At 73.8% G+C, this 55,596-nt stretch carries 59 protein-coding genes and 2 pseudogenes (2 of these 61 running past the window's edge); 32 read left to right on the plus strand and 29 right to left on the minus strand.

What is annotated here, in order from left to right; all coding sequences use genetic code 11:
- A protein-coding gene (locus AC0GKK_RS14945; protein WP_489881894.1) for a glycosyltransferase family 2 protein crosses the window boundary here: on the minus strand, window positions 1-21 show its 5' end (the start). 870 nt of this gene lie to the left of the window's left edge; only the first 21 of its 891 coding nucleotides appear in the window; it begins with the start codon at window positions 19-21; its stop codon lies beyond the left edge, outside the window.
- Between the two features lie 83 nt (window positions 22-104).
- Here AC0GKK_RS14945 and AC0GKK_RS14950 point away from each other — a divergent pair, with 83 nt between their 5' ends.
- On the plus strand, window positions 105-1,223 hold the full coding sequence (locus tag AC0GKK_RS14950; protein ID WP_489881895.1) for a hypothetical protein: 1,119 nt from the start codon (window positions 105-107) through the stop codon (window positions 1,221-1,223).
- Here AC0GKK_RS14950 and AC0GKK_RS14955 read toward each other — a convergent pair.
- From AC0GKK_RS14955 to pseB, 3 genes are read right to left on the minus strand one after another with little or no spacing between them, the layout of a single operon-like run.
- The gene (locus AC0GKK_RS14955) at window positions 1,220-2,632 is read right to left on the minus strand and encodes a lipopolysaccharide biosynthesis protein (RefSeq protein WP_489881896.1); all 1,413 of its coding nucleotides are present in this window, start codon (window positions 2,630-2,632) and stop codon (window positions 1,220-1,222) included. The two genes, AC0GKK_RS14950 and AC0GKK_RS14955, sit on opposite strands and share 4 nt — an antisense overlap.
- 13 nt (window positions 2,633-2,645) lie before the next feature.
- On the minus strand, window positions 2,646-3,776 hold the full coding sequence (locus AC0GKK_RS14960; RefSeq protein WP_405420507.1) for a DegT/DnrJ/EryC1/StrS family aminotransferase: 1,131 nt from the start codon (window positions 3,774-3,776) through the stop codon (window positions 2,646-2,648).
- Entirely contained in the window at window positions 3,776-4,759 is a 984-nt protein-coding gene (gene pseB, locus AC0GKK_RS14965; protein WP_075309157.1) for a UDP-N-acetylglucosamine 4,6-dehydratase (inverting), read from the minus strand. Before pseB ends, AC0GKK_RS14960 begins: the two co-directional genes overlap by 1 nt.
- A gap of 103 nt (window positions 4,760-4,862) precedes the next feature.
- Between pseB and AC0GKK_RS14970 the strand changes: the two genes are divergently transcribed.
- The 17 genes and pseudogenes from AC0GKK_RS14970 to AC0GKK_RS15050 all read left to right on the plus strand — a co-directional run bounded on the left by AC0GKK_RS14970 (window position 4,863) and on the right by AC0GKK_RS15050 (window position 16,952).
- Window positions 4,863-5,504 (plus strand): cytidylyltransferase domain-containing protein, encoded by a 642-nt coding sequence (locus AC0GKK_RS14970; RefSeq protein ID WP_489881897.1) that lies wholly within the window; start codon window positions 4,863-4,865, stop codon window positions 5,502-5,504.
- Window positions 5,501-6,415: an aldo/keto reductase gene (locus AC0GKK_RS14975; protein WP_489881898.1), complete on the plus strand. Its 915-nt coding sequence runs from the start codon at window positions 5,501-5,503 to the stop codon at window positions 6,413-6,415. Before AC0GKK_RS14970 ends, AC0GKK_RS14975 begins: the two co-directional genes overlap by 4 nt.
- Window positions 6,412-7,203, plus strand: a complete 792-nt coding sequence (locus AC0GKK_RS14980; RefSeq protein ID WP_489881899.1) for an SDR family NAD(P)-dependent oxidoreductase — start codon at window positions 6,412-6,414, stop codon at window positions 7,201-7,203. The genes AC0GKK_RS14975 and AC0GKK_RS14980 overlap by 4 nt, the downstream gene beginning before the upstream one ends.
- An 11-nt stretch (window positions 7,204-7,214) precedes the next feature.
- The gene (locus AC0GKK_RS14985) at window positions 7,215-8,264 is read left to right on the plus strand and encodes a PseG/SpsG family protein (protein ID WP_489881900.1); all 1,050 of its coding nucleotides are present in this window, start codon (window positions 7,215-7,217) and stop codon (window positions 8,262-8,264) included.
- Entirely contained in the window at window positions 8,264-8,812 is a 549-nt protein-coding gene (pseH, locus tag AC0GKK_RS14990) for a UDP-4-amino-4,6-dideoxy-N-acetyl-beta-L-altrosamine N-acetyltransferase (protein WP_482636227.1), read from the plus strand. Before AC0GKK_RS14985 ends, pseH begins: the two co-directional genes overlap by 1 nt.
- Before the next feature lie 106 nt (window positions 8,813-8,918).
- Window positions 8,919-9,734, plus strand: coding sequence for a hypothetical protein (locus AC0GKK_RS14995; protein ID WP_489881901.1), 816 nt, complete (start codon window positions 8,919-8,921; stop codon window positions 9,732-9,734).
- On the plus strand, window positions 9,731-10,552 hold the full coding sequence (locus AC0GKK_RS15000) for a hypothetical protein (RefSeq protein WP_489881902.1): 822 nt from the start codon (window positions 9,731-9,733) through the stop codon (window positions 10,550-10,552). Before AC0GKK_RS14995 ends, AC0GKK_RS15000 begins: the two co-directional genes overlap by 4 nt.
- A 16-nt stretch (window positions 10,553-10,568) precedes the next feature.
- A complete protein-coding gene (locus AC0GKK_RS15005) occupies window positions 10,569-11,033 on the plus strand; it encodes a GNAT family N-acetyltransferase (protein ID WP_482636225.1) in 465 nt (154 codons plus the stop codon).
- Window positions 11,034-11,102: 69 nt separating this feature from the next.
- Window positions 11,103-11,684 (plus strand): biotin transporter BioY, encoded by a 582-nt coding sequence (locus tag AC0GKK_RS15010; RefSeq protein WP_073573787.1) that lies wholly within the window; start codon window positions 11,103-11,105, stop codon window positions 11,682-11,684.
- On the plus strand, window positions 11,681-13,003 hold the full coding sequence (locus AC0GKK_RS15015) for an AMP-binding enzyme (protein ID WP_489881903.1): 1,323 nt from the start codon (window positions 11,681-11,683) through the stop codon (window positions 13,001-13,003). Before AC0GKK_RS15010 ends, AC0GKK_RS15015 begins: the two co-directional genes overlap by 4 nt.
- 92 nt (window positions 13,004-13,095) lie before the next feature.
- Window positions 13,096-13,680: pseudogene (locus AC0GKK_RS15020) on the plus strand (thiolase family protein); the annotation flags it as partial.
- Between the two features lie 59 nt (window positions 13,681-13,739).
- Window positions 13,740-14,126, plus strand: a complete 387-nt coding sequence (locus AC0GKK_RS15025) for a hypothetical protein (RefSeq protein WP_489881904.1) — start codon at window positions 13,740-13,742, stop codon at window positions 14,124-14,126.
- Window positions 14,123-14,800, plus strand: coding sequence for an energy-coupling factor ABC transporter ATP-binding protein (locus AC0GKK_RS15030; RefSeq protein WP_489881905.1), 678 nt, complete (start codon window positions 14,123-14,125; stop codon window positions 14,798-14,800). Before AC0GKK_RS15025 ends, AC0GKK_RS15030 begins: the two co-directional genes overlap by 4 nt.
- Entirely contained in the window at window positions 14,797-15,438 is a 642-nt protein-coding gene (locus AC0GKK_RS15035; protein ID WP_489881906.1) for an energy-coupling factor transporter transmembrane component T family protein, read from the plus strand. The genes AC0GKK_RS15030 and AC0GKK_RS15035 overlap by 4 nt, the downstream gene beginning before the upstream one ends.
- A gap of 30 nt (window positions 15,439-15,468) precedes the next feature.
- The gene (locus AC0GKK_RS15040; RefSeq protein ID WP_224403947.1) at window positions 15,469-15,717 is read left to right on the plus strand and encodes a type II toxin-antitoxin system Phd/YefM family antitoxin; all 249 of its coding nucleotides are present in this window, start codon (window positions 15,469-15,471) and stop codon (window positions 15,715-15,717) included.
- Window positions 15,701-16,084: a type II toxin-antitoxin system VapC family toxin gene (locus tag AC0GKK_RS15045; RefSeq protein WP_489881907.1), complete on the plus strand. Its 384-nt coding sequence runs from the start codon at window positions 15,701-15,703 to the stop codon at window positions 16,082-16,084. Before AC0GKK_RS15040 ends, AC0GKK_RS15045 begins: the two co-directional genes overlap by 17 nt.
- A gap of 13 nt (window positions 16,085-16,097) precedes the next feature.
- Window positions 16,098-16,952 carry an alpha/beta fold hydrolase gene (locus tag AC0GKK_RS15050; RefSeq protein WP_489881908.1) on the plus strand — a complete coding sequence of 285 codons (855 nt, stop codon included), beginning with the start codon at window positions 16,098-16,100 and terminating at the stop codon, window positions 16,950-16,952.
- Here the strand turns inward: AC0GKK_RS15050 and AC0GKK_RS15055 are convergent.
- Window positions 16,949-17,389, minus strand: a complete 441-nt coding sequence (locus AC0GKK_RS15055; RefSeq protein WP_251783249.1) for an RrF2 family transcriptional regulator — start codon at window positions 17,387-17,389, stop codon at window positions 16,949-16,951. The two genes, AC0GKK_RS15050 and AC0GKK_RS15055, sit on opposite strands and share 4 nt — an antisense overlap.
- A gap of 163 nt (window positions 17,390-17,552) precedes the next feature.
- Here AC0GKK_RS15055 and AC0GKK_RS15060 point away from each other — a divergent pair, with 163 nt between their 5' ends.
- Window positions 17,553-18,677 (plus strand): oxidoreductase, encoded by a 1,125-nt coding sequence (locus AC0GKK_RS15060; protein ID WP_489881909.1) that lies wholly within the window; start codon window positions 17,553-17,555, stop codon window positions 18,675-18,677.
- Between the two features lie 9 nt (window positions 18,678-18,686).
- Here AC0GKK_RS15060 and pseI read toward each other — a convergent pair whose 3' ends face one another.
- A complete protein-coding gene (pseI, locus tag AC0GKK_RS15065) occupies window positions 18,687-19,745 on the minus strand; it encodes a pseudaminic acid synthase (protein ID WP_489881910.1) in 1,059 nt (352 codons plus the stop codon).
- 10 nt (window positions 19,746-19,755) lie between these two features.
- A complete protein-coding gene (locus AC0GKK_RS15070) occupies window positions 19,756-20,658 on the minus strand; it encodes a putative sugar O-methyltransferase (protein ID WP_489881911.1) in 903 nt (300 codons plus the stop codon).
- Window positions 20,659-20,886: 228 nt separating this feature from the next.
- On the opposite strand from AC0GKK_RS15070, the gene AC0GKK_RS15075 reads away from it, so the two are divergent.
- From AC0GKK_RS15075 to AC0GKK_RS15090, 4 genes are all read left to right on the plus strand, one after another.
- Window positions 20,887-21,564 carry a glycosyltransferase family 2 protein gene (locus AC0GKK_RS15075; protein WP_083657989.1) on the plus strand — a complete coding sequence of 226 codons (678 nt, stop codon included), beginning with the start codon at window positions 20,887-20,889 and terminating at the stop codon, window positions 21,562-21,564.
- Window positions 21,565-21,581: 17 nt separating this feature from the next.
- On the plus strand, window positions 21,582-22,037 hold the full coding sequence (locus AC0GKK_RS15080; protein ID WP_489881912.1) for a DUF2304 domain-containing protein: 456 nt from the start codon (window positions 21,582-21,584) through the stop codon (window positions 22,035-22,037).
- A 152-nt stretch (window positions 22,038-22,189) separates the two neighbouring features.
- Complete coding sequence (locus tag AC0GKK_RS15085; protein ID WP_489881913.1) at window positions 22,190-24,223, plus strand: DUF6541 family protein; 2,034 nt, start codon at window positions 22,190-22,192, stop codon at window positions 24,221-24,223.
- A 75-nt stretch (window positions 24,224-24,298) separates the two neighbouring features.
- On the plus strand, window positions 24,299-25,243 hold the full coding sequence (locus AC0GKK_RS15090; RefSeq protein WP_482636217.1) for an NAD-dependent epimerase/dehydratase family protein: 945 nt from the start codon (window positions 24,299-24,301) through the stop codon (window positions 25,241-25,243).
- A 66-nt stretch (window positions 25,244-25,309) separates the two neighbouring features.
- Here the strand turns inward: AC0GKK_RS15090 and AC0GKK_RS15095 are convergent, their stop codons facing one another.
- The 3 genes from AC0GKK_RS15095 to AC0GKK_RS15105 form a co-directional block, all read right to left on the minus strand.
- Window positions 25,310-26,200, minus strand: a complete 891-nt coding sequence (locus tag AC0GKK_RS15095; RefSeq protein ID WP_246353421.1) for a decaprenyl-phosphate phosphoribosyltransferase — start codon at window positions 26,198-26,200, stop codon at window positions 25,310-25,312.
- A gap of 187 nt (window positions 26,201-26,387) precedes the next feature.
- Window positions 26,388-26,969, minus strand: a complete 582-nt coding sequence (locus AC0GKK_RS15100; RefSeq protein WP_139282660.1) for a phosphatase PAP2 family protein — start codon at window positions 26,967-26,969, stop codon at window positions 26,388-26,390.
- Between the two features lie 156 nt (window positions 26,970-27,125).
- Entirely contained in the window at window positions 27,126-27,965 is an 840-nt protein-coding gene (locus AC0GKK_RS15105) for an HAD family hydrolase (protein ID WP_179761450.1), read from the minus strand.
- Between the two features lie 66 nt (window positions 27,966-28,031).
- Here AC0GKK_RS15105 and AC0GKK_RS15110 point away from each other — a divergent pair, with 66 nt between their 5' ends.
- Window positions 28,032-29,156, plus strand: a complete 1,125-nt coding sequence (locus AC0GKK_RS15110) for a nucleotide disphospho-sugar-binding domain-containing protein (RefSeq protein WP_482636215.1) — start codon at window positions 28,032-28,034, stop codon at window positions 29,154-29,156.
- 20 nt (window positions 29,157-29,176) lie between these two features.
- On the opposite strand, the gene AC0GKK_RS15115 is transcribed toward AC0GKK_RS15110, so the two are convergent.
- From AC0GKK_RS15115 to AC0GKK_RS15125, 3 genes are read right to left on the minus strand one after another with little or no spacing between them, the layout of a single operon-like run.
- Window positions 29,177-29,629: a DUF350 domain-containing protein gene (locus AC0GKK_RS15115; RefSeq protein WP_083474448.1), complete on the minus strand. Its 453-nt coding sequence runs from the start codon at window positions 29,627-29,629 to the stop codon at window positions 29,177-29,179.
- A 52-nt stretch (window positions 29,630-29,681) separates the two neighbouring features.
- Window positions 29,682-30,848, minus strand: coding sequence for a glutathionylspermidine synthase family protein (locus tag AC0GKK_RS15120; protein ID WP_482636214.1), 1,167 nt, complete (start codon window positions 30,846-30,848; stop codon window positions 29,682-29,684).
- A 3-nt stretch (window positions 30,849-30,851) separates the two neighbouring features.
- Window positions 30,852-31,616 (minus strand): hypothetical protein, encoded by a 765-nt coding sequence (locus tag AC0GKK_RS15125; protein WP_489881914.1) that lies wholly within the window; start codon window positions 31,614-31,616, stop codon window positions 30,852-30,854.
- Between the two features lie 243 nt (window positions 31,617-31,859).
- Here AC0GKK_RS15125 and AC0GKK_RS15130 point away from each other — a divergent pair, with 243 nt between their 5' ends.
- Entirely contained in the window at window positions 31,860-33,140 is a 1,281-nt protein-coding gene (locus AC0GKK_RS15130) for a septum formation family protein (RefSeq protein ID WP_489881915.1), read from the plus strand.
- 1 nt (window position 33,141) lies between these two features.
- Window positions 33,142-33,492, plus strand: coding sequence for a metallopeptidase family protein (locus AC0GKK_RS15135; RefSeq protein WP_489881916.1), 351 nt, complete (start codon window positions 33,142-33,144; stop codon window positions 33,490-33,492).
- Window positions 33,493-33,495: 3 nt separating this feature from the next.
- Here the strand turns inward: AC0GKK_RS15135 and AC0GKK_RS15140 are convergent, their stop codons facing one another.
- From AC0GKK_RS15140 to AC0GKK_RS15150, 3 genes are read right to left on the minus strand one after another with little or no spacing between them, the layout of a single operon-like run.
- Complete coding sequence (locus AC0GKK_RS15140) at window positions 33,496-34,242, minus strand: histidine phosphatase family protein (protein WP_489881917.1); 747 nt, start codon at window positions 34,240-34,242, stop codon at window positions 33,496-33,498.
- Entirely contained in the window at window positions 34,239-35,186 is a 948-nt protein-coding gene (pheA, locus tag AC0GKK_RS15145) for a prephenate dehydratase (RefSeq protein WP_489881918.1), read from the minus strand. The genes AC0GKK_RS15140 and pheA overlap by 4 nt, the downstream gene beginning before the upstream one ends.
- A gap of 14 nt (window positions 35,187-35,200) precedes the next feature.
- Window positions 35,201-36,109 (minus strand): hypothetical protein, encoded by a 909-nt coding sequence (locus AC0GKK_RS15150; protein WP_208818742.1) that lies wholly within the window; start codon window positions 36,107-36,109, stop codon window positions 35,201-35,203.
- A gap of 128 nt (window positions 36,110-36,237) precedes the next feature.
- Here AC0GKK_RS15150 and AC0GKK_RS15155 point away from each other — a divergent pair, with 128 nt between their 5' ends.
- Complete coding sequence (locus AC0GKK_RS15155) at window positions 36,238-37,008, plus strand: DUF2470 domain-containing protein (protein ID WP_346864571.1); 771 nt, start codon at window positions 36,238-36,240, stop codon at window positions 37,006-37,008.
- 6 nt (window positions 37,009-37,014) lie between these two features.
- Here the strand turns inward: AC0GKK_RS15155 and AC0GKK_RS15160 are convergent, their stop codons facing one another.
- Complete coding sequence (locus AC0GKK_RS15160) at window positions 37,015-37,338, minus strand: DUF3817 domain-containing protein (RefSeq protein ID WP_020625020.1); 324 nt, start codon at window positions 37,336-37,338, stop codon at window positions 37,015-37,017.
- Window positions 37,335-37,886, minus strand: coding sequence for a hypothetical protein (locus AC0GKK_RS15165; RefSeq protein ID WP_346102617.1), 552 nt, complete (start codon window positions 37,884-37,886; stop codon window positions 37,335-37,337). The genes AC0GKK_RS15160 and AC0GKK_RS15165 overlap by 4 nt, the downstream gene beginning before the upstream one ends.
- 262 nt (window positions 37,887-38,148) lie before the next feature.
- Here AC0GKK_RS15165 and AC0GKK_RS15170 point away from each other — a divergent pair, with 262 nt between their 5' ends.
- Entirely contained in the window at window positions 38,149-38,982 is an 834-nt protein-coding gene (locus tag AC0GKK_RS15170) for a CPBP family intramembrane glutamic endopeptidase (protein WP_346102291.1), read from the plus strand.
- Window positions 38,983-39,089: 107 nt separating this feature from the next.
- Entirely contained in the window at window positions 39,090-39,626 is a 537-nt protein-coding gene (locus AC0GKK_RS15175) for a ferritin (protein ID WP_062399158.1), read from the plus strand.
- A 65-nt stretch (window positions 39,627-39,691) separates the two neighbouring features.
- Here AC0GKK_RS15175 and AC0GKK_RS15180 read toward each other — a convergent pair whose 3' ends face one another.
- Complete coding sequence (locus AC0GKK_RS15180; RefSeq protein WP_100879147.1) at window positions 39,692-40,621, minus strand: DUF5926 family protein; 930 nt, start codon at window positions 40,619-40,621, stop codon at window positions 39,692-39,694.
- Between the two features lie 21 nt (window positions 40,622-40,642).
- On the opposite strand from AC0GKK_RS15180, the gene AC0GKK_RS15185 reads away from it, so the two are divergent.
- The 3 genes from AC0GKK_RS15185 to AC0GKK_RS15195 all read left to right on the plus strand — a co-directional run bounded on the left by AC0GKK_RS15185 (window position 40,643) and on the right by AC0GKK_RS15195 (window position 43,333).
- A complete protein-coding gene (locus AC0GKK_RS15185; protein ID WP_073573763.1) occupies window positions 40,643-41,881 on the plus strand; it encodes a cytochrome P450 in 1,239 nt (412 codons plus the stop codon).
- A 157-nt stretch (window positions 41,882-42,038) separates the two neighbouring features.
- Window positions 42,039-42,749 carry a hypothetical protein gene (locus AC0GKK_RS15190; RefSeq protein WP_489881919.1) on the plus strand — a complete coding sequence of 237 codons (711 nt, stop codon included), beginning with the start codon at window positions 42,039-42,041 and terminating at the stop codon, window positions 42,747-42,749.
- Between the two features lie 152 nt (window positions 42,750-42,901).
- Window positions 42,902-43,333: a hypothetical protein gene (locus AC0GKK_RS15195; protein ID WP_251783266.1), complete on the plus strand. Its 432-nt coding sequence runs from the start codon at window positions 42,902-42,904 to the stop codon at window positions 43,331-43,333.
- Window positions 43,334-43,939: 606 nt separating this feature from the next.
- Here AC0GKK_RS15195 and AC0GKK_RS15200 read toward each other — a convergent pair.
- From AC0GKK_RS15200 to AC0GKK_RS15245, 10 genes and pseudogenes are all read right to left on the minus strand, one after another.
- A complete protein-coding gene (locus AC0GKK_RS15200; protein WP_489881920.1) occupies window positions 43,940-44,935 on the minus strand; it encodes a DUF4328 domain-containing protein in 996 nt (331 codons plus the stop codon).
- 38 nt (window positions 44,936-44,973) lie between these two features.
- Window positions 44,974-45,303: a rhodanese-like domain-containing protein gene (locus AC0GKK_RS15205; RefSeq protein WP_489881921.1), complete on the minus strand. Its 330-nt coding sequence runs from the start codon at window positions 45,301-45,303 to the stop codon at window positions 44,974-44,976.
- Window positions 45,304-45,739: 436 nt separating this feature from the next.
- Window positions 45,740-47,332 (minus strand): annotated as a pseudogene (locus AC0GKK_RS15210) (solute symporter family protein); the annotation flags it as partial.
- Window positions 47,329-47,670 carry a DUF485 domain-containing protein gene (locus AC0GKK_RS15215; protein WP_062399142.1) on the minus strand — a complete coding sequence of 114 codons (342 nt, stop codon included), beginning with the start codon at window positions 47,668-47,670 and terminating at the stop codon, window positions 47,329-47,331. The gene AC0GKK_RS15215 and the pseudogene AC0GKK_RS15210, both read right to left, overlap by 4 nt.
- Window positions 47,671-47,885: 215 nt before the next feature.
- The gene (locus tag AC0GKK_RS15220; RefSeq protein WP_405420566.1) at window positions 47,886-49,643 is read right to left on the minus strand and encodes a sodium/solute symporter; all 1,758 of its coding nucleotides are present in this window, start codon (window positions 49,641-49,643) and stop codon (window positions 47,886-47,888) included.
- Entirely contained in the window at window positions 49,640-52,108 is a 2,469-nt protein-coding gene (locus tag AC0GKK_RS15225; protein WP_489881922.1) for a hypothetical protein, read from the minus strand. Before AC0GKK_RS15225 ends, AC0GKK_RS15220 begins: the two co-directional genes overlap by 4 nt.
- Window positions 52,105-52,953, minus strand: coding sequence for a LytR/AlgR family response regulator transcription factor (locus AC0GKK_RS15230; protein WP_476654977.1), 849 nt, complete (start codon window positions 52,951-52,953; stop codon window positions 52,105-52,107). Before AC0GKK_RS15230 ends, AC0GKK_RS15225 begins: the two co-directional genes overlap by 4 nt.
- Before the next feature lie 171 nt (window positions 52,954-53,124).
- Window positions 53,125-54,012 carry a S49 family peptidase gene (locus AC0GKK_RS15235; RefSeq protein ID WP_346107817.1) on the minus strand — a complete coding sequence of 296 codons (888 nt, stop codon included), beginning with the start codon at window positions 54,010-54,012 and terminating at the stop codon, window positions 53,125-53,127.
- Window positions 54,013-54,135: 123 nt separating this feature from the next.
- Window positions 54,136-55,347, minus strand: a complete 1,212-nt coding sequence (locus tag AC0GKK_RS15240; protein ID WP_224401013.1) for a sensor histidine kinase — start codon at window positions 55,345-55,347, stop codon at window positions 54,136-54,138.
- A 32-nt stretch (window positions 55,348-55,379) separates the two neighbouring features.
- A protein-coding gene (locus AC0GKK_RS15245; RefSeq protein WP_224401014.1) for a DNA-formamidopyrimidine glycosylase family protein crosses the window boundary here: on the minus strand, window positions 55,380-55,596 show its end. The gene runs 662 nt beyond the window's last position; only the last 217 of its 879 coding nucleotides appear in the window; its start codon lies beyond the right edge, outside the window — the gene reads right to left on this strand; the stop codon is at window positions 55,380-55,382.

A 55,596-nucleotide genomic window follows, 5' to 3' on the forward strand; every position in this document is an offset into this window, starting at 1 on the left:
GTCGACGGTCGGCGCACGCACACGTCGACGGTAGCGACCACCCGTCCCGCTAGGATCGCCCGGCCTCGAACGGGGCGACGCCCGCAGCGATCCGGAGCACGGCCTTGGACATCCAGAACCACTACTACGGTCACTCGGCCGTCCTGGCCGCTTACGCCGGGCTGCGCCGGCCCCGCCACATCGCAGGCCTGCTCCAGCACGGCTGGACTGCGAGTTCGCCGGTCCCGGCGCACTTCGCCGACTTCCCGCGGGTGGGGACCGACCCCCGTCAACGCCGGCTACTGGTGTGGTCGCACGGCTGCCGGGGCTGGTCCCCCGCCGACGAGGACCGCGAGACCAGGCCGATCGGCGCGCCCTTACTGTACCTCGAACGGCAGCTGCGGTCGCAGGGCTGGACGCGGTCCGAGCGGCTGGGTCCGGTCTTCGTCCCGTTCCACGGCACCCGTCTCGCACGAGTCACCGGTGCGCACGGCGAGCTGGCCCGCCAGGTCGCGAAGGTCGATGGTCCCTCGACGGTGTGTATGCACCACGAGGACCTCTCGGATCCGGAGATCACCTCGGCCTGGGCCGACGCCGGGCACACCCTGGTGACGGCCGGGCGTCGCAACGACCCGCGGTTCCTGCTTCGCATCATGCACCTGGTGGGGAACGCGAGTCGGGTGTCGTCCAACCGGCTCTCGACGGCCGTGCTGTACGCCGCCGCCGTGGGCACCCCTGCCGCGGTATGGGGCGACCCGCTGACGTTCGGTGCTCAGTCCTCGACCGCCGTAGGGCAGCTGCGATCGACGTGGCCCGAGTTCCACACTTCTGACCCCGAGGACGGGTCCCGGCCCGTCGAGGGAGCCGCAGCGGCCGACAGGTCCGCCACTGAACTGGCCCGCCGCGAGCTCGGTGCGGAGCACCTGCTCGACCCGCAAGCGCTGCGGGGAGTGCTCGGCTGGGGCCGCACCCCGAGCGTCGGACCGGGCTTGCAGTACTACGCCGCATCTCCGCTGGCGAAGGCCTCGATGGTGCTGGGTCTCACAAAGCGCTCGGACGCCAGCCGGAAGGCGATGACCGAGGGCGGTATCGCGACGAATCCGCTGCTGTGGCTGCGTAATCCGCTCGCGGCGCTGCCCCGGCCGCTGCCCCGGGGTCTGCCGGTCCCGGTCGCTACGGAGGAGCCGCCGCATGTGGACAAGTGGCGCGCCGCCGAGCAGCACTCGGATCCGTCCGGCCGCTAACGGTCACCCCCGGTCGGAACGAAGATCCTCCGCACCAGGACGATCAGGACCACACCCAGCAGTGCGGCCAGCACGAACCGCACCGACAGCCACGGCACGCCCTCGGACGGCAACAGCACGCCGGCCCCGCACACGACCACGCCGACGGCCAGCGGCCCGGCCAGCACGGCCTCCCGCCAGCGGGTCGGCGACACCCGGCGGCGCAGCAGCGACGTCCCGGCCGCCAGGGCCAGGTAGATCAGCGGGAACCCGGCGGCGACGGCGGTCAGCGACCCGGTCCGGGCGAGCAGCACCGCCGCGACCACGCCGAGCACCAGGCTCACCGGGCTCACGAAGGCCAGCCCGCCGCTGCGGCCGGACGCGAACACCAGGTGCACGTTGGCCAGGTAGACGACGCTCACCACGGCGCCGAGCGTCGCGACCGCGGCGACCGGGACCAGCTGCTCCGGGGCGAACGAGGCCGGGGCGAGGATCCGCAGCAGGAACGGCGCGAGCAGCGCGACCCCGCCGGCCAGGGCGGCGGTGACGACGCCGACGTCGCGGGCGGTGCGTTCCAGGGCGGCGCCGCGCGCCTCGGGCGGCGTCCGGTAGATCACCGGCGCCCAGGCGTTGTTCAGTGCCGAGACGATCATGGCGGGGGCGGAGCCGAGCAGCAGCGCGATCTGCATGCGGCCGCCGTCGGCGACCCCGAAGTACCGGTTCACGATCAGCACGAGCGCGTTCTGCACCAGCAGCAGCGCGACCAGGTGCGGGACGGCGGGCAGCCCGATCCGCAGCGCCCGGCCGAAGTCACCCCGCGCGGTGCGCGGACGGCCACCGCGCAGGGCCAGCACCAGCCCGATGACCGCGGCGGCGAGGTAGCCGAGCAGCAGCCCGAACAGGTAGTCGTCGGCGTCGCTCGCCCGCCAGGAGACGAGCGCGAGCCCGGCGAGCGGGCCGCCGAGCGTCGCCACCCCGGACATGACCACGAACGGCACCGGCCGGTCCTGCACCCGCAGGAACGCCTGGGCGTTGAGCACCACGACGAAACCGGCCGCGGCCAGCCCGGCGAAGACCAGCCCGGCCCGCCAGGGCACCGACAGCACCGGTCCGCTCCACCACGGCCCGGCCAGCACCGCGAGCACGACCACGACCAGTGACAGCGCGCTGCCCTGCAGCACCAGCGCCCGCGCGCCGTCGGCGCCGGAGCTCTCCAGGATCCCGTGCCGGGTGATCGACGACGCCAGGCCGAACCCGACGACCATCGCGCCGACCTGCACCAGGATCAGCCCGACCGCGACGACGCCGTACTCGGCGTCGCCCAGCAGCCGGGTGACGAACGGCGTGACGACGACGTTCGCCAGGATCGGTGCGACGCTGCCCAGGGTGTAGAGCGAGCCGCGCCCGAGTACCTCCCGGCTGGCGTCCACGCTCACGTCTCCCTCACGCGGAGTGCCCGAAGAACTCCCGGACCAGGGCGGAGACCCGGTCCACGTCGGTGTCGGCGAGATCGGGGAACAGCGGCAGCGAGAGCTGCTGCGAGTAGTACTCCTCGGCGTTCGGGCACAGGCCGCGGCGGTAGCCGAGGTCGGCGAACACCGGGTGCCAGTAGGCGGGGATGTAGTTGACCTGCACCCCGATGCCCCGCTCGCGCAGGTGGTCGAACAGCGCGCGGCGGCGGCCGTCGAGCACGCGCAGCGGGTAGAGGTGCCAGGCGGGCTCGGCGCCGTCGCGGCGGACCGGGGTGCGGACCTCGGGCACGTCGGCGAGTGCGGCGTCGTAGCGGGCGTGGATCTCCCTGCGCCGCGCGGTGAACGCGGCCAGCCGCGTGAGCTGGGAGGATCCGAGCGCGGCGAGCAGGTCGGGCAGCCGGTAGTTCAGCCCGAAGGCGTGCACCTCCTGGTGCCACGGTCCCTCGTCGGGGAAGCGCTGCGCGTCCCGGTCACGGACGAGGCCGTGGTTGCGGAACGACCGGGCGCCCGCGACGAGGTCCGCCCGCGGGGACACGACCGCGCCGCCCTCGGCGGTGGTGAGGTTCTTCGTCGGGAAGAAGCTCAGCGTGGTCAGGTCGGCCAGGTCACCGACCGGGCGACCGTGCCAGGTGCCGCCCACGGAGTGCGCGGCGTCCTCCAGTAGCAGGGCGCCCGCCTCGTGTGCCAGTGACCGCAGCGGTGCCGCGTCGATCGGGTGGCCCGCGTAGTCGACCCCGGCCACGACGGTGGTGTGCGGGGTGAGCGCGGCCTTCGCCGCGTCCGGGTCGAGGTTGCCGGTGTCGGGGCTGACGTCGGCGAACACGACGTTCGCGCCGAGCAGCGCCGCGGCGCTCGCCGTCGCCACGAACGTCAGCGGGGCGACCACGACGTCCTGGCCGGGGCCGACCCCGGCCGCGGCGTAGGCGACGTGCAGCGCCGCGGTCCCGCTGGTCACGGCCACCGCGGGGTTGCAGCAGACCGCGGCGAGGTCGTCCTCGAACCGGGTCACGGCCGGGCCGGTGGTCAACCAGTCGGTCCCGAGGACCGCCGTGACCGCCTCGACGTCGGACGATGAGATCGACTGCCGGCCGTAGGGGAGCATCAGTCCAGGGCCTCGACCATCGCGCGCAGCTGCTCGGGCGAGAGCCACAGGTCGTTGGTGTCCGACCGGTAGGCCTGCCCGTCGGGGACGGGCTCGCCGTCGGCCGGGGAGGTGTAGCCCCAGCCGGCGATGTAGGGCTCGACGACGTAGCGGTCGGCCAGCTTGAGGGTCCGCCGCGAGTCGTCGGCGGCGATCATCTCCTCGTGCAGCTTCTCCCCCGGCCGGATCCCGATCTCGTGGGTCGCGGCGCCGGGGGCGATGGCCTCGGCGAGGTCGGTCATCCGCATGGACGGGATCCGCGGCACGTAGAGCTCGCCGCCCTGCATCGCGTCGAAGGAGTCGATGACGAACTGCACCGCGTCCGGCAGGGTGATCCAGAACCGGGTCATCCGCTTGTCGGTGATCGGCAGCGACTGGCCGTCGGCGGCGAGCTTCTTGAACAGCGGCACCACCGAGCCGCGGCTGCCGAGCACGTTTCCGTAGCGGACCACGGCGAACCGGGTCTCGTAGGCGGCCGCGTAGTGGTTCGCGGACACGAACAGCCGGTCGGCGCACAGCTTGGTGGCACCGTAGAGGTTGATCGGGCTCGACGCCTTGTCCGTCGACAGCGCGACGACCTTCTTCACCCCGGCGTCGATCGCGGCCTCGACGACGTTCTGCGAGCCCTCGACGTTGGTCCGGATGAACTCGAACGGGTTGTACTCGGCGGTGTCCACCTGCTTGAGCGCGGCGGCGTGCACGACGTAGTCGACGCCGTGCATCGCGCGGCGCAGGCGCGGCTGGTCGCGGACGTCACCGAGGAACCAGCGCAGCCGCGGGTCGTTGTCGAACAGCGACCGGCATTCGTACTGCTTGAGCTCGTCGCGCGACAGGATCACCAGCCGGCGCGGCTCGTAGCGGTCGAGCAGGGTGCGGACGAAGGCCTTCCCGAAGGACCCCGTCCCGCCCGTGACCAGGACCGACGAGCCCTTGAGTACCGACATCACGCCTCCAGATCTGCGGAATTTCTTCCGCCCGGCATGATGGCACGCGTCCGGTTCGGTTGGCCGAAGGAGGGCGGTGGTGAGCGTGGCTACTCGGATACGTGTGGTGGTGCAGGCACGCATGACGTCGACCCGGCTCCCGGGAAAGAGCTTGTTACCGGTCGCGGGCATTCCGCTCGCGGTACTGGTCCTGACCCGCGCATCGAGCACTGGCCTCGACGTCGTCCTGGCCACCAGCGACGAACCGTCCGACGACGAGCTGACCGCGGTCGTCCGTGCCGCCGGCTTTCCGGTCGTGCGTGGGTCGCGCCTTGACGTGCTCGACCGGTTCCTCTCCGCCACAACCGACCTCCATGACCACGACGTGGTGGTTCGGCTGACGGCCGACAACCCGCTTCCCGATGGGGACCTGATCGACGACCTCGTCGCGAGTCTGACCGGCAGCGACGACGCTTACCGATACATCGACCAGAGTTCGGTGCCCTACGGCCTGAGTGCCGAGGCATTCCGCGTTCACGCGCTCCGCGCGGCTGCCGCATCCCAGGACCTGCAGGACCGCGAGCACGTCACCCGGTGGATGAGGCGGGAAGCACCGGCGAAGCAGTTTCGGCCCGCCCTGCCCCCACGAACACCGGACGGACTGCGTTGCACGATCGATCTGCCGGGGGACTACGAGGCGGTGGCGACACTGATGGCGGGACGAGCCATGGCGGGCTGGCGCGAACTCGTGATCGGCTTGTCATGAGTCGCTCAGCACGTCCGGGGGCTTCCAGCCCACGTCTAGTTCTCGGTGCAGCGCAGATCGGTCAGTCCTACGGGGCGACGAATCTCGCAGGACGTCCTGACCGGGGCACTGTCAGCGCAATTCTCGATGCGGTGCGGGCGCACGGCATCAGTCACGTCGACACGGCCCGCGGATACGGCGATTCCGAGGCGGACCTCGGTTCGGCCGCGCGGACCGGGGAGCCCCCGGCGATCATCACCAAGATCGCCCCACTGTCGCGGTCGGGCAACGCCAACGACCAGATCGCGCGCAGCTGGGCACAGTCCGCGGAGGCACTGGGAGCCGCGAGTCGCTCAGTCTCCGACCTGCTCTTTCACCGCGCCGATGACGCTCTGCGTCCCGGCGCGTGGGATTCCTTGTGCGCATTACGCAACGCTGAGGGGATAGATCGGATTGGGGTGTCGGTCCAACACCCCGATGAGCTTCTGGACATACTAGCTCTTCCAGAGATCGGCCACGTCCAGCTGCCCTTCAATGTCGTTGACCGCCGATGGCTCACCTCCGAAGTGTGCGGTGCCCTGACCGACCGACCGGACGTGGTGGTTGTCTGTCGCAGCGTCTTTCTCCAGGGCTTGTTGGTAAATGACCACGGTTGGCCCGCAGGCATCGACGGCGCGCCGATCCTCTCTGCACTGGACGATGCCGCGATCAGAACAGGTTCACCGGGTCGAGCCGCCCTGTGCCTGCGATTCGTCTTTGCTCAGCCCTGGGTCGATGCCGTGGTCATCGGCGCAGAGACCTCAGCCCAGGTGATCGAGAACGCATCGTTGACCTCGTTGCCACCGCTCTCCGCGGACGAGGCATCCATGGTGATGAGCCGAGTCCCCGGAGCTGGCCCGGACCTTGTGGATCCGAGCAGGTGGAACGCATGACCAGCCCCTCGCAACTGTTCGATCTCACCGGACGCCCCTCGCTGGTGACCGGGGCCGCTGGACATCTTGGCCGGATTATCGCCCAGACACTGGCGGCAGCCGGTTCCCCGGTCTGGCTAGTCGGTCGGCGTAGGGAACCGCTCGAAGGTGTCGCAGAGCTGATCAGAGAGCGCGGGGGTATCGCGACACCCCACGTCGCCGACGTCACGCACGATCAGGACGTCGACGCACTGGCCGCGACGATCCGCGACGAACACGGGCGCTTGGACGTCCTCGTCAGTAATGCCCATGTCGGCCGCGGTGGCACGCTTGCGACCTCGACGGCCGACCAGTACCGAGAGGCCGTCGAGCTCTCGCTCATCGCGACACAACGCCTGATCAGGACCACGCTCAGGGAGCTGCGCGCCGCTTCGGCCGATGGGGCTCCATCAGTCATCGCTGTGTCGTCGATGTACGGCGTGGTCAGCCCCAGGCCCCACCTGTACGAGGATGCGAGTACAACCAATCCGCCGTTCTATGGTGCAGCGAAGGCCGGGCTGCTCCAGTTGGTCCGGTACGCCGCCGTGGAGCTCGCGCCAGACGGAATCCGGGTCAACGCACTGGTCCCAGGAGCGTTTCCGGCGGAGCCGGACACCGCCCTGGCCTACAGTCTTCGAAGAGAGATCCCGGGGGGGCGGATGGGTACGCCGGAGGACCTAGCAACCGCGGTCCTCTATCTCGCCTCGCCCGCATCTCGATTCACCACCGGCTCGTCAGTCGTGGTCGACGGCGGCTGGACAGCCTGGTGAGAGTGCGGTCTTTGGCCCTGATCTGTGACGCCAGTACCCGCACCGGATTCGGCCACTGGGTGCGCAGCACGGCATTGGCCGACGAGATGGCCCGGCGCGGCTGGCGTGTCGTGGTGGTCCATGCCCCCGATGTCGATGCACGCGCGATCGAGGAGTGCGCCGCCAGGGGGTGGGCCCACGTCATCGTCGAACGTGACCCGGACTCACTGCGTTCCGCGCTGGACTTCATGAACCCCGCGGTCGCCATCATCGACACCTATCGGCTCGACGCGGCCACGGTCGAGACCGTACGCGCCCCTCAGCGCCGCACCGTCGTCATCGACGACCTCAACGACCGGGGTGTTCTCGATGCCGACGTCATTGTTAACCAGAACCTGGGGGCGGAGGACTTCGTCTACCAGACCCAGTCTCAGACGGTCCTACTCGCCGGCCCCCGCTACGCCATGTTGCGCCCCCGATTCGCGCAGCTCCGCAGCGTAGGCGTCGGCAGATTGGACCAGCAGCCCGTCCGCCCGTCCAGGGTGTTCGTTCTGATGGGCGGCAGTGACGCGACCGGCGCGCTGCCCCAGGTCTTGCACAGTTGCCTGGAGGCATTTCCCTCCGCACGCATCAGAGCGGTCGTACCACCGGGTGCAGAACGGGCCGTACAGGCTCTGCGACGCCACGAGGACATCGACACGATCGCACCGACCCCGGAGATCGCCGAGCAGATGCTCGATGCCGACTTCGTCGTCACCGCAGGGGGCACCTCTGTCTGGGAGCTGTGCGCGTTGGGGCGTCCGTTCGGCGTAGTAGTAGTTGCCGACAATCAACAGGACGCGACCGGTCGCCTCGCTCGAATCGGCGCCACGGTTCGACTCGGCGGACAGCCGGTGGAGCCCCGCGAGCTGACGGCATCGCTTCGCGCTGCGACGGCGGACCCGGCAGTACTGGTTGAGAGAGCCCGCCGGGCGTCCGAGGTCACGGACGGAGCAGGATGCGCCCGAGTCGCCGACATCGTCGAGCAGACCGAGCATCGTGCCGTCATGCCAGCACACTGTGAAGAGGGCAGGAGATCCTGATGATCGCACTCGTACCTGTCGGGCCCGAACACCGCGACGACCTGCGGCAGTGGCGGAACGACCCGGAGGTCGCCCGCTACATGTACACGACTCACGAGATCTCAGCGGAGGAGCACGAGGCCTGGTTCCAGAAACTCCTCACCGCACCGGACCGGAAAGCGTGGGTGGTCTCCATGGACGGAACGGGAGTGGGCGCCGTCTTCCTCACCGAGATCGACACCGACAACTCGCGTGCGATGTGGGCCTTCTACCTCGCCGACCCCCGCACCCGAGGCCGTGGTGTAGGCAGCGCCACCGAGTTCCTGCTCCTCGACATCGCCTTCGTCGAGCTCGGGCTGCACAAGCTGTCTGCCGAAGTACTGTCCTTCAACCAGCCTGTCCTTCAGATGCACCAGAAGTTCGGGTTCGTCGAGGAAGGGTGCCTACGCCGGCACTGGTACCGCGACGGCGAGTGGCTCGATGTCCACGTGATCGCACAGTTCCGGGACTCCTGGCTCGCCCGCCGTGACACCTTCGCGAGCACACTGCACGGTCGCGGGCTCATCTGACTCGGCCGTGGTGTCCCTGGATCCTGCCTCCTGGACTCGAAGTGGTCCAGCTCCGAGGCACAACCGCGATCGGTCCACCGTCCGGCTCCCGGTAGTGATACCGCCGTTGCTCGGCGTCGCGGCGGGCGCCTGGGTCGGCCTCGGAGTCGACGTTCAGTACGTCCTCGGTGGTCTCATCACCGCCGAGGCAGGCGGCGCCGGCGGTGCGCACGAGATCTTCGTGCACCGGCCACTGCTCTATCGGCTGTTCATGGCGGCCCTCCAGCAGATTGCAGACCTCCTGACGGAGGACCCTTCCGGTCTACCCGCGCAACTCGTCGTCCGGTTGGTCGCCTGCCTGCTCGTGATCGCCGGGGGCGTCGCGGTGTGGTGGGGGCTACGACGGCACCTGGACGAGACCAGCAGCCGACTGATCACTGTCGCCGCGACGGTCGCCCTGTGCGCGGCACCGAACTTCCACTTCCTCACCGCGGACTGGGTCGGAGCGGCCCTGGCGTTCGCCTCCGTCGGCGCGGCACTCGGGCCGCGCCGAGGATGGGTCGGCGGGCTGATCGGCGGGTTGCTGCTGTGGAGCGTCCTGGCAGTCAAAGTCGCCACGGCACCGTGGGCGGTGCTAGCAGTCGGACTGGTCGCCCTGTTCACCCTCCGGAGGGCAGTCCTCGCCTCGGTTGTCGCCAGCGCCGCCACCCTGGCATGGATCGTCGGTACCTCTTGGGTGGACCCGCTGGAGATCCTCTGGCTGCGCGACTCGGTCCGTGCCAACTTCACCTCGCCCCTGCAGACCGGATTCGGCACCCACGAGGCGACTGAACTCGCCCGGGTCCTCGCCAACGTGGTCATCGTCTCGCCCGTCCTCGTCGCACTTCCCGCCGCGTTCGTGGTGATCGTCTTCCACAACCGGAGCTGGCCACAGGGGCTGTGATCTCGGTACTCGCAGTGGGACTGTCTCTTGCGTCAGGCGTCGGCCAGGGCCAGTGGTACGCCTACCACTTCGTCGGTCTGCCGGTGCTCGCCGCGGGTGTGTGGGCACGAGCCGTCTGTCTGGCGTCGACCCGTGCCCGCGCCGTTCTGATAGTCGCTCCGCTCATCGCCGGTCTGCTCAGCGCAGTGCTGCTGGCACAGGACCTCGGATGGCGGCGTGAGGTCTTCGGACCAGTCGTAGCGGCGTTCGTAGTACTGAGCCTGTGCACCGTCTTCGGCGCACTGGCGGAACGCAGATGGGCCGCGCGGCGAACCCCTGGCACGGTCCTTCTTGCAGCAGCGACGACGGCGCTCGCGGCCTGCCTGCTCCCGGCCGGGCTACCCGCCGCGGCATATGCCTTCGACGGTTTCGATGACCAGTACACCAACGCGGGCTTGCTCGACTCCCAGCGGAACGCGCACGCGGAGTACGACCAAGTCCGCCAGAGGATCGGCACGCAGACCCCGGTCCTGTACCTGGCGTACGGTTCGAAGGCCTACCTGCTCGGCAGTCCGACACCGTGCCGATACCCGTCACCAGTCTTCGTTTCCCGCAGCACCTACGACTCTCGGATACGTAGCCTGGGCAGCTACGCAGACAACCTGTCCTGCTACGAGGCGGACTCAGCGGCGCGATACCTGGTGATGGATCGCGCATGGGCCGACCTCGACCGCCTCGAACCGGCTCTACGGCGGCAGCTGACCACGATGTTCGACTGCTCCCGGTCGTTCACGTCCGTCGCCGGCGGAGCGACCCTGGAGTTCTGTCCCCGTGTGTGATCCCGCCTCTCGGAGATTGGCGGGGCTGGAGGTACGCCCCGGCACCGTTGCCGATGCCGAACTGCTTCTGGCCTGGCGCAACGACCCCGACACCCGCCGCTGGTCGCGCAGCCACAACGACGAGGTCGACCTCGCCACCCACCGCCGCTGGCTCACCGACTCGCTGGACCGCGACGACCGGCTGCTCCTCGTCGTCGACGACGTCCGCGGCCCGGTCGGCACCGTCCGCTGGGACCGCGACGACAGCGGCTGGGAGGTCTCGATCACCGTCGCCCCGGAGCGCCGCGGCGAGGGGCTGGCCGGGCCGCTGCTGCGGGCCGGGGAGGACGCGCTGCGGGCCCGGGCCGGCGCCGGGACCGCGGTGACCGCCGTCGTGCACAGCGGGAACGACGCCTCGGCCCGGCTGTTCGCCCGGGCGGGCTACGCCGACGGCGCCGGCCCCGACGCGGACGGCTTCCGGACCCTGCACCGCGTGGTGTGACCGTTCGGGTGCCGTGACGCAACCCGCACGGCACACCTCCGGCACGCCGCTGTGACCTACCCTTCGCGCGTGTCCGGATCCCGTCCCGCGCTCCCCGCGGCCGACCTCGCCCGCGTGGTCGTGTTCGCCGCGTTCATCGCCGTCCTCGGGTTGTTCCCCGGCTTCGCCGGGGTGGCCGGCGTCCCGATCGTCCTGCAGAACGTCGGCCCGATCCTGGCCGGTGTGATCCTCGGGTGGCGGCTCGGCACGGCCTCGGTCGCACTGCTGCTGGTCCTCACCGCGGTCGGGCTGCCGCTGCTGTCCGGTGGCCGCAACGGCGCCGCGTTCTTCGGTCCCAGCGGCGGCTTCCTCGTCGGCTGGCTGCTGTCCGCGCTGGTCGCGGGCCTGGTCGTGGCGCGGTTCCGGTCGCGGTCGCTGCCCGTGCTGCTGCTCGCCTGCCTGGCCGGGCTGCTCGCCGACTACGTGATCGGCATGCCGTGGCTGGGCGTCTACATCGGCGACGTCACCGGCGGGATCGTGCAGTCCCTGGTCTTCGTGCCCGGTGACCTGATCAAGATCGTGCTGGCCGCGCTCATCGCGTCGCTGGTGCACCGGGCCCTGCCGGACCTGCTGCCGGTCCGCTCCGCGTCGTCCGAGCCCCGGGTCCGGTGAGCGGGGCGGAACGCGAGACCGCCGACGACGCGGCCGCGCCCGTCGTCCCCGCCCCCTGGCTCCCGCGCGGGCTCGCCGACGCCGTCGCCGCGGCCGGGGAGCGCCTCGCCCGGCTCGGGGTGCGGGCCGGGGAACGCGTCGTGCTCGACACCCCCACCCGGGCCCGCTGGGCGGTGCTGCCCTACCTGCTCGCCGCGGACCGGCTGGGCGCGGCGTCGCTGCTGGCCGACGCCGGCTGGACCGGCCGCGAACGCGACGCGGTGCTCGCCGACGCCGCGCCGCACCACGTCGTCGGCACCGACGGCCGGGCCGCGACCGCCGACGGCGGAGCGCGGACGCCCGGGCTGTTCCTGCTCCCGACGACCTCGGGCAGCACCGGTGTCCCCACCGTGCTGGCCCGTGACCGGCGCTCCTGGCGGATCGGGTTCGACATCCTCGGTGCGCTGCCCGGACCGGTCCTCGTGCCGGGGCCGCCGTCCTCGACGCTGTACCTGTTCGGGGCGCTGCACGCGCTGCACCACGGTCTGGGCCTGGTCACCCGCGGCCGGCTCGACCCGACCGACCTGCCCGACGGCGGCTCGGTCCATCTCGTCCCCGCCCAGCTCAGCGCCCTGCTCGACGAGCGCGAGCGCCGCCCGGGCGGCCCCGCGCCACGGGTCGTGGTGTGCGGTGGCGCGCACGTCGCGCCGGGGATGCGGGAGCGGGTCGCGCGGCTGCTGCCCGGCACCACGCTGCTCGAGTACTACGGCTCGGCCGAGCACTCGCTGATCGCCACCCGCCGCGACGACGGCCCGCTGCGCCCGGTCGAGGACGTGCACCTCACCGTGCGCGACGACGTGCTGTGGGTGGACAGCCCGCAGTCGGTGCACGGCCGGTTCACCCGTGGCGCACTCGTCCCGGCCGGCCCCGGTCCGACGACCGTCGGCGACCGCGCCGAGCTCACCGACGACGGCGGTCTGACCGTCCTCGGCCGCGCCGCCACCACCATCTCCTCCGGCGGCACGCTGGTCGCCGCCGAGGAGGTCGAGCAGGTGCTGCGCGGCGTCGCGGGCGTCGGGGACGTCGTCGTCGCCGGGACCCCGCACGCGTCGCTGGGGATGGTGGTCACGGCGGTCGTCGAGGCCCGCGACGGCGTCCCGGACCGGCGGGCGCTGCGCGCCGCGGCGCGGGCCGGACTGTCCCCGGCGAAGCGCCCGCGCCGCTGGCTGGTCACCCGCGCGTTGCCGCGGCTGGGCTCGGGCAAACCCGCCCGCGCCGCCGTCGACGCCGCACTGCGCGACGGGACCCTCGACGCCGTCCCGCTCGGAGGGCCCGAGTGACCGGCCCCGGCGGCGGCACCACGGCCGACACCCCGGTCGTCGTCGCCGCGCGGCGCACCCCGATCGGCACCGCGGGCGGCGCGCTGCGCGCGGTGACCGTCGACGCGCTCGCCGCGCCCGTCCTCGCGGCGCTGGCCGGGACCCTCGGCGGCCCGGTCGACGACGTGCTGCTCGGCAACGTCTTCGGCCCCGGCGGCAACCCGGCCCGGGTCGCGGCGCTCGCCGCCGGGCTCGGCGACGACGTGTCCGGCATGACCGTGGACCGGCAGTGCGCGAGCGGACTGGCCGCGATCCTCACCGCCGCCGCGGGCATCCGCGCCGGGGACGGCGCCGGCTACCTCGCCGGGGGCGCCGAGTCGCCGTCGACCGCACCTACGCGGACCTGGGCCGACGGCACCGTCTACACCCGCGCGCCGTTCGCCCCGACCGGCGACCCGGACCCGGACATGGGGCCCGCCGCCGACGACGTCGCCGCCCGGGCGGGCCTCTCCCGCCGGCGGCTCGACGCGTTCGCCGCCCGCAGCCACGCCCGCGCCGTCGACGCGCAGCGCTCCGGCCGCTTCGACGACGAGCTGGTCCCGGTCGGTGCCGTGCTCACCGACGAGCGTCCCCGCGACCGCTTCACCCCCGAGCGGCTCGCCCGGTTCCGGCCCGCGTTCACCCCCGGCGGCGTGCACACCGCCGCGAACTCCTGCGGGGTGAACGACGGGGCCGCCGCCGTCGCGCTGGTGCCGGAGTGGCGCCGCCGGGAGCTGGGCGTGCCCGGCCTCGCGCTGGTCTCGGCCGCCACCCGGGGCTGCCCCCGGCCGACCTCGGGCTCGGCGCCGTCCCCGCCCTCGCCGCGCTCCGCGACCGGCCGCGGTCCCCGGACGCCGTCGAGTTCACCGAGGCGTTCGCCGGACAGGCGCTGGCCTGCCTCGACGCGGCCGGGATCGACGGGCACCGGGTGAGCCCGGACGGCGGCGCGATCGCGCTCGGCCACCCCTGGGGCGCCTCCGGCGCGGTGCTGGTCGTGCGGCTGTTCCACCGGCTCGTCGTACAGGGCCGCGGCGAGACCGGGATCGCGGCGCTGTCCTCCGGCGGCGGCCTCGGCGTCGCGACGAGCTGGCGGGTGGTCCGGTGATCGAGTTCGAGGCGGTCGGGCACCGCTACGGCGAGCGCACCGTCCTCGACGGCGTCACCCTCACCCTCGCCGAGCCCCGGGTCGCGCTGGTCGGCGCGAACGGCTCCGGCAAGTCCACGCTGGCCCGGACCGTGAACGGGCTCGTCGCACCGAGCTCGGGCACCGTCCGCGTCGACGGCCGCGACCCCGCCCGCGACGGTGCCGCCGTCCGCCGCCGGGTCGGGTTCGTCTTCAGCGACCCGGACTCCCAGATCGTCATGCCGACCGCGGGTGAGGACGTCGCGTTCTCGCTGCGCCGGAACGTGCGCGACCGGGCGGAGCGCGCCCGGCTCGCCGCGGAGACGCTCGCCGGGTTCGGGCTGGGCGACCACGTCGAGCACCCCGCGCACCAGCTCTCCGGTGGGCAGAAGCAGCTGCTCGCGCTGGCCGCGGTGCTCGTGCTGGATCCGGACGTGCTGGTCTGCGACGAGCCGACCACCCTGCTCGACCTGCGCAACAAGCGCGCCTTCGCCGACCGGCTCGCCGGGCTGCGCCAGCAGGTCCTGCTCGCCACGCACGACCTGGACCTGCTGACGGGCTTCGACCGCGTCGTCGTCCTCGACGGCGGGCGGGTCGTCGCCGACGACGAGCCCGGTCCGGCCGTCGCGTACTACCGCAGGCTCTGCGGCTCGTGACCCCGCTGGGGCTCTACGCGCCCGGTGACAGCCTGCTGCACCGGGCGCCCGCCGGGCCGTCGCTGCTCGTGGTGCTGGCCCTCGCGGTCGGGGCGGTGCTCACCGAGGACCCGCGGGTGCTCGGCGGGCTGTGCCTGGCCGTCGCCGCCGGCTACCTGGTCGCCCGGATCCCGTGGCACCGGGTCCGGCCGGTGCTGCGCACGCTGGTGCTGCTGGCCGTGCTGCTCGGGGCGGTCCAGTGGTGGCTGCTCGGGCCGGAACGGACGCTGGTGATCGTGCTCCGGCTGGTCGCCGCGATGGGCGCGGCGACCCTGTTCACCCTCACCACCCGGGTGGACGACCTGGTCGGCGCCGTGGAGCGGGGGCTCGGCCCGCTGCGCCGGTTCGGCCTCGCACCCGAGCGCCTCGGCCTTCTCGTCGGGCTGACGGTGCAGTCGATCGGGACACTGTCCGGCATCGCGGGGCAGGTCCGGGCCGCGGCGAAGGCGCGCGGGGCGGACCGCTCCCCGACGGCGTTCGCGGTGCCGTTCCTGGTGCGGACGCTGCGGCACGCGGACGCGCTCGGGGAGGCACTGGCCGCGCGCGGGTGGGGCGACGACGAACCCGATGACCGACCCGGACCACGAAAGATGGACTAAGCTGGACCAGGTCCGACGGACGGAGGCACCGTGACCGCCGAGTTCAACATCCACGAGGCCAAGACCCACCTGTCCCGACTGCTGGAGCGCGTCGCGGCGGGCGAACACATCGTCATCTCCCGCGCCGGCACTCCCGTGGCGGACCTGGTGCCGCACCGGCGCCGGACCGTGCGCCTGGGCGGGCTCCGCGACCGCGTCCGCTACGACGACGCCGACTTCGAGGGCGTCGACCAGGACATCCAGGCCATGTTCTACGGCGACGATGCTGCTCCTCGATAGCCAGGCCCTGCTGTGGGTCCTCACCGACAGCGAACGGCTCGGCCCGAAGGCCCGCGAGATCGTCGGGACCGCGACCGCGGTCCACGTCTCGGCGGCATCGGTCTGGGAACTCACCATCAAGGCCATGCTGGGGAAGCTCGACGTCCCGGCCGGGCTCCCGGAGCTGCTGGAGGAGCAGGGGCTGGTCGTCCTGGACGTGACGGCCGCCCACACCGAGGGCCTGCGTGCCTTCCCCGAGCTCGTCCGCCACGACCCGTTCGACCGGCTCATCATCGCTCAGGCGGACCAGGACGGCATGCAGCTGCTCACCGCGGACCGGGTCCTGCTCGGGCTCGGACGGAGCTTCGTCGTCGACGCGACCCGCTGACCGGGAGGACCCGATGACCGCACTGCGCGACCATGTGATCCCCCGCCCCGAGGGCGACCTGCACGTCCACCTCGCGGGCGAGTCCGGCCCCCCGGTGCTGCTGCTGTCCGGGGCCGGCCTCGACAACGCGCTGCTCAGCTGGCACCACCTGATCCCCGACCTCGCCCGCGACCACCGCGTCATCGCCCCCGACTGGCCGAAGCAGGGGCGCAGCCGGCCGTGGCGGGGCCGGGCCGGCCACGACGTGCTGCTCCGGACGGTCGTCGACGTGCTGGACGACCTCGGCGTCGAGCGTGCTGCGGTCGTCGGGCTCTCCCAGGGCGGCGCCCTCGCACTGGCCACCGCGATCGAGCACCCGGAGCGGGTGGAGCGCGTGGTGGCGCTCGCACCGGCCGGGACACTGAGCTTCCCGCCGGGGCTGCACCAGCTGTTGTGGCTGACCGCGCGGGTGCCGCTGCTCTCGCGGACCCTGCCGAACCTGGTGTTCCGGAGCCGGTCGGCGGTCACCGCGTTCACCCGGCGCGCGCTCTTCGGCGATGCGGGCCGCGTGGCCGACCTCGACGGGATCGTCGATCAGATCCTGGGCGAGGCACGGGCCGGGAACGCGGGCAGCTCCGACTGGCAGAACGACTCGATCGGGTTCCGCAGGATGCGGGTCGACCTGCGCCCCCGGCTCCCGGAGATCCGCTGCCCCGCCCTGTTCGTGCAGGGCGACCGGGACGCGGGCGTCCCCGTCGCGACGACCCGCGCGGCCGCCGCGGCCGTCCCGGGCGCCCGGTTCGTGGTGCTGCCCGGCCGGGGGCACTGGTCCAACCGGGAGTCCCCGGACGAGGTGAACGCGCTGGTCAGGGAGTTCCTCGACGGCTAGGGCGCCGCGCGGTCCAGGCCCCGCATCTCGCGCAGCGCGTCGTCGAGGGTCCGGTACCCCAGCGACTGCAGCACCGCCCCCTCCACCTCGGCGGTCAGCCGGGCGAAGTACTCCGCGGCGTTCGTCGTCACCGGGCAGACGTGCTCGCTCTCCGGGCGGCACGCCCAGAGCGGCTTCTCCCCCACCGCGCAGCGGTAGATCTCGGCCAGGGTGATCTCCCCGGCCGGCCGGGCGAGCCGGGCACCCCCGCTGCGCCCCCTGCTGGACTCGACGAGGCCGTGCACCCCGAGCGGCACCAGCAGCTTGCGCACCACGCTGGCGTTCGTCCCGAGTGCCTCGGCGAGCCGTCCGGAGCTGACCGTCGGGCTGTCGCCCTCGGCCGCGGCGGCGAGGTACAGCATCGCCTGCAGGGCACTGGAGAACCGGATGTCCAGCACGACCTCACCTCCCGTCCCGGGCCGTCAGCGTACCCGTCGCACCGAAAAGGTGGTGGTCACTGTTGCACTTCGTGCTGTCATATGTATCTTTGATCAGAACCATTTGACGTCTCCGCCCGGACCCGCCGACGTGCCTGGACGGCCCACCCCACAGGAGTGCCCCGTGTCCACCCGCGCCGCACGGCTTCTCGGCCGCCCGTACACCCTCGGCTCCGCGGAGCTGCCCAACCGCATCGTCATGGCCCGGATGACCCGGGCCTTCTCCCCCGGCGGCGTCCCCGGCGCCGACGTGGCCGCCTACTACGCGCGGCGCGCCGCCGCGGGCACCGGCCTGATCATCACCGAGGGCACCTACATCGACGACCCCTCCGCGGGCGACGTCGCCGCCGTCCCCCGCTTCCACGGCGAGGCGTCGCTGGCCGGGTGGGCGGACGTCGTCGAGGCGGTGCACGGGGCGGGTGGCCGGATCATGCCGCAGATCTGGCACGTCGGGATCACCCGCGAGGCCGGGAAGCCGCCGTTCCCCGAGGCGCCGTCGGTCGGCCCGTCCGGCATCGCGCTCGACGGCACCGAGGGCGCCGGCACCGCACTGGACCTCGCCGGGATCGACCGGATCATCGGCGCGTTCGCCGAAGCCGCGGCGCAGGCCGAGCGGATCGGTTTCGACGGTGTCGAGCTGCACGGCGCGCACGGCTACCTGATCGACGAGTTCCTGTGGGAGCGGACCAACCGCCGCACCGACGGCTACGCCGGCGGCGCAGCCGAGCGGGCCCGCTTCGCGGCCGAGATCGTCGCCGCCGTCCGCGAGCGCGTCGCCCCCGACTTCCCGGTCGTGTTCCGGTTCTCCCAGTGGAAGGCCGGCGCCTACGACGCGCAGCTCGCCCGGACCCCCGACGAGCTGGCCGACGTGCTGACCCCGCTCGCCGACGCCGGGGTGACCGCGTTCCACGCGTCCGGGCGCCGCTACTGGGAGCCGGAGTTCCCCGAGGCCGACGCCGAGCTGAACATCGCCGGGTGGACGCGCAAGGTCACCGGCCTGCCGACGATCACCGTCGGCTCGGTCGGCCTGGACCAGGTCTTCGCCCCGGAGATGTTCTCCGGCGGCGACGCGCACGCCGGGGTCAGCGGCGTCGAGAAGCTCCTCGACCGGCTGGAGGACGACGAGTTCGACCTCGTCGCCGTCGGCCGTGCGCTGCTCGCCGACCCCGAGTGGGGCCGCAAGGTCCTCGACGGTCGCGAGTCCGAGCTGGTGCCCTTCACCAAGGCGGCACTGGGCACCCTGCACTGAGCGGGTCGCTCAGATCAGGTCCCAGGTCAGCGGGGTGCCGCGGGCGACGTCGCGGGTGAAGGTCCGGCCCAGGACGGTGCCGATCGTGTCGGTGTGCAGTCCGCCCGCCGGGCGGATCGACCGCACGTTGTCCGCGGTCACCTCCTCGCCCGCGGCGACGTCGGCGACCACCCACAGCGAGCGGCGCAGCGCGAGGGTGTCGCGCTCGGACTCGCGCGGGCCGAACCGGGCGGGGCCCATCGCGCGTCGTGCCACGTCGGTCTCGGTGACCAGCGACGCCAGCTCGGCGGGCTCCAGGGAGAAGTCGGAGTCGACGCCGCCGTCGGCGCGCTGCAGCGTCACGTGCTTCTCGATCGCGACCGCACCGAGCGCCACCGCGGCGACCGGCACCCCGATGCCCGGGGTGTGGTCGGACAGCCCGATCGGGACGCCGAACGCCTCGCGCAGCGCAGGGATCGTCTGCAGGTTCGCGTCGACCGGGTCCGCCGGGTACGAGGCGGTGCAGGCCAGCAGCACGATCTGCGTCGCACCGCCCTCCCGGGCGGCGGCGACGGCGGCGTCGATCTCGGCCAGCGTCGCCATCCCGGTGGAGATCACCATTGGCTTGCCGGTCGCGGCCATCGCCCGGATCAGCGGCAGGTCGACCAGCTCGGCCGAGGCCACCTTGTACGCCGGCGCGTCGAGGGACTCCAGCAGCTCGATCGCCGTCGGGTCGAACGGCGAGGAGAACGGCACGAGCCCGTGCTCACGCGCCCGGGCGAACAGCGGCTCGTGCCACTCCCACGGCGTGTGCGCCTGCTCGTAGAGCTGGTACAGGTTCCGGCCCCCCCACAGACCGTGGTCGTCGCGGATCCGGAACGCCGGGCCGTCGGCGTCGATGGTGATCGTGTCGGCGCGGTAGGTCTGGAACTTCACCGCCTGCGCCCCGGTGCCGGCGATCGCGTCGACGATCTCCAGCGCCCGCTCCAGCGAGCCGTTGTGGTTGCCGGAGACCTCGGCGATGACGAACGGTCGCTCGCCGGGGCCCACGCGGTGGCCGCCGATCTCGATCGGGTCCGGGGTGCGCATGCGCGCCACCCTACGAGCGCCGCGCCAGCACCATCACCTCGGACACCGTGCCCTCGGAGTCCTGACCGTAGAGCCCGGCGTCGGAGTCGACGACCTCGAACCGGTCGAACATCTCCAGGTAGCGGTGGCGCAGCATGGGCTCGCGGACTCCTCGCTTGCCGGTCGGGGAGTTGCGCAGCAGCAGCCAGCGGGCGCCCAGGTCGGTGACCAGGCTCGCGTAGTTCGCGACGACGTCGGGCTCCATCTCCTGGAAGGAGATGAAGTTGGCGAACAGGTCGACGGTCCCGGTGAGCCGGGGCAGCTGCCAGGAGCAGAGCACCGTCGCCGGCTGCTCCAGCTCGTCGATCACGATCTTCTCGCGCTCGCGGGTGGCCGCGTAGTCCAGGACCTTCTCCGGTCCGAGCGCCTCGCGCAGGTAGTGCGTGGCGACGGCGGCGACCGGCGGGATGTCGACGTCGATGTAGCGCAGACCGGGGTTGCCCGACAGCAGGATCTCGCCGAGCGTGCCGAACCCGCCGCCGATCTCCAGGACGGTCGAGACGTCGAGGTCCGGTACGGCGCGCTTGAGCATGACCAGCCCGCGCAGGTAGTTCAGCGACGACCGGCTGAACCGGCGGCCGTCGAACACCAGCTGCTCGGCCGGGGCGCCGGCGGCCGACTCGCTGAACCCGGCGAGCGACGGCGACCGGTCGGCGGGATCGAGCGCGGTCACCGTGGTGTGGTGGGCCCGGGCGACGGGCACCTGGTCGATCCGCTCGCGCAGCAGCGTCCCGGGGCCGCCCACCAGACCGAACGCCCGCGACAGAGCGGCCGCCGGACGGGACACCGGCGCGTACTGCGGGGCGTAGAAGTAGGTGGCCGAGGGGTGCCTGCGGAACTCCGCGAACCCGCGTTCCCGCAGGTCGGCGATCACCTTCTCCAGACCGGTCCGTCAGAAGTCCGTCGGCCGGTACAGCTCCGGCGCGCTGTCCAGATCGGCCAGCATCAACTCGAGCAGCGTTCTCGGGTCCATGTCACGAACGGTACGGAACATCACCTTCGCGTCGATCGTGACCCACCGTCGAACGGCCCTGGTCCCCGGACCGATAGCCTCTGCGGTGCGGCGGTGGACGGCCGCCGGTCAGTGACGAGGGAGTGGGACGTGGTCGCCGACACCGGCACCTGGGTGGTGGTCCCCGTGTACAACGAGGACACCGTCATCGCCGACGTCGTCGCGGAGATCCGCACGAGCTTCCCGAACGTCGTGTGCGTCGACGACGGCAGCCGGGACTCCTCCGCCGAACGCATCGCCGGTACCGAGGCGCACCTGGTGCGGCATCCGATCAACCTCGGGCAGGGCGCGTCGCTGCAGACCGGGATCGACTACGCGCTCCGTTGCGGCGCCGAGCGGATCGTCACCTTCGACGCCGACGGCCAGCACGACGTCGCCGACGCCGTCCGGATGGCCGCGATCCTGCGCAGCGGCGAGGCCGACGTCGTCCTCGGGTCGCGCTTCCTGGAGTCGACCGAACCGGTCCCGCCGCTCAAGCGGCTGGTGCTGCGCACCGTCGCGGCGCTGTCCCCGGCCAGCCGCAAGCTCAAGCTCACCGACGCCCACAACGGGCTGCGGGCCATGAACAGGGCGGTCGCGGAGGACCTGCGGATCACCATGAACGGGATGGCGCACGCGTCGGAGATCGTCGCGTCGCTGGCCCGGTCGTCGTGGCGGATCCGCGAGGTCCCGGTCACGATCCGCTACACCGAGTACTCACGATCCAAGGGCCAGTCGCTGTTCAACGGGGTGAACATCCTGTTCGACCTGTCGGTACGGCAGCGATGACCCAGGAGGCGAACACCGTGATCCTGCAGATCCTGCTCCTGGCCGCCGCGGTCGGCGCGCTCGTCTACTTCGTGCGCAGCGGCCAGAGCGTCGGCGTGCGGGCGAGCAAGCGGATCGCCTTCGGCGCGTTCATCGTGCTGAACATCTACGCGGTCCTGCGCCCCGACGACCTCACCTACCTGGCCCGGGCGGTGGGCATCGGCCGCGGCACCGACCTGCTGGTCTACCTGCTCGTCGTCGCGTTCGTGTTCGGCATGCTGAACACCTACCTGCGGGACCGCGAGATCAGCCAGCACCTGACGAACCTGGCCCGCCAGATCGCCGTCCGGGACGCGGAGCTGACCCGGCGGGAGAACGACCTGGAGCAGCGGCTGACCGCGCTCGAGCAGCAGGCGACGACGAACGGCCACCGGCCCGCCGCCACCGAGCCCGCCGCCGACGAGGTGGGGACGGCCCGCTCCACCGGGAGCTGAGCGACGATCCGCGCGGGTCACGAATCGGTCGCAGACGGTGACACGTCGGCCGCGCGTCACGGCCTGCGGCACGACGCTCGTAGGGTGCGCCGGATGCGGCTGTGCAGCGATGGCGCTCGGAGCGTAGCCCGAGCCACCCCGGGAACTCGGTCATGAGCTGGCTCGCGGCCGTACCCGCCGCGGTGGTTGCGGTGTTGTGGTGCCTGGTTCCGGGGGTCGTGCTCCTCCGCGTCCTGGGATGGCGGGGGGCAGCCTGTTGGGGCGGCGCCCCGGTCGTCTCGGTCGCACTCGTTGCAACGACCGCGGTCGTGGTCGGTCGGCTCGGTGTGCCGTGGGGGCCGGTTCCTGTCGTCGGCGCGACTGCACTCTGCGCCGCCGTGCTGTTCGCGATCCGTGCCGTGGCACGACGCCGCACCACCACTACCGACGACGACGTCCCGCGTGGGACGTGGCGGGAACGGTTCCTCCGTCGAGGTCCGGACGGTCCGATGGCACGGCCGGCCCTGCTCGCCGGCCTGCTCGTCGCGGTGTCCATCGGATGGTTGACCGTCGTGCTGGCCTTCGGCCGAGTCGACGCCATATCGCCGACCTACGACGCCGTGCACCACTACAGCGCGGTCGCCCATGTACTCGGAACCGGTGACGGGTCGTCCCTGACCCTCGGTGAGATCACCAACCCCGGCCGACCGACCGGTTACCCGGCCGCCTGGCACGATCTCGTGGCGCTCGTCGTCCTGACCGCCGGCGTCACGATCCCGGTCGCATCCAATCTGATGGCCTTCGCCGCGGCGGCTGTCGTGTGGCCGCTCTGCTGCGCTCTGCTCGCACGCCAGATCGCCGGCCCGCGCGCAGACGTGCTCCTGGTGGCGCCGATCCTCGCAACCGCCTTCACCGCCATGCCGTGGCTGATGATGACCTGGGGGGTGCTCTGGCCCAATCTGCTGGGGCTGGCACTCGTACCGGCCGCGCTGACCGCCGTCGTCGGTTTCGCGACGTCCTGGACGAGCGGTGCGCTGGATCGCTGGTCGTCCCTGCTACTGGGACTGGCGTCCGCTCCAGCACTGGCGCTGGCCCACCCCAACGCCGTGGTCAGCCTGCTGGTGCTCAGCCTGGCCCCGATCGCCGTGGCCGCGACCGGCTCCGCAGTCCGCATGGCGCGGGATCGGCGCTACGTGCGGGCGGCGGCGGGTCCTGCCGGGGCTCTCGTCATCACGGCCGGAGTCCTCTGGTTCCTCGCATGGTCCCCGTTCCTCGCCAGCGTGCGCTCCTTCGACTGGCCCGCCTCCATGGGGGCTCACGAGGCGTTGGTCGGAGTCCTGTGGAACGGGACGAACGGGCGTCCGCCGCTGTACGTCATCTCGGTACTCGTCCTGATCGGCGCGGTATTCGCACTCCGACAGGCCCGGACGGCCTGGCTCGTGCCCGCCCACCTGATCTCGGCGTTCCTCTATGTCCTGGCCATCGCGCGCGAGGGCGACGTGGTGACCGCACTGACCGGGGCTTGGTACAACGACTCGTACCGTCTCGCGGCCATGATCCCCATCACCGGGGTCCCCCTCGCCGCGATCGGCGTGACTGGGATGGTCGCGTGGCTCGTCGACGCGTGGGCCCACCGATCCGATCGGCTTCCGGCGACGGCCGATCTGCGCACGATCACGACCGCGGCGGTCGCCGTGGCCGCGGCCGCCCTCGTCGTCGCGTCCGACGGTTTCCGAGTCGGCGTGCACGCCTTCGTGGTGGCAGGTACCTACCAGCGCGAAGCCACCTGGATGCTCCAGCCCGGCCAGGAGGAGTTCCTCGAGACCGCCGGACACACCGTGCCGCCGGGCACCGTGGTCGCAGCCAACCCGTGGACCGGTAACGCACTCATCTACCCGCTCACCGGCCGGGAGACGATGTTCCCGCACATGTCCGGGAACTGGACCCCGGACCAGAAGCTCATCCAGCAGCGGCTTCGTGACGCGGCCGGCGACCCGTCCGTCTGCGCGGCCGTCCGTTCGACCGGCCTCGGATACGCGATCGACGGTCCCGTGTCGTACTGGCCCTGGGACCGTCGTTCCCAGAGTTTCCCCGGCTTGACCGACCTGGGCCGTGCCCCCGGGTTCGAGCCCGTCCTCTCCGGGGGCGGCAGCACGCTCTACCGGATCACCGCCTGCGACGCGGGCCCCGCCCGCTCCACCGGCTGAGGCGCCCCGGGCACCCGCGGTTACCGTGTGCGCGCAGCCGGGTGCACACACCGTCCGCCCCGGAGGAAGGCAGGTATGCGCGCGCTCGTCACCGGCGGAGCCGGCTTCATCGGCTCCACCCTGGTCGAGTCCCTGCTCACCCGCGGCGACGACGTCCTCGTCGTCGACGACCTCTCCGCCGGGACCCGGGACAACCTCGCCCCGGGTGTCACGGTGGCCGAGCTCGACATCCGCGACACCGCCGCGCTCACCGCGCTGGCCGCGGAGTACCGCCCGGACGCGGTGTTCCACCTGGCCGCCCAGATCGACGTACGCCGCTCGATGGAGGATCCGGTGCACGACGCCTCGGTCAACGTCCTCGGCACGCTGAGCGTGCTGCAGGCGGCCCGGGACGCGGGCGCGGGCGCGGTCGTCGTCTGTTCCACCGGCGGCGCCATCTACGGCGACGGCGCCCCCCTGCCGACGACCGAGGCGGAGCCGGCCGAGCCGGAGTCGCCGTACGGGATGAGCAAGCTCGCCGCGGAGCGCTACACCCGGTTCTTCGTGCGGGCGCACGGCCTCCCGGCGCTGGTGCTGCGCTTCGCGAACGTCTACGGGCCGCGCCAGCACCCGGCGGGCGGGGCCGGGGTCGTCTCGCTGTTCTGCGACCGGGCCCGCACCGGGCTGCGGCCGACCGTGTTCGGCGACGGCGGCCAGACCCGCGACTTCCTCTACGTCGGCGACGTCGCCCGGGCGGCGCTCGCCTCCGCCGACCGGCTCGCGGCCGGGGAGCTGGCCGGCGAGGTGTTCAACGTCGGCACCGGCACCGAGTCCACGGTCGTCGAGCTGGCCGCGACGATCGGGGAGATCGCCGGGCTCGCCCCGGAGGCGTTCGCGCCGGAGTTCCTCCCGGCCCGGGCCGGGGAGCTGCGCCGCAGCTGCCTCGACCCGTCGCGCGGGATCGCCGCGCTCGGTCTGCCCGCGCCGACCCCGCTCGCCGAGGGCCTCGCGCACACCTGGGCCTGGCACACCGGGCGCTGAGACACCGGGCACCGACACACCTCGGGCCCGGTCCCCGTGCGGGGGGCCGGGCCCGGGTGGGCGACATCAGCTGTAGACGGCCAGGGTGAGCATCGCGATCCAGGCCAGCGCCAGGACCTGCAGCGCCCGGTCACCGAGCGCGATCTCCTCGGGCTCGCCGCCGGTGCCCCGGTCGACGTCCACCGAGTAGCGCAGCACCGCGATCACGAACGGCACGATCGACAGCACCGACCACACCGAGTTGTGGTCCTCGCGGATCTCGAACGCCCACAGCCCGTACATGACGATCATGACGGTGGCCGAGAGCGACCAGATGTAGCGCAGGTAGGACGCCGTGTAGTTCTCCAGCGACTTGCGGATCTTGGCCCCGGTGCGCTCGGCGAGGTTGATCTCGGCGTAGCGCTTGCCGGCGACCATGAACAGCGAGCCGAACCCGGTGACCAGCAGGAACCACTGCGACAGCGGGATGCCGGTGGCCACACCGCCGGCGATGGAGCGCATCAGGAAGCCGGAGGCGACGATGCAGATGTCGAGCACCGGCTGGTGCTTGAGCCACAGGCAGTAGGACAGCTGCACCGCCACGTAGACGGCGAGCACGATGATCAGCTGCCAGGTCACCGCGAACGACAGCGCGATCGCCCCGGCGAACAGCACGCCCGCCGCGACGAAGGCCAGCGGCACCGGGACGATGCCGGACGCGATCGGGCGGCGGCGCTTGGTCGGGTGCGCCCGGTCGGCCTCGACGTCGAGCGCGTCGTTGACCAGGTACACGCCGGACGCGGCCAGTGAGAACGCGACGAACGCGATCACGCAGTCGATCAGGATCGGCACGTCGAACAGCTGGCCGCTGACGAACGGCGCGGCGAAGACCAGGACGTTCTTCACCCACTGGCGGGGGCGCATCGTCTTGAGCAGGCCGCGGGCGACCATCGTGGTGGTGCGCTCGGACGGGTCCATCGGCACGTGCGGGGCGTGCTCGGCGGCGACGGCGGCCGGGGCCGCGTCGGCCTCGTGGCCCTCGGGGGCGCCTGCGTCGTCGGGGGCGTCCGGGACGACGGGGGTCTGCGGGTCGGCGGCCTGGGCGACCTTCTCCTTCTCGGAGTCGTCGCGGTCGACCTTCGTGGGGTCGGTGCTGGTCATGCGCTCACCCTCCGGTGGTGGGGTTGCGTGAGATCACGCGACGCGCGGTACCGGCGACGACCGCGCCGAGCGCGGTGCCGGTGGCGACGTCGGTCGGGTAGTGCACGCCGAGGACCAGGCGCGACAGCGCCATCAGGCCCACACCCGCCGCGGCCACCGGGCGGGAGCGCCTGCCCAGCAGGCCGCCGTAGAGCACGGCGGCGGCGGTGGTGGACGTGGCGTGCGAGGACGGGAAGCTCAGCCGGCTCGGGGTGCCCACCAGGACCCGGACCGCGGGGTGGTCGGGGCGGCGGCGCCGGACGACGCGCTTGATCCCGATCGAGGCGCCGTGCGCGAACGCGACGGCCGCGGCGGAGCCGAGCCACTCGCGCCGGCGGGGGCGGTCCAGCGCGGCACCCACGACGCCGATCGCCAGCCAGCCCGCGGCGTGCTCGCCGAACAGCGACATCCCGCGGGCGACCCGCACGGTGGTGTCGCTCGCGAGAGCGCCCTGCACGGACGCCAGCACGGCGACCTCGCCGGTGGGCGGGACGTCGGCGGGCGGTTGCGGACCGGAACGGTCCAGGGTGTCTGCCGTGTCAGCCACGGGTGGGGGCCTCCTGGCGCGGGCGCTGGCACCCGGCTCGCGGGCGATGACAGCCGGTGATGGTACGCGCGGGCGGGGTCGTGGGCCGGGTCGGGGCGGCCCGTGGGACCGGGCATGACCGCTCGTCGACGGGCGGGTGAACGGCGCCGGGTGCGCTCAGAACCAGCGCTCCAGGATCTCGGCGAGCCCGTCGTGGGTGTGCGGTGCCGTCACCTCGTCGGCGAGCCCGACCAGGTCCGGGTGGGCGTTGCCCATCGCGACGCCGAGCCCGGCCCAGCGCAGCATCTCCCGGTCGTTGGGCATGTCGCCGAACGCCACGGTGTCCGCCGCGGTCACCCCGAGACGGCGGGCGACCTCGGCCAGGCCGGTCGCCTTGGTGACCCCGGGGGCGGAGGCCTCCAGCAGCCCCGACGAGTGCGAGAACGTCAGGTCGGCCAGCCCGCCGGCCTTCGGTGCGAGCGCGTCCATCATCTGCTCGCTGGTCAGCTCCGGGGAGCGGATCAGCACCTTCGTCGCCGGGCGGCCGAGCAGATCCTCGCGGCTGGTGGAGCCGCCGTCGTGCTCGCCCCAGGCGTGCACGTAGCCGGGGTCGGTGAGGAACTCGTCGACGACGCCCCGCACGCCGCCGTCGCCCTCGGCGTTCCCGACGCGCTCGACGCCGAACCCGCAGCCGGGGAACAGCTCCGCGGCGAGGCCGGCGAGCTCGCGGATCGTGGCGGGCTCCAGGGTGTGCGCGCCGAGCACGACGTCGTCGGCGGCGTCGTAGAGCACCGCGCCGTTCGCGCACACGCACAGCCGCACCAGGCCCTCGGGCAGCCGCGCGAGCACCGGCGGGATCCAGCGCGGCGGGCGGCCGGTGACCAGCACGAAGCCGGCGCCGGCGGCGACCGCCCGCTCCAGCACGGCGACGGTGCGCGGGGTGACCGCGCCGTCGCCGTCGAGGAGGGTCCCGTCGACGTCGGTGGCGACGAGCCGGGGCGCGTTCTCGACGATCACACCCAGAGCGTACGGAACCGCGCGGAGACCGCCCCCGGACGACCGCGTGGCGGTTACCCTCGAACGGTGCGCGTTCTGGTGGTGGCGGCCCCGCTGTCGGGGCACCTGACACCACTGTTGCCGCTCGCCCACGCGCTCTGGGACTCCGGGCACGAGGTGCTGCTCGCCGGCGGCGGCGACGCGCACCCGCTCCCCGGGACGGACCCGCTGCCGTTCATCGACGTCGCGCGCAGCCTGCGCGTGGGCAGGCTGGCCGCGCGTTCGCTCGTCGCGCACCCGGTGGTCGCGCGGGCCGAGCTGGCCGGGCGCGGCGGCGACGCCGGGGTGCGCTCGCTGTTCGGCCCGGTGAACGAGGAGCTGACCGACGCGCTGGTGACCGTCGCCGAGCAGTGGCGGCCCGACGTCGTGGTGTACGAGCCCCTGGCGGTCGCGGGGGCGCTCGCGGCCGCCCGGCACGACGTCCCGGCGGTGCTGCACGAGAACGGCCTGCTCGACGGGTTCGCGCTGGTCCGCACGCTGCTGGACTCCCGCCCGCTGCAGCGTGCCCGGCTGCGGCACGGGCTGCGCGGGGTCCCGCCACCGGCGATCGCGCTGACCATCGCCCCGTCGAGCCTGGTCGGGGCGCGCGACGCGCTGGCCGTGCGGCCGGGACGGGCCCGCGGCCCGGGCCGGTCCTCGCTGCCCGCCTGGCTGAGCGGCCCCTCCGTCCGCCCGCGGGTGCTGGTGCTGCGCGGCGGCGGACCGGTGCGCGGGGACCTGCAGTCCTCCGCGGTGCGCGCGCTGCCGGGCGTCCACGCCGACGGCACGGACTGCGAGCTCGTGCTCGTCCGTCCCCCGGCGCGGCTGCTGCGCCACCACGGGCCGGGGGTGCGCACCGTCGGGCGGGTCCCGCTGGACGAGCTGCTGCCGGCCTGCGCGGCGGTGCTGCACGACGGCAGCGCCGCGCACGTGCTGGCCGCGCTCGCCGCGGGCGTCCCGCAGCTCGCGCTGCCCGGGCCCGGGGACCGGCGGCACAACGCCGAGCTGGTCGCCGCCCGCGGCGCGGGGCTGGGCGGCCCGTTCACCGCCGACACCCTGCGCAGGCTGCTGCACGACGGCGAGCTCGCGGCCGCCGCCCGCGACGTCCGCGCCGAGATCGCCGCGATGCCGACGCCGCAGGCCAGGGTCGAGGTGCTGACCGCCCTGGCCTGAGCGGCGCCGGGACCGAGGGTCTAGAAGACGGCGACCGCGACGATCAGGCCGAGCGCGACGTGCGCGGCCGCGACGACCTTCGCCACCGCCCGCGGCTCGTCGGACTGGATGACCTCGCCGATGTCGATGCCGGTCACCCACTCCAGCAGCCGCACCGCGGCGACCTGGGCGATGATCCCGATCAGGCCGAACACCAGCGACGACACGACGCCCTGCAGCAGCGAGCCGTACGAGCCGTAGATCGCGGTGACGATGATGAACGCCATCGACAGCATCCCGGCCGAGGTGATCGTGACCGCGTTCGGCAGGCCGCCGCGGACCATCGCCGGGAGCTTGCCCGGCGTGGTGAGGTCGATGGCCCAGAAGCCGACCAGCATGAGCAGGGTGCCGATCACGGCGTAGAGCAGGATCGCGCCGACACCGCGGCCGAGGAAGCCCCAGTACGTGGCGTCGAACGCCTGGGCGAGGATCACGGGAGGTACCTCCGGGGAGCGGGGGTGTGCAGGAACCGGTGCAGGAACAGGGTCAGGACTCGGGGATGCGGTGCGGCACGAAGGCCGCGCCGTCGTCGGTGATCAGGCCGGCGGTCTCGCGGATGCCGAGTCCGGCGGCGGTGTCACCGACCAGCCAGGCGCCCAGGCACGGACGGAACCCGTCGAACTCGGGCAGCGGGTCGAACATCTGGTAGACGAAGCCCTCGTCGCCGTAGACGCCGCCGGTGGCGGTCTCGTAGCCGGGGGCGACGATCTGGATGTTGGCGCCCTCGCGGCCCAGCAGGGGCTTGCGGACGTACTCGGTGAGGATGCCCGGGTTGCCGAGCGAGGCGGGCAGCAGGTTCGGGTGCCCGGGGTACATCTCCCAGAGCACCGCGAGCAGCGCCTTGTTCGACAGCAGGGTCTTCCACAACGGTTCGAGCCACAGCGTCTCGGGCAGGCTGCGGGTGACGTGCTTGCCGAACTCGTCGGACAGCATCCACTCCCACGGGTAGAGCTTGAACACCGTCGACATCGGAGCTTCCTCGAGGTCGACGAAGCGGTCCAGTGCGGAGTCCCAGCCGATGTCCTCGATGGACAGTCCGACGGTGTCGAGGCCCGCCTCGGCGGCGGTCTCCTGCAGGTAGCCGACGGTGATGTGGTCCTCGCCGGTGGACTCGGCGCCGGACCAGGTGACGTGCACCTCCGACGACGGCAGCAGACCCTTGATCTCGCCCCAGCGTTCGACGAGCTTCTCGTGCAGGGAGTTCCACTGGTCGTCGCCCGGGTGGACGTCGGACAGCCAGTGCCACTGCAGGATCGAGGCCTCCAGCAGCGAGGTGGGGGTGTCCGCGTTGTACTCGAGCAGCTTGGCCGGGCCGGAGCCGTCGTAGCGGAGGTCGAAGCGGCCGTAGAGGTGCGGGTCGGAGCGGCGCCAGGACTGCGCGACCTGCTCCCAGCACCACTCGGGCAGCGCGAAGTCCCGGAAACGCTCGGTGGTGACCACGTGGTCGACCGCCGACAGGCACATCGACTGGAGCACCTCGACGTCGGCCTCGAGGGACAGGACCTCGTCCATCTCGAAGACGTAGTGCACCGACTCGTCCCAGTACGGCCGCTCGTTGCCCGAGCCGTCCCGGCCCGGGGTGCCGAAGGCCAGGCCCTGCTCGGCGACCGTGCGCTGCCAGTCCGGACGGGGGGTGCCGCGTTCGCGTCGCACGCCTCAGCTCCCGCTGGACGAGCCGGACCCGCCCGAGGACGACGACGACCCGCCGCCGACGCCGAGACCGCCCCGGGAGATCGTGCCGCTGCGGTTCGCCGAGCCGATGGTCGAGCCGGTCGTGCCGCTGCGGACCGTGGTGCCGCTCGGCGGCGGGGTCACGTTGCCACCGGTCGCGACCTGGCCGACACCGCCGGTCCCGCCGTAGTTGTAGTGGTACTGGCGGCCGCCGCCACCGAGGAAGATCGGGACGAAGGCGAAACCACCGCCACCGGTGGAGACCTGGCCCTGCCTCTCGGCGCCGCTGCAGTTCTCGTCCGGCACGACGACGCCCTGGTCGTCGACGCAGCGCGCCTCGACCGACTCGCTGCCGCCGCCGGACCCGGCGTACACGGCCGCGATCAGGGCGACGACGCCGACGGTCGCGCCGGCACCGATCAGCACCCGCTTCGTGGTCTTCGAGCGGGCCTCCTTGAGCCGCACCGCCTCGCGGTCCGCGCGCAGCTTCTGCTCGCGGGCCCGCTTCTCGGCGAGCGTGGGCTCGCGGGGCGTGGTGCTGCCGTCCTGCTGCCGGATCCGGCCGCGCGGGGCCTCGGCGGGCTGCTCGGCGGGCGTGTTCGCCCACGGCGCCGTCGCCGGTCCGTCGGTCTGCGGAGTCGGCGTCGTCGACTGCGGCTCCGGTGTCGCGCCGCCCGGTGTCGCCCTCGGCGTACCGGCGGGCGGCGTGCTGTCGTCCGGGCCGCCGCCGGCGCGCGGTCCGTCGGTCATCGCTGGTCCCCCATCGTCACTCTCGTCCCCCGCGCGCACCGTACCGGGAGCGGCCGACAACCACCGGCCGTTCCCGGATGACGATTCGGCTGCGTTTCACTCACACCCGCCCGGACGAGTGGTCGCGGCACCCCGTCGCACCGGGCGGACCTGCACGTTCACAGCATCCGGCCGACCGACCGCCGCGCCGGGGCACCGGCCGGGTGAAGCCGGGCCGACCCCGGCTGCATGATGGGGGACGTCATGGATTCCCGCTCCCCCGCCGGCTCCGACCGGCCCGACGCGACCGGCCGCACCGCCGTCCACGCCGGGCAGGGCACGACCTCGGTGCTGTCCCGGCCGTCGGCCACGCCGGTGGCCCCGACCCGTCGGCGACGGTCGTCGGAGACCTCCGGACGGGCTGGCGCGGGGCGGGGCGGGCTCCTCGGGGCCCGCCGGGTCGGCGTCGGGATCCTCGTCGGCGCGCTGCTGATGCTGACCGTCGCGTCGGTGGACTCGCTGCTCGGCGCCGAGGTGCCGGTGCTGGGCTCGTTCGCGTCCTCCGGGGTGCCGAAGGTGGAGGAGCCCCCGCCGCTGCCGCCCCCGCCGGACACCGCGGGCACCTGCCTGAACTGGACCCGCTCCGACGCGACCGACACCGCCGCCGTCGACTGCGCCCGGCCGCACCTGTTCGAGCAGGTGGGGCGGGTCGCACTGGCCGACCAGCCGACGTTCCCGGCCGACGAGGCCTGGCAGAAGCTCGTCGCCGACCGCTGCACCCCGGTGGTCACCACGTACCTGAACGGCAAGTTCGACCCGGACGGGAAGTTCCGGGTGGGCGCGCTCAAGCCGTCGCAGCAACGCTGGGACGGCGGCGACAAGGGCATGCGCTGCGGCCTGCAGATGGCCTCGCGCAGCGGGGAGATGTTCCCGATCACCGGCAAGGTCGCGGCGCAGGACCAGTCCGCGGTCCAGCCGGTGGGCACCTGCCTCGCCATCGACGGCCGCACCGTCGGCGACCCGACCGACTGCGCCGGGCCGCACGCCGTCGAGGCCGTCGGGCTGGTCGACCTGGGTACCGAGTTCACGAAGGACTGGCCCGCCATCGAGGACCAGGACAAGTTCCTCCAGCCCGCCTGCACCGACGCCGCGAACACGTTCGCCGGCAACGACCAGGTGATCGGCGCCAAGGGCCTCACCGTCTACTGGGGCAACCTCTCCGAGGAGTCCTGGAAGGCCGGCAGCCGCAAGGTCAACTGCAACATCGGCACCCTGCTGCCGGACAACAGCGGCTTCGCCTCGATCACCGGCTCGGTGAAGGGGAACCTGGTCGTCTCCGGGCAGCCCGCCGCTCCGGCACCGTCCGCGCCCGGTGCGCCCGCCGGTCCGGACGGTGCCCCGGCCGACGGGTCGGCCACCCCGGCCCCCGGCTCGCAGGCCCCGGTCGAGCAGCCCGACAGCGAGCAGCCCGCCGGCCCCGACGGCGGAGCCGGACAGCCGGACCTCGACATCCCGCCCGGCCTGCCCGGGCTCTCGGGCAACTGACGTGCCGGTGGCGATGCCCGCCGACCGGTTCGACGAGCTGGTCGGCGAGGCGCTCGACCTCGTGCCCGTCGAGCTCGCCGCGGCGATGGACAACGTCGTCGTGCTGGTCGAGCCGCGCCACCCCGACGAGCCGGACCTGCTCGGGCTCTACGAGGGCGTCGCGCTGACCGAGCGCACCGCGGACTACGCGGGCGAGCTGCCGGACCGGATCACCGTGTACCGCGACGCCGTCCTCGACTTCTGCGAGGACGAGGAGCAGGTCGTCGACGAGGTCGCGATCACCGTCGTCCACGAGATCGCGCACCACTTCGGCATCACCGAGGAGAAGCTGCACGAGCTCGGCTGGGGCTGACCCCTACCGGTGGGTGGCGCGCCGCCCGCCGGGCATCGCGTCCCACAGCTCCGGGACCCAGCCGCCGGGGTCGCGACGCAGCACGACCCGGCCGGTGTTGGGGACCGGGCGCTCGCGGCCGTAGGTGACGTCGGGGTGGCCGGGTCCGGAGCCGTCGTGCCCGCCGAGCAGCGCCAGCGACAGGATCCGGATCGCCGCCCCGTGGCTGACGACGACGACCGCCCCCTCCGCCACGCCGGAGGTCACCGCGGCGAGGTCGGGCAGCGCCCGGTCCCACACGTCGCGGGCGGACTCGCCGCCGGGCATCGCGCGGTCGACGTCACCGTCCCACCAGGCCTCGAAGACCTCGTCGAACGCGGCGCGGGCGTCGTCGCCCTCCTGGCCCTCGAGGTCCCCGACGAACACCTCGTGCAGGCCCTGGAGCAGCCCCACCTCGCGTCCGAGCGCGCGGCCGATCGGGGTGGCGGTCTCCTGCGCCCGGGTCGCCCGTGACGCGTACAGGCCCCGTACGGGCCATCCGGCGAGCAGCCCGGCGACCTCCTCGGCCTGCGCGTGACCCAGCTCGTCCAGCCCGGGGCCCGGCAGCGCGGTGTCGAGGCGGTGCCGCACGTTCGACGGGGTACGGCCGTGCCGGACCAGCACCAGGCGCAGCGCGCCGTCGTCCGGCGGGACCTGCGCGGTCCGGGTGCCGGTGCCGACGGCCGCGAAGGAGGCCGCGCCGTCGTGCTCGTCGTCGGTCTGGTGGCTCACGTGTCGGCTCCCCGTCGGACCGCGGCGAGCCAGCGCTCGGACGCGGCGTAGTCGTCGGCGGTGGCGACACCGAGCGCCGCCACCGGGCTCCCCACACCGGCCGCCGGGGCGTCCGGTGCGGGATCGGATCGCGGGAACGACCCGAGGTAGATCAGCCGGTCGCAGCGACGGTGCAGTGCGGCCAGGGCCTCCCCCATCGCCGGGTCGGCGACGTGACCCGAGCAGTCGAGGTGGAACCAGTACTCGGCGTGGCGGCCCTTCACCGGGCGGGACTCGATCCGGGTCAGGTCGATGCCGCGGACGGCGATCTCGGTGAGCAGGCCGAGCAGGGTGCCGGGGCGGTTCGTCGTCGTCGCGGCGAGGGTGGTGCGGTCCCAGCCGGTCGGCGCCGGCGGCGGGCCGGGGCGGGTCAGCAGCACGAAGCGGGTGACGGCGCCCACGTTGTCGGCGATGTCGTCGGCCAGCACCTCCAGGCCGTGCTGCGTGGCGGCGAGCGGGGCGGCGACGGCGGCGTCGACCTCGCCCCGGGCGGCCTGGGCCGCGGCCTCCGCGGTGGAGGAGCTGACCCGGACCTCGGCGGCCGGCAGGTGCTCGGCGAGCCAGCCGCGGGTCTGGGCGATGCCGTGGCCGTGGGAGGCGACCGAGCGGATCGCGTCATGCGTGGTGCCGCGGCGGCCCATCAGGCAGAACCGGACCGCGATCCGGGCCTCACGGGCGATCACCAGCGGCGGGTCGGCGACGAGCCCGTCGAGCACCGGCGGGACGGCGCCCTCGACGGTGTTCTCGATCGGCACGCAGCCGGCGTCGACGGAGCCGTCGCGGACCGCCGCCAGCACCGCGGGGGCGCCGGGCAGCGGCACGAGCTCCGCGCCACGCGACTCGGGCAGGGTCAGCAGGGCCTGCTCGGTGAACGTGGCGTGCGGCCCCAGGAATCCGATCCGCATCCGATCCGTCCTGATCAGTCCAGCAGCCCGAGGGCGACGAGGTCGGCGATCGGGACCGGCTCCGGGTCGACGCCGCAGCGCGGCAGGACGGTGCGGACCTGCTCGACGGCGGCCTCGGGCAGCTCGTCGAGCTCCCGGGCCAGCTTCTCGCCGTCGGTGCAGGCCAGGGCATCCTCGGCCGGGTCGGGCGAGGCGCTGACCCCGGTCATCCGCGCGACGGCGGCGATCAGGTTCAGCAGGCCGTGGCGGCCGCGGGGCGTCGACGCGGACGGGTCCTCGCGGACGATCCGGTCGATGCCCTGGGCCGAGATCCCGCCGGTGCCGCTCTCCAGGCCGGCCAGCAGGAACTTGTGCACGTCCACGATCTCCGGCACGTCGGAGGCGCGCGGCCCGCCGAGGCGGATCTTCGGGGTGCAGCCGTGCTCGGCGACCTTGCGGACGGCGGCGAGCCAGGCGAGCGTGCCGTCGGCGTCCCCCTCGACGGGGCGGCGCGGCTCCACGACCGGGGTCACCTCGTCCGGCACGAACTCCGAGACGCGCTCGAGCCAGATGCCGTCGACGTCCGGCGGTGCGGCGCACTCGACGGTGCTCGGGGTGAGCAGGCTGGAGCGGGAGAACACGGTCGACAGCGCCTTCGGCACCGCACCCAGCCCGGTGTCGACGACGAGGGCCAGCTCCGCCGGCCGGCTCGGCGCGGAACGGGCGAGCTCGGTGACGACGGCGGGCAGCTGCGACGCGGGGCAGACCAGCCGTCCGACGAGGCCTCCGTAGTGGCCGTCGCGGGCGGCGAGATAGCGCGACACGACGGCGTCGACGCCCGGTGCGACGGTCCTCGGCTGCAGCAGGCTGGTGTCGTCGACCAGCGCGGCGAGCAGCGGACGGATCGGCCACGGGTCGGCTGAGGAACCCGAGGGCACGGTCATCACGTCGACAGACGCTAACGGTCGGGTCACGGCGACCCATCAACGGGGGTTGCCCCCCTGTGTGCGCAGCCACTGGACAGGCGATACTTCCGACTGCTTAGGTAAGGGTTACCTAATCGGAGGTGAGAGTGGGAACGACCCGAGTGCGCCGCCCCCCGACGCCCGCCGTCGCCGAGCGAGCCCGCAGCCTCGTCACCCGTGGTGGCCGCGCGGCACTCGTCGGCACCGGCGAGCCGGAACCGTGTGCGCCGCTGATGCACCACACCTGGCCGGACGGCACGACCGACCTGCTGCTGCCCGACGACCACGTGCTCCGCGAGCGGGCCCGGCTCACCCTCGGCGGGCTCCCGGTGATGCTCGAGCTGACCGGCAGCACACCGGTGCCGCTCGACGAGCCGGTCCGGGAGCTGCTGTGGCTGGTCGGGACGCTGGAGGAGCCCGACCCGGCCACCGGCCGGGAGCGGGCGCTGCGGCTCGCCGAGAAGGCCCCGCACCCCAACCTCCTCGACGCCGGGCGCGGCGCCACCCTGCTGCGGCTGCACCCGTCGTCGGCGGTCTACTCCGACGCCGAGGGCTGCGCGCCGGTCTCGCCGACCGAGCTCGCGGCCGCCGAGCCCGACCCGTTCTGCCGGGTCGAGCAGGTGTGGCTGGAGCATCTGGACCGGGCGCACCCGGAGATGCTGTGCGCGCTGCGCCGCCATCTGCCCGACGGGCTGGGGTTCACCGGCGGCCGGGTCCGCCCGGTCGGCGTGGACCGCTTCGGGCTCCGCGTGCGGGTGCCCACCGCGACCGGCACCCAGGACGTGCGGCTGGCGTTCTCCGCGCCCGCGGACACGCCCGAGGAGCTGCAGCGCCGGTTCGCCGAGCTGGTGGGCTGCCCGGCGGCGGGGGGCCGCTGAGCCGGGTCAGGGACCGGCGGGTGCCAGGTGCTCGGCCTGCACCTTCCGGGTCACCTTCCGCTCGGCGACGAACGACGCGACCGGGATGGTTCCCGCGGCCAGGATGACCACGGCGAACACCGGCTTCCACCGGCAGCGCTCGGCCAGGATCAGCGTGCACACGATGTAGATCATGTACAGGAAGCCGTGCACCATCCCGATCAGCGCGACCGGCCGCGGGTCGCCGAACAGGTACTTCGCCGGCATCGCGTAGAAGGTCAGCAGCAGCAGGCCGACGCCGGTGACCCAGGCGGAGATCCGGTAGGCCTTCAGAGCGGTCGCGACGGTCACGGGGTGGACTCCTCCCGGTGCCGGGCCGCCAGGCGGGCCAGCTCCTCGTTGTAGGCCCGCAGCTGCGGGTCGGTGCTGCGGGGCGGGGCGGCGTTCGCCGGGCGGGACGTGAACGGCGACGGCCCGGCCGGCGGCGCCGGGACGGCAGGCTCGGGGGTCGACGTCGAGGCCGACGCAGCGGCCGGCTCCGAGGCCGGCGCAGTGGCCGGCGCCGCAGACGGCACGGTCCCCGCGACCGCCGTCCCCGACCCGGCGACGGGTGCCTCCGCAGCCGACGGCGCCCTGTCCGGCGTCCCCGCGGTCCCGCCGGGTCCGGCCGCGCCGGCCGCCTTCAGGTCGGCGATCTCCATGCTCAGGAAGCGCCACCACATGACGCCGAAGAAGACGGCGAACAGGGGCCACTGCAGGCCGTAGCCCACGTTGAGGGCCGAGCCCATCGCCGATCCCGCCCGTCCCCACTGCCAGACGGCCAGCCAGGTGCAGGCGACCATCGCGCCGAGTGTGAGGACGTGCCAGACCATCCACCTCGGGGACAGCAGCAGCCGCATCACGCCGACCAGGGTACGCACCCCGGCGTGGCGACGGCCGGGCCCCGACGAGCGCTCGGTCACTCGCCCGTCCGGTCGGCTCCGCGCGGTGATCCTCGGTCCGCGCGGTGATCCTCGGACCGCGCGTGTCCGGACGCGCGCGAGCCGCGGATCAGCGCGCGCGATGCGGATCAGCGCGGTGCGGATCGGCTGCCCAGGCCCCACCGGCAACCCCGCGACTCGGCCCGCGGAGCCCTCCGGCACCCGGTGCGATGATCGGCCCATGACGAGCGGACCGGTCCCGGCACGACCGCGTGGGGCCCTGCGGGACTGGCTGAGCCCGGCGCCCCCGTCGTTCCCGGGCGTCGCCACCGACCCCCGCGAGCGACGGCTGATCGGCCTGGAGATCGCCGTCGTCCTGACCGTGACGCTGGGCCTGTCCGCGGTGCGCAGCGCGCTGTCGCTGCTCGAGGCCCTGCTGAACCCCGCCCCGCTGGCCGACCAGCAGGTCACCCTCAACGCGCCCGCGTCCACCGACGCCTGGATCGACCTCGCGTTCCAGCTGGTCCGCGCGCTGCAGCTGGCCGGATGGGGCGCGCTGGCCGCCTTCCTGCTGCTGCGGGCGGGCATCGCGCTGCGCCGGGTCGGGCTCGACGGGCGGCGGCCGTGGCGCGACGCGGCGCACTCCGCGGGCCTGGCCGCGCTGATCGGCCTCCCCGGGCTGGGGCTCTACCTGGTCGGACGGCTCGCCGGGATCACCCCGGACGTCGCGCCCAGCACGCTGACCGACCAGTGGTGGCGGATCCCGGTGCTGGTGCTGTCCGCGGCGGCGAACTCCTGGGCGGAGGAGGTCGTCATGATCGGCTATCTGCTCACCCGGCTGCGGCGGCTCGGCTGGTCGGAGAACCGGTCGGCGTTCGCGGCCGCGGTCCTGCGCGGGTGCTACCACCTCTACCAGGGGATCGGCGCGTTCGTCGGCAACCTCGTCATGGGCCTGGTGTTCGCCCGCTACTGGCAGCGGACGAACCGGCTGTGGCCGCTCGTCGGCGCCCACCTGCTGATCGACGTCGTGGCGTTCGTGGGGTACGCACTGCTCGGTGGCGTGCTCCCGTTCTGACCCGGGAAAGCGGCCCTCACCAGCGGAAAGGTGACCCTGTCCAACTGAGACGGACACCCTTTCTGGAGCCGTTCCAGGAAAGGCCGCCAGTCGCTAACCTGGATGACATGACCGACGAGTCGAAGTTCCACGCCCTGCTCCGCGACCAGGTCCGGAGCGAGTTCACCGCCGCCCAGCAGTACCTCGCGATCGCCGTCTGGCTCGACGACGCCGACCTCCCGCAGCTGGCCGCGCACTTCTACGCGCAGGCCGTCGAGGAGCGCAACCACGCGATGATGATGGTCCGGTACCAGCTGGACAACGACCTCACGGCAACCATCCCCTCGGTCGGCGAGGTGCAGAACGACTTCGCCTCGGTCGAGGAGCTGGTGCAGCTCGCGCTGACCCAGGAGAAGCAGGTCACCGAGCAGATCACCACGCTGGCCCGCACCGCCCGCGACGAGGACGACTACCTCGGCGAGCAGTTCCTGCAGTGGTTCCTGAAGGAGCAGGTGGAGGAGGTCGCCTCGATGACGACGCTGCTCACCATCGTCCGCCGCGCCGGCGACGACCTGTTCCACGTCGAGGACTTCGTGGCCCGCGAGCTCGCGCGCGGCGACGCCGCCGACGCGACCGCCCCGGCCGCCGCGGGCGGCGCCCTGTAGGAACCCCTCGTCGGTCCGACCCGGGGCCCGGCGCTCCTCGCGGGAGCGCCGGGGCCCGCGGCCGTCTAGCGCAGGGTGATCTGCTTGCCCGCGAGCACGTCGCGCGCCCGGTGCTCGGACTCGGTCAGCGGTGTGGCGTCCAGCCCGGCCACCGCCTCGTCGAGCCGCTTCGCGAACTCCGCGGCGGGACCCGCCCACTCCGAGGAGTGCATCTCCCGGTCGACGTCCCAGACCGGCACGAGCAGCCCGTGCGCCCGGAACGACCCGGCGTAGCGGGAACCCTCGCCCAGCTCCAGGCCGCCCTGGCCGGACAGCCGCGCCAGCGCCGCCATCAGCGTCGTCTCGTCCTCGGTCCGTACCCAGCGCACGTGCGCCTTGGACCCGGTGTCGACCCAGTACGCGCCACGCACGCCGTCGGCGGTGACCGCCTCGGTCGGCATGATCACCGAGTTGGCACGCTCCAGCATCGCCTGGGCCTCGGGGTCCGGGCTCTCCGACGGCAGCCACCACGCGAAGTCGGCGTGCACCGTCGGCTCCAGCGGTGTGCCGGGCTCCAGCACGTCCTGCAGCCGCTCGCCGGTGTGCCGCCCGGCGCCGACGACCGGCAGCGACGATCCCGGCTCGGCCGAGCGCGCCCAGGCGAGCGCCCCGGCCAGGTCGGCCGAGAGGTCCCCGGAGCGGGTCTGGACCTGCATGCCGAGCAGGACCTCGCCGTTGTCGCGCACGATCGCGGCGGACGCGCCCGGCAGCACCGAGGCCAGCGTGACCGGACCGCCGGAGCGGACCGGAAGGGCCGCCGTCGCCGACGGGAGGAACTCCCGCATGGCGACGAGGTCGGGCTCCGCCGCGAGACCCTCGAACGGCCGGATGACGATCACGTCGTCACCGGCGCCGTGGCAGGCCTTGTACCGCTTGCCGGAGCCGCAGGGGCACGGCCGGCGCGGGTTGTCCCCCGCGTCGGCGGTGCTGGCACGGTTGCGCGTCTTCTTACCCATCGCCGGGCAAGGTAGCGGGTCGTGCATGTCTTCGATCCGGCCGACCCCGGTTTCCTCGCCGACCCCTACCCCGCCTACGCCGCCCTGCGCGCCGCCGGGCCGGTCCACGACCACCCCGGTCTGGGCGTCCCGGTCGCGGTGACGCACGCGGCCTGCTCCGCCGTGCTGCGCGACCGCGGCCTTGGCCGCATCTGGTCCGACGCCGTGCCCGCGGCCGAGCTGGCCGCGTTCAACCTGCTGCACCGCAACTCGCTGCTGGAGCGTGAGGGCGAGCCGCACACCCGGCTGCGACGCCTGGTGGCCTCGGCGTTCGCCCGTGGCCACACCGAGCGGCTGGCCCCGCTGGTGCGGGCGCGGGCCGGGGCCCTGGTGGACGACCTGGTGGCCCGCATCCGCGACGGCGTCCCCGCCGACCTGGTGGAGCTCGTCGCCGCACCGCTGCCGGTCGCCGTGATCGCCGACCTGCTCGGCGTGCCGGAGGACCGCCGGGCGCCGCTGCGGGACTGGTCCGACGCGATCGTGCGGATGTACGAGCCCGACCCCGGCGACGACGGCCGTCGCGCGGCCGAGCGGGCGTCGGCCGACTTCACGGCGCTGCTGCGGGAACTGGTCGACGAGCGCCGGTCCGGCCGCGCCGCCCCCGCCGGGGACACCGGCACGGGACCGGACCTGATCACCGACCTGCTCGCCGTCCGGGACGCCGGGTCGCCGTCCGTCCGGCTCGACGAGGACGAGCTCGTCGGCACCGCGGTGCTGCTCCTGATGGCCGGGCACGAGGCGACGGTCAACGTCGTCGGAAACGGCGTGCACGCCCTGCTACGGCACCCAGACCAGTGGCAGCGGCTGCTCGACGACCCCGGACTGGTCGGAACGGCCGTCGAGGAGCTGATCCGCTTCGACGCACCGCTGCAGCTGTTCGAGCGGACCGCCGTCGTCGACACCACGGTGGCCGGCCACCCGGTCCCGGCGGGCACCCGGATCGCGACGCTGCTCGGCGCGGCGGGGCGCGACCCGTCCGTCTTCGGCGACGACGCCGACCGCCTCGACGTCGGCCGCTCCCCCAACCCCCACCTGGGCTTCGGGGCCGGGGTGCACTACTGCCTGGGCGCCCCGCTGGCCCGGCTGGAGATCGCCGAGGTGCTGCGCGCACTGCTGGAACGCCTGCCCGACGCCGTCGTCGACGGCGCGCCGGCCCGGCGGCCACGGTTCGTCATGCGCGGCTGGGCGGAGCTGCGGCTGACCGCCCACACCGTCCGATGAACCGAATGCCGCAATGATCTGAGAGCCGAACGGTCCATTCCTGGGAGCCGTCGGCGAATTGTCGACGGCGCCGCGCAATCAGCGACGGAAAAGGGGCGTCAAGAACGACCGGAACCGACGTCGACGACCCTCGGGCGACGTGGTGGAATCGACGACGATGGAATCGTGGTCGGAACTGCTGCGGACCGTTCTCGCCGTGCCGGGGACGGGGTACACCTGCGTCGCCGACCCCACCACGGGCGAGCTCGTCGCGGACGCCGGCGGGCGTGCCGTACCCGGCCTCGCCGAGGTGCTCGGCTGGGGCGCCGCGCAGGTCGTCGCCGACGGACCGGTGTTCGAGGACGCGGTGATCACCACCCGGGAGGGCGACCACCATCTCCTGCGGGCGCTGCCCCGCGACGGCGCGGCCCCGCTGCTCGCCTACGCCCACCTCGACCGGTCCGGCAGCCCGGTCGCGCTCCTCCGGCGGGCACTGCGCCCACCCGCGACAGCCCCGGCACGGACGGATCCGCAGTTCGCGACGCCTGCTGTCGACCCGGCCGCAGCCCCGGCACGTCCGATGATGCGGGCCCGGCCGGCCGCGCCCGTGGTGTCGCCGCCCGGGCCCGCGGACACCGCACCGGCGACGATCGCGGTACCGAGGCCGTCGCCGGTACCGGACGCCGAGCGCACCCCGGGACCGGCCGTCCCGCTCCCCCGACGCGCGCCCGGCCCCGCCGAGCCGTCCGAGCCCCCTGCCGCGGCCGAGGGTGACGACGCGCACGCCGGAGCCGTCCCCGAGGGCGGCCGGTGGGCCGACGACCTGGGCACCATGGCTCGGATCCTCGCCGCGCTGCGCCGTCTGGACCCGTCGTCGACCACAGGGTGACGACGGGGTGTTGACGCTCCGGAATTGCGCGTTATTGTTGTCCGTCCCGGCGCCGTAAAGTACTGAGATCAATTTCCGCGGAATGCGGAACGGGATCGCGGCGCGGGCTCCCCGAGATCGTCGCGGCGACTGCCGCGCGGAAGGCTCTTGAGATGAACAACATCGATCGTTCCCTGGACATGGCCGCCAACATCAAGGGCGCGTTCGCGGTCGCGATCGTCGACTTCGACAGCGGCATGACCCTGGGGTCGCGCGGGGGCAGCCCCGAGTTCGACCTCGACGTCGCCGCGCCCGGGAACTCCGAGGTCGTCCGGACCAAGCTCGAGGTCATGCAGAAGCTCGGGCTGCGCGAGAACATCGAGGACATCCTGATCACCCTCGACAGCCAGTACCACCTGATCCGGATCATCCGCGGCACCGACGAGCAGCTGTTCTTCTACCTCGTGCTCAACCGCGCCCAGGCCAACCTGGCGATGGCCCGCCGCGACCTGCGCGTCATCGAGCAGCAGTTCGCCATGACCTCGCCGCAGGCCGGTGCACCGCAGCAGCAGGGCCAGGCGTTCTTCCCCGCCCAGCAGCGCTGAGGCCCCCGCGACCCACACGACCGATGGGACGTCACCGGCACGCCGTCGCCGTACGCACCGACGGGCTGGCCGCCGTACTGGGGCCGCTGTTCTTCGACCCGCGGATCCGCTCGGCGGCCCTGCTCGACGTGGACAGCGGGATGGTCCTCGACGTCTGCGGGCCCGACACCGCCGTCGGACGGACGGGCCGGGGCGTCCCCGCGGCCCACGACCACCGCGACGAGGTCCGCGGCGCGGCGCACGCCGAGCTCGTCCGGATCGCGCTGGCCCTCGCCCCGAACGCGGGCGGGCGGCTCGGGCTCGTCCTGGAGGCGGGACCGGACCGGCACGTGCTGCGCACCGTCGCCGACCCGCACGGCGGGCGGCTGGCCCTGTCGGTGGTCGTGCGCGGCCCCGACCGGGCCGTGCGGCGGGTCCGCAAGCTGCTGGAGGAGGTCTCCGACGCCGCGCTGACCGCGGGCCCGTCGACGGCGGTCCGCCCCGGCTCGGCGGGCTGGGCGGCCACGCCCGTCGCTCCCGCGCCGCCGCCGGCTCCCCCGACACCCGCACCGGCACCGGCACCGGTGGTGCGGCCGGACGCCCCCCGGGTGCCGGCTCCGCCCGGGTTCAGCCCGCCGGGTCCGCCGCCGTGGTCGGGACCCGTGCCGCCGTCGGCGCTGCCTGCGGGGCCGCCGCTCCCACCGGGACCGCCGGCTCCGCGCCGGCCGTACCCGCCGTCGCCGACACCAGCAGCTGCCGGGGACCCTGCGGCCGCGTCGCCAGCAGAGCGGTGAGCAGGCGGACGACCCGGATCGTGCGCCACGCCGTGACCGCGGCGAGCACGTCGGCCCAGGCGTGCAGGACGACCCCGTCGGCCAGCGCCTGGGTGCCGGTGCGGAACCGCCAGACCAGGACGACCGCGCCGAGGACCACGCACGCCGCCCACAGCGCCCACCAGACCAGCAGCTCCCGCGACGGCGACGGCCGCCGTTCCGGCGGCAGGTCCAGCGCGGTGTGCTCGGTCTCGGCCAGCAGCGAACCGGGCGCGACCAGGTTCCAGCCGGGCACCACCCAGCCCGCGACGACCCATCGGCGGCTTCGCCAGGCGCGCGTGCCCGCGCGGTCCGCGGCGGCCCGGTAGGTCCACAGGCTCCACGAGATCATCAACACCCCGGCGGCGATCGTCGCCACCACCGAGGACCAGCCGCCGAACCACACCAGCGCGTCGGAGACCCCGACAGCCTCCGGGGACAACGCGTCGGACCGGCTGAACAGCAGGAGCACGTACCGCCACACCTCGGCGACGGCGGCGACCCCCGACACGACGACGACTACCCACAGCACGGGCACGAGCTGCGCGGCCAGCGCGCGGGCCCGGTCGACCGGTCGGAGCGGGCCCTCACCGGGGACCGGCGCGATCCGCCAGGGCCCCACCGGGAGACCCCAGCGCGGGACGGCGCGGTAGCGGGGCGGGCCGGCGTAGCGGTCCCGCCGGGCGGCCGTGGGCTCGGCGGCCGGCCCACCGGGCGTCGTCGCCACCCAGTCCAGGGCGGCCAGGTACCGGCCGCACCACGGGCAGAACGCACCCCCTCCGGGGGCGCCGTCCGGCCGCAGCGCGGGCACGGCGGGCCCGGCCGTCGGGACGCCGGCGCGGACACGGGTCAGGCGATCCGGGGGGCGCTGCCGTCGTCGGTCACGACCGTGCGGCCCTGGGCGGCCCAGTCCTGCATGCCGCCCTCGACGTTCACCGCCGGGAAGCCCTGGTGGGCCAGGTAGGCGACGACCCGGGCCGACCGGCCACCGGAGCGGCAGACGACGTAGAGCGGGTCGTCGGTGGGGACCTCGCCCATCCGGCCGGCCAGCTCGGACATCGGCAGGTGACGGGCGTGCGGGGCGTGCCCTGCGGTCCACTCGTCGAGCTCGCGGACGTCCAGCATCGGGGCGTCGGCGGGGAGATCGGACACGCTCACGGCGGGAACCGGGTCGGACATGGCGCCATCCTGCCACGCCGCCCCGTCAACCCGCCGTGAGCGGCGCGGGTCAGCGGCCGTCGTCGCGGTAGAGCGACCCGTGCGGGATCGTCACCTCGTTCGGGTCCAGCGGCGGCTGGACGGCCCGGTAGCCGCCGGTGGCCTGCGCGGGGCGGTACCCGCCGGTGCCCTGCGGCCCGGGCCTGCGCCCGGTCCCGAACCGGTCCGGACGCCCGTCGGCCCCGACCGCGGGCTGGGTGCCGGTCAGCCCGGTGTTGCCGAACAGCTCGCCGGCCTGGCGGCTGGTCTGCGGCCGCTGCTGCCCCGGGTTCGGCCGGGGCTGCGGACGCGGCTGCGAGCGGTGCCGGCCGGATCCCTCGGCCTCGCGCCGGGGGATCCCGATGAGGTCCTCGGCGGGCACGGCGGTCGACTTCGGCGCCTCCTTCGGCGCGGTGGTCGCGCGCACCGCACCGGCACCGGTGAGCGAGCGGACCTCCATCTCGGCGTAGCGGGCGGCGTTGAACCGTTCGCGGCCGCCGAGGAAGGTGCCGATGATCCCGAGGGCGAAGGACACCGGGATCGACACCAGACCGGGGTTGGACAGCGGGAAGAACGCGAAGTCCGCGTTCGGCACCATCGAGGTCGGGGACCCGGACACGGCCGGGGAGATCACGATGAGGCCCACGCAGACGATCACGCCGCCGTAGATGCTGCACAGCGCACCGGCCGTGTTGAACCGCTTCCAGAACAGCGAGAACAGGATGGTCGGCAGGTTCGCCGACGCGGCGACGGCGAACGCCAGCGCCACCAGGAAGGCGACGTTCTGGCCGTTGGCGACGATCCCGCCGCCGATCGCGACCAGGCCGATGACCAGCGCGGTCGTCCGGGCGACCTTCACCTCGGCCTCCGGCGTCGCGTTGCCGCGGCGGAGCACGTTGGCGTAGACGTCGTGGGCGAACGAGGCCGACGCGGTGATCGTCAGACCGGCGACGACCGCGAGGATCGTCGCGAACGCCACCGCCGAGATGAGGCCGAGCATGATCTCGCCGCCGAGGGCGTAGGCCAGCAGCGGCGCGGCGTCGTTCTGGTTGGCGCGAGTGATCGTCCCCGGCGGCAGCAGCGCCGTCGCGCCGTAGCCGAGCACCAGCGTGAACAGGTAGAAGATGCCGATCAGCCAGATCGCCCAGACCACCGATCGCCGGGCCTCCTTGGCCGAGGGCACGGTGTAGAAGCGCATCAGGATGTGCGGCAGACCCGCCGTGCCGAGCACCAGCGCGAGCCCCAGCGAGATGAAGTCGATCTTGTTCGTGTACTGCAGGCCCGGGTTGAGGATGGCCTCGCCGCGCTCGGAGTTCTCGGTGGCCTGCTCCAGCACCGCGGACAGGTTGAACCCGTAGCGGCCGAGCACCCAGGTGGTGAGCACGGCGGCACCGGTGAGCAGCAGACCGGCCTTGATGATCTGCACCCAGGTGGTGCCCTTCATGCCGCCGAACAGCACGTAGACGACCATCAGGCCGCCGACGACGACGATCACCAGCGCCTGCGACAGCGTGTCGGTCTTCGGGATCTGCAGCAGCAGCGAGATCAGCCCGCCGGCCCCGGCCATCTGCGCGATCAGGTAGAAGAGCGAGACGACCAGCGTCGAGGTCGCTGCGGCCGCGCGGACCGGGCGCTGGCGCATCCGGAACGCCAGGACGTCGCCCATCGTGAAGCGGCCGGTGTTGCGCAGCAGCTCCGCGACGAGCAGGAGCGCCATCAGCCAGCCGACCAGGAAGCCGATGGAGTAGAGGAAGCCGTCGTAGCCGTAGAGCGCGATGGCTCCGGCGATGCCGAGGAACGAGGCCGCGGACAGGAAGTCACCGGCGATCGCGGTGCCGTTCTGCGGGCCGGTGAACGCGTGGCCGCCGGTGTAGTAGTCGGCGCGCGTGGCGTTCGTGCGGCTGACCCGCAGCACGATCATCAGGGTCACGATCACGAACAGCAGGAAGAACCCGAGGTTCGCGGTGACCGAGCCGACCGACTCGGCCTGGGCCAGCACCGACGTGGTCATGCGCGCACCTCCGCCTGCTCGACCCGGGCGCGCAGCTCGGCGGTCGGGCCGTCGATCTCACGCTCGGCGAACCGGACGTACAGGGTCGTGATCAGGAAGGTGGAGACGAACTGGCCGAGGCCGACGAGCAGCCCGACCGTGATCGTCCCGACGACCCGGATGGACATGAACTCGGGGGCGTAGCTGGCGAGACCGACGTACGCGAGGTACCAGGCGAGGAAGATCGCGGTCATCGGGAACACGTAGCGCCGGAGACGGCTGCGGTACGCCCGGAACTCGGGACTCGCCTGGACCTGCTGGTAGATCGTGCCGGCCGAGCGCTCTGCGGGGCTGCTCATGGCGCCGGTTCCTTTCGGGTCGTGCTGCGGGGAGCCGGGCCGCGTCGTGGCCGGGGGACCGCGGCGCGCCCCCGGGGGACACACTTCACCCGGAACAACGACCGGGTATCGCATCGGGGAACGTCGTTGCGTGCCGTTACCGACGAAGAACCCCGGTCCGGACGAACCGACCCGTCCGAACGGTGACGCTGTGTAGATCCGTTCGGGGAGACCCGTCAGGCTCTGTCGTCCAATCGGTCCCGCATGAGACCCAGTCGTTCGGGTGCGTGCAGGCGCAGCAGCACCTGGCCGGCGTCGGCGGGGCGGCGCGCGCGGGTGAACCTGGAGACCAGCGCCATCGTCGCGAACGCCAGCGGCACGCTGACGATCGCCGGCCGGTACAGCAGGACCCCGATCCAACCGGCCGACGGGCCGAGCCCGGAGACGTCGGCGCCGGCCAGCGCGGCGACGACCGCCCCGGCCGACACCACCCCGCCGACGACGACCCCGGCGATCGCGCCGACGTCGGTCAGCCCGCGCCACCAGATGCCCAGCACCAGCAGCGGGCAGAACGCGGACGCGGCGACGGCGAAAACGAGCGCGACGGCCTCGGCGAAGTTCAGGCCGGTCGGCACGAGCGCGACGACGGTCGGCGGCACCCCGGCGAGCACCGTCGCCAGCGGGAAGCGCCGGGTCATCCGGCCGTGGCGGGGCAGCACGTCGGTGGACACGACGCTGGCCAGGCTGACCAGCAGGCCCGACGCCGTCGACAGGAACGCGGCCCACGCCCCCGCCGCGACGAGGCCGCCCACCAGCGCACCGAGCAGCCCGCTGCCCAGGATCGCGGTCGGGAGCAGCAGCACCGCGGCGTCGGTGCGGCCGGTGACCAGCAGCTGCGGGGTGTAGACCCGCGACAGCACGCCGAGCAGGGTCACCAGCACGTAGAAGCCGCCCAGCATCGCCAGGACGAGTACGGCGCTGCGCCGGGCCGCCCGGCCGTCGGAGTTGGTGTAGAAGCGGCCGAGCACGTGCGGCAGGCCCATGGTCCCGAGGAACGTGGCGAGGATCAGCGAGTAGGTCGCGAGCAGCTGGTGCTGCTCGGAGCCGGTGAACGGGCGCAGCCAGCTCTCGTCGTCGGTGGGGGCGCCGCGGGTGACCGGTACCGGGTCGCCCGCCGCGAAGCGCAGCTCGGTCCCGGCGGTGACCTCGTGGGTGGACCCGGCGACCCAGCGCAGCGGGCCGTCGACGGCCTGCCCGTCGACGGTGCCGCGGGCGACGACGTCGACGGCCAGCCGCGCCTCCAGCGTCACCGGCGTGGCGACCGAGACGGTCGTGGGCTCGCGGAACTCCGGCGGCTCGTCGCGGGCGAAGGTGTGGCCGTCGCCGAGCCACACGGCCAGGCCGATCACGGCGGGCACGGCGAGCGCGGTCAGCTTGAACCAGTACTGGAACGCCTGCACGAACGTCACCGACCGCATCCCGCCGAGCGCGACGGTGGCGACCACGATCACCCCGGCCGCTCCGGAGCCGATCCAGTCGGGCAGACCGGTGACGATGCCGACGGTCAGCCCGGCGCCCTGCAGCTGCGGCAGCAGGTAGAGCCAGCAGATGACGATGACGACGGCCGCGCACACCTTGCGCAGCATCGGCGAGGCGAGCCGGGCGTCGGCGAAGTCGGGGACGGTGTAGGCGCCCGACCGGCGCAGCGGCGCGGCGACGAACAGCAGCAGGAACAGGTAGCCGGCGGTGTAGCCGACGGCGTACCAGAGCGCGTCGACGCCCTGGACGAGGATCAGCCCCGCGATGCCGAGGAACGACGCCGCGGACAGGTACTCGCCGGAGATCGCGCCGGCGTTGAGCCGTGACGGCACCGACCGGGACGCGACGAGGAAGTCCGAGGTCAGCCGGGTCCGGTGGGCGACGGAGCCGATCACGGCGGACGCGACCGCCACCAGGACGATCGCGACCAGCGACAGGATCGCGGTCAGGCTCATCGATCGGCCACGTCGTCGGCGAAGTCCTGTTCCGCCGCCTCCGCGGAGCTCACGTACCACCAGCCCAGGCCGAGCAGGAACGGGTAGACGAGCACGCCGAGCAGCAGCCAGGGCAACCGGATGCCGAGCACCTCGACCTGACCGATCACCGGGACCGCGATGAACAGCGCGGGCAGCACGCCCAGCCCGATCAGCGCGACGACGCTGACCCGGAGCGCGAGCAGCAGCTGGGTGCGGACCAGTGAGTTGCGCAGCAGGGTGCCGACGGCGCCGGGGTCCTGCACGTCGGACAGCCCGCGCGAGGACTGCGCGGTCGAGCGGCGTTCGGAGAGCACGACGCGGACGCGCCCGGCGCCGGGCCCCGCGCCGTCGGCGTCGTCGAGCTCCTCGACGGCCGCGGGCGGATCGGTCGGCTCCGCGGAGAACGGGCGCGGGCGGGCCCCGGTGTAGGGCGCCGCGGCGGCCGGGGCGAACGGCTCCGGCGCGGGCTCGACCGAGGGTTCGGGAGCCGGGGCGACGACGTCGACCTCGGGGGCGCGCCAGATGACCTCGGTGCGTTCGAGGGGGCCGCCGCGCAGCTCGTCGAGCTCCTCGTCGAGCTCGTCCTCGTCGGGGAGGTCGTCGTCCAGCTCGTCGTCGGCACGGTCGGCGGCCTCGACGCCGAGGCGGTCGTCGGGGTCCGCGGGGCGGTACGGCGCCGGTGCGACGGGGCCGCGTCGTCCCGCCGCGGACCAGCGGGTGGGGACCGGACGGGTCTCGGGGGACTCCTCGGGACGCGGCCGGTCGGCCGGTGCGACGACGGTCGTGTCCGCGGTCCCGGTCCGGGGCCGGATCCCGGCGCCGTCCGTGCCGTGGGTGTCGGCCGTGTCCGGGCGGCGGGCCGTGTCGGTGCCGGCCGCGCTGTCCGCGGCGCCTGCCGTGCCGGTCGCGCCCGCGGTCCCGGGGGCGCCGGTCGTGTCGGTGGTGCCCGCCAGGAGCGCGCTGCGGTCGGGGGACCAGGTGTTCGACCACGAGGTCGCGCCCGGGACGCGCTGGGGCAGGCCGGAGCCGCCGCTCGAGGGGGGCCACTGCTTCCCGCTGTCGGCGACGTCCGGTGCCGGGGTCACGCCCGGGGCGGACGGCCAGCCGTCGCCGGGGCGCACACCCTCCGGGGCGTAAGGGTCCGGCACGAGGTTCGCGCGGGTCCGGGCCGGCCGGGAGCGGGTGGGGTGGACCGGCCGGGCGTAGCTCTCACGCGCGTCGGGGTCGTCGGAGTCGCGGGCATCCGGGTCGCGGACGTCGGGGGTGCGGACGCCGTCGCGCGGGACGCCGTCGCGCCGGGTGTCGTCCTGCGGGCGGGGGTCGTCCTGCGGGCGGGGGGCGGCCGGCGTGGGGGCGGTGGGCGACGGCGCGGCGGCCGCAGTAGTCCCGGCCGGGTTCGCGACGCCACGGGCGGCCGCACCGCGGGGCGGGTCGGCCTGGTCGGGATCGGGGGCGGGAGCGTCGTGGTGGTCGGGCTGCCCGCCGTCCTGCGGCCGCGGCCCGGCCGGGTCGACCCGGGCGTGCCGGCCGGTCCCCCCGGCCCGGTCCGCGACGCGACGGGCGATCTCGGCCTGGAGCCAGCCGGCGCCGCTGTCGTCGGCGGGTTCCTCGACCGCGCGGCGGGCCCGGCGGGCCGCGCGGTCCCCGGTCACCGCGGTCGCGTCCCGGTCGCCGGAGCCCGGGTCGCCCGGCCCCTGGGCGCCGGGTCCCTGGCTGCCCGGCCCCTGGCTGCCCGGCCCCTGGCTGCCCGGTCCGTGGGTGCCGGGCGCCCGGGTGCCGGGGGCAGGGGCGATGTCACCGGGCGCGGCGCTGTCGGGCGTCGGGCCGCCGGACGTCGGGCCGACCGCGGGTGCAGGCGCGGCCGGAGCGACACCACCGGTGCGCGCACCGGCCGCCTCGGGTCCCGGTCCGGCGGTCGGTCCCGTACCGGGGGTCGGTCCCGTACCGACGGTCGGTCCCGGGCGGGGGTTCGGTTCCGGGCGGGGGCTCGGCCGGGGGCCGGCGCCCGGCGCGGGCCGCCCACGGTCGTCGGGCGCACCGGGCCCCGGCACCGGACCGTGCGGCGACGCGGCGGCGGGCGCTCCCCCGGTCCCGGGCGCGCCGTAGCCGCCGGCCGGCCGCGGGTGCGGACCGGACGCGAACGAGCCACGCGGCTGCGCCGGGATGGCGTTCCCGGACGGCTCCGACGCGAGGGCGACGCGGCGGTTGCGGTGCTCGAGCGCCGGGTTCCAGGCGTCCAGACCGGCGACGGCGCCGTCGGGGTACGGGCGCGACCGTGCGGGGTCCGGACGCTCCTCGGGCGCGGCGGGGCCCTGGTCCGCCCGGGCCCCGGCGGCCGTCGCGTCGGGCTCGGTGCCGGGCCGGTCGGACCCGTCGAGATCGTCCGCGGCCCGGTCGGACTGCGGACGCACCGACGGCGAGACGCCGCCGGTGGACCTGCTCACCTCTGGCTCCACGCCTGCTTGGTCGCGCGGACGAGGCGGTCCTTCAGTTCACGGGTGTGCCGACGACTGACCGGCAGCTCCGCGGTCTCCGGGCCGGATCCGATGCGCACGACGTAGCCGGACCCGGCCAGCCGCAGCTCGGTGACCAGCGGCAGCGCCACCAGGTACGAGCGGTGGATACGCACGAAGCCGGCGTCGCGCCAGCGGTCCTCGAGCACCGACAGCGGGATCCGGACGAGGTGGCTGCCCTCGGTGGTGTGCAGCCGGGCGTAGTCGCCCTGCGCCTCGACGTAGCGCACGGCGGACCGCGGTACCAGCTTGGTGGTGCCGGCCAGCTCGACGGGGATGACCTCGTCGTCGCCGCCGGTCTCCTCGCGCACGGTCTCGACCGGTCCGCTGCGACGGGTCGACAGGATCCGGTCGAGCGCGGCGGAGAGGCGCTCGGTGCGCAGCGGCTTGAGGAGGTAGTCGATGGCACCGACGTCGTAGGCGTCGACCGCGCGGTCGTCGTGCGCGGTGACGAAGACGATCGCCGGCTGCACGGCCATGTTCTGCAGCACCCGGGCCAGCTCCAGGCCGTCGAGACCGGGCATGCGGATGTCGAGGAACACGGCGTCGATGTCGGTCTGCTCGGCGACGTCCGCGCCGCCCCCCGCGCCGGCTCCCGCGGCCGCCCCGGCCCGGCGGCCGTTCAGGATGCGCAGGGCCTCGGTGGACTCGCCGGCCTTGAGGACCGTCGCGACGCGCGGGTCCTCGTCGAGCAGGTAGGCCATCTCCTCGAGCGCGGGCTGCTCGTCGTCCACCGCGAGAACGACCAGTCCGCGAGTGGTGTCGTTGCTGTCCACGATCTCCTCATCCTGCTTCCGGGCCTGCGCCGGGAAGCCCATCCGCTCGATGATCGCCCGGCGCCGCGACCATGGTGACGTGCCGACGCGCGTGATGCCAGGGCACGAACCGGATCGGTGACCGTCCGGACACGGGGTGCAGCTCGGCCGTGGTACGCACGGTCACCGGTGTCACAGCCCGTAACGGGCCCACGCCGCCCGCGTCTCGAGGGCGGAGAGCAGCTCGTGCCCGGCCCCGGCGATGCCGCCGGAGAGGCCGGCCTGGGCCGCGGACCCGCCGGCGCCGAGGCGGGCGAGCAGCGGCCTGCGCTGCTCCACCGGGCGCTGCTCGGCGTCGGGGAAACGTTCGGTCAGGACGTCGTGGGCGCTGCCGATGCCGTCCACCAGGCCCAGCTCGCGGGCCCGCTCACCCAGCCACACCTCGCCGTCGAACAGCTCGGTGTCGGTCGCGAGCCGGTCGCCACGCCGCTCGCGCACCCATCCGGTGAACCGGTCGTGCAGCTGTTCCTGCAGGCCGGTGAGCCAGGCGACGTCCTCGGACCGCTCGGGCAGGAACGGGTCCAGCCGCGACTTCGACCCGCCCGCGGTGTGCAGCCGCCGGGAGACACCCCATCGCTCGATCAGGCCGTCGAGCCCGAACCCGGCGCTGATCACGCCGATCGAGCCGACGATCGAGGTGGAGCAGGCGTAGATCTCGTCGGCGGCGCAGGCCAGCCAGTAGCCACCGGACGCGGCGACGTCCTCGCAGAACGCGAGCACCGGCACGTCCTTCTCCGCCGCCAGCGAGCGGATACGGTCCCCGATCAGCTGGGACTGGGTCGGCGAGCCGCCCGGGGAGTTGATCACCAGCGCGACGGCGGCGAGCCGCTCGGGCGCGAACGCCCGTTCCAGCACCTTCTCCATCGACGAGATGCTCAGCACCTGCCGCGGTACCGGCGCGGCCTGGGCGCTGATGACGCCCTGCATCCGCACGACCGACACCACCGGAGGGCCGACCGACTCACCCAGCCTTCCGGGCAGACGGGAGGTCACCGCCGCGGGAATACGCAGGACGTCCATGCCGTCCCACCGTACGCGCGAGCACAGGGTGACGTGGTGTGACCGGATCGGCACAGCTCGCGACCACCTGGTTCACCCGTACGGCCCAGCCGATCGCCGGAGGGTCCCACGGATGCCCGCCGGTCAGGCCCGAATGCCCGCCCGGAACTTCGGCACCCGCAGCGTGATCTTCATACCGGCGCCGATGTTGGTGTCGACGACGAGGCCGAAGTTGTCGCCGAAGGCCGAGCGCATGCGGTCGTCGACGTTGCCGAGGCCGACGTGCGCGCCGGAGAGGTGGGCGTCGTCGAGGTCCTCGTTGAGCCGGGCCGGGTCCATGCCGACGCCGTCGTCCTCGACGACGATCACGCACTCCGAGCCGGCGTTCTCCGCCCGGATGGTGACGGTGCCGCCGTTGGGCTTGCCGGACAACCCGTGCCGGACCGCGTTCTCCACGAGCGGCTGCAGCGCGAGGAAGGGCAGGACGACGTTCTGCACCTCCTGGTCGATCTGGAGCTTGATGTTGAGCCGGTTCCCGAAGCGGGCCTTCTCCAGCCGGACGTAGCGCTCGATGTTGTTCAGCTCGTCGAGCAGCGTCGTGTACTCGCCGGCCGAGCGGAACGAGTAGCGGGTGAAGTCGGCGAACTCGATCAGCAGCTCGCGGGCCCGCGCCGGGTCGGTCCGGATGAACGAGGCGATCGTGGTCAGTGCGTTGTAGACGAAGTGCGGGGAGATCTGGGCACGCAGGGCGCGGACCTCGGCGCGGTTGAGCCGGGCCCGGGAGTCGTCGAGCTCGGCGAGCTCCAGCTGGCTGGAGACGTAGCGCGCGACCTCACCGGTGGCCCGCAGCACCGGCGGGCCCGCCGTCGACGGGGTCAGCGCGGCGAGCGTGCCGATGATGTTCCCGTCGCTCTCCAGCGGGACGACGACGATCCCCCGCACCTCGCAGCCGGGCTGGTTGCACTTGATGGAGGTGTGGCTCATCAGCTCCATCCGGCCGGTCCGGACGACCGTGTCGGCGAGCGTCTGCACGTCCTGCTGGTGCTGGTCGGCGGTGCCGTCCCAGCCCAGGACCGTCCCGCGGGAGTCGGTCATCGCCATCGCCGTGGTCTCCAGCAGCTGGCGCAGGTACGGCAGCGCCTGCGACGCCGAACGCGACGACAGCCCCTCGCGCAGCACCGGCGCGGCCAGCGCGACCGTGTGCAGCGCGGAGAACGTGGCCTTGGCCAGCGGCGAGACCATCGTGTTGCGCCGGTTGCGCTGCCACAGGAAGAAGAACACCGCGACCACGCCGACGACGACCGCCACCACGAGCAGCAGCGCCATGGACGGGGTGAGCGTGGTGGATCCGTCCACGACTGCGAGCACCCCCGTTCCCGCGCCCGCCACTAGCGCACCAACCGGGACAGGCGGCGGTCGGCGAGCGGTTTCCCCCCGGTCTGGCAGGTCGGACAGTACTGGAACGATCTCTCCGCGAACGACACCTCGCGCACGGTGTCGCCGCAGACCGGGCAGGGCAGCCCGGTGCGGGCGTGCACGCGCAGCCCGGAGCGCTTCTCCCCCTTGAGCTCCGCGGCGCCCTGGCCGACCGAGCGGGCCACCGCG

It is taken from the genome of Pseudonocardia sp. P-1 (genome assembly GCF_058111925.1).

Bases quoted from the DNA above. Each gene is read 5' to 3' on its own strand.
- AC0GKK_RS15090 (WP_482636217.1), top strand. From the start codon at position 24,299: ATGCGCGCGCTCGTCACCGGCGGAGCCGGCTTCATCGGCTCCACCCTG.
- AC0GKK_RS15085 (WP_489881913.1), top strand. From the start codon at position 22,190: ATGAGCTGGCTCGCGGCCGTACCCGCCGCGGTGGTTGCGGTGTTGTGG.
- AC0GKK_RS15125 (WP_489881914.1), bottom strand. From the start codon at position 31,616: ATGACCGACGGACCGCGCGCCGGCGGCGGCCCGGACGACAGCACGCCG.
- AC0GKK_RS15215 (WP_062399142.1), bottom strand. From the start codon at position 47,670: ATGAGCAGCCCCGCAGAGCGCTCGGCCGGCACGATCTACCAGCAGGTC.
- pseH (WP_482636227.1), top strand. From the start codon at position 8,264: ATGATCGCACTCGTACCTGTCGGGCCCGAACACCGCGACGACCTGCGG.
- AC0GKK_RS15175 (WP_062399158.1), top strand. From the start codon at position 39,090: ATGACCGACGAGTCGAAGTTCCACGCCCTGCTCCGCGACCAGGTCCGG.
- pseI (WP_489881910.1), bottom strand. From the start codon at position 19,745: ATGCGCACCCCGGACCCGATCGAGATCGGCGGCCACCGCGTGGGCCCC.
- AC0GKK_RS15050 (WP_489881908.1), top strand. From the start codon at position 16,098: ATGACCGCACTGCGCGACCATGTGATCCCCCGCCCCGAGGGCGACCTG.
- AC0GKK_RS15220 (WP_405420566.1), bottom strand. From the start codon at position 49,643: ATGAGCCTGACCGCGATCCTGTCGCTGGTCGCGATCGTCCTGGTGGCG.
- AC0GKK_RS14980 (WP_489881899.1), top strand. From the start codon at position 6,412: ATGACCAGCCCCTCGCAACTGTTCGATCTCACCGGACGCCCCTCGCTG.
- AC0GKK_RS15195 (WP_251783266.1), top strand. From the start codon at position 42,902: ATGAACAACATCGATCGTTCCCTGGACATGGCCGCCAACATCAAGGGC.
- AC0GKK_RS15095 (WP_246353421.1), bottom strand. From the start codon at position 26,200: ATGGACCCGTCCGAGCGCACCACCACGATGGTCGCCCGCGGCCTGCTC.
- pheA (WP_489881918.1), bottom strand. From the start codon at position 35,186: ATGCGGATCGGATTCCTGGGGCCGCACGCCACGTTCACCGAGCAGGCC.
- AC0GKK_RS15205 (WP_489881921.1), bottom strand. From the start codon at position 45,303: ATGTCCGACCCGGTTCCCGCCGTGAGCGTGTCCGATCTCCCCGCCGAC.
- AC0GKK_RS15170 (WP_346102291.1), top strand. From the start codon at position 38,149: ATGACGAGCGGACCGGTCCCGGCACGACCGCGTGGGGCCCTGCGGGAC.
- AC0GKK_RS15190 (WP_489881919.1), top strand. From the start codon at position 42,039: ATGGAATCGTGGTCGGAACTGCTGCGGACCGTTCTCGCCGTGCCGGGG.
- AC0GKK_RS14960 (WP_405420507.1), bottom strand. From the start codon at position 3,776: ATGCTCCCCTACGGCCGGCAGTCGATCTCATCGTCCGACGTCGAGGCG.
- AC0GKK_RS14975 (WP_489881898.1), top strand. From the start codon at position 5,501: ATGAGTCGCTCAGCACGTCCGGGGGCTTCCAGCCCACGTCTAGTTCTC.
- pseB (WP_075309157.1), bottom strand. From the start codon at position 4,759: ATGTCGGTACTCAAGGGCTCGTCGGTCCTGGTCACGGGCGGGACGGGG.
- AC0GKK_RS15235 (WP_346107817.1), bottom strand. From the start codon at position 54,012: ATGGACGTCCTGCGTATTCCCGCGGCGGTGACCTCCCGTCTGCCCGGA.
- AC0GKK_RS15045 (WP_489881907.1), top strand. From the start codon at position 15,701: ATGCTGCTCCTCGATAGCCAGGCCCTGCTGTGGGTCCTCACCGACAGC.
- AC0GKK_RS15180 (WP_100879147.1), bottom strand. From the start codon at position 40,621: ATGGGTAAGAAGACGCGCAACCGTGCCAGCACCGCCGACGCGGGGGAC.
- AC0GKK_RS15130 (WP_489881915.1), top strand. From the start codon at position 31,860: ATGGATTCCCGCTCCCCCGCCGGCTCCGACCGGCCCGACGCGACCGGC.
- AC0GKK_RS15165 (WP_346102617.1), bottom strand. From the start codon at position 37,886: ATGCGGCTGCTGCTGTCCCCGAGGTGGATGGTCTGGCACGTCCTCACA.
- AC0GKK_RS15150 (WP_208818742.1), bottom strand. From the start codon at position 36,109: ATGACCGTGCCCTCGGGTTCCTCAGCCGACCCGTGGCCGATCCGTCCG.